The sequence below is a fragment of the Rhodanobacter sp. DHB23 genome, assembly GCF_014842975.1.
In the GTDB taxonomy this organism is placed as follows: domain Bacteria; phylum Pseudomonadota; class Gammaproteobacteria; order Xanthomonadales; family Rhodanobacteraceae; genus Rhodanobacter_A.
This window is the reverse complement of the sequence record NZ_JACYXK010000022.1, coordinates 57,672-114,549: the sequence shown is the minus strand read 5'-3', so window position 1 is coordinate 114,549 and position 56,878 is coordinate 57,672. Positions and strand designations below refer to the sequence as shown.

The window sequence follows — 56,878 nt, the reverse complement described above, 5'->3', positions numbered from 1 at the left end:
TCGTCGAACAGCTGCAGTTCGCCGTTGATCCGCGCCAGGCCGGCGCGCAGCGCATCCGCCTGGCGCGCCACGTTCGCCAGCACCTCGGTCGAGCCCAGCTTGCGCAATGCCACGCGCGCCACCGCGGCAGCCATCGGATTGCCGCCGAAGGTGGTGCCGTGCGCGCCGTACTGCATCACCTCGGCCACCTTCGCGCCGGCCAGCATCGCACCGATCGGGAAGCCGCAGCCCAGCGCCTTGGCCAGGGTCACGATGTCCGGCTGCACATGATCGTGCGTGTGTGCGAACAGCGCGCCGGTGCGGCCCATGCCGCACTGGATCTCGTCCAGCACCAGCAACGCACCGTGCGCATCGCACAGCTCGCGCACGCGCTGGAGGAAACCCGGCGCGGCCGGCACCACGCCGCCTTCGCCCTGCACCGGCTCCAGCATCACCGCAGCCACGTCGCCGGCGGCAAAGGCGGCCTCCAGCGCGGCGGCGTCATTGAAGTCGAGGTAGCGGAAACCGCCCGGCAACGGCTCGTAGCCTTCCTGGTACTTGGGCTGCGCGGTGGCGGTGACCGTGGCCAGGGTACGGCCGTGGAACGAACCCTTGAAGGTGACGATGACACGCCGCTCCGGCGCGCGCCCCTGCGCGGCCGCCCATTTGCGCACCAGCTTGATCGCCGCCTCGTTCGCCTCGGCGCCGGAGTTGCACAGGAACACGCGCTCGGCGAAGCCGCTGGCCTGTACCAGTTCCTCGGCCAGGCGCAACGGCGGCTCGGTCCAGAACACGTTGCTGGCGTGCCACAGCTTGCCGGCCTGCGTGGTGAGCGCGACGAGCAGGTCGGGTTCGCCATGGCCCAGCGCGTTCACCGCGATGCCGGCGCCAAGGTCGATGAAGTCGCGCCCTTCGGCATCCCACACGCGCGCGCCCTTGCCGTGGTCGAGCACCACGTCGCGCGGCTTGTACACCGGCAGCCAGTAGCGCTTGCCGAGGTCGATCAGGGATTGGGGCGAGTCGTGTTGCGGCATGTGGGGCACTCCAGGGCGGAGCTTCCATTATCCACGCCAGCCCGGTGCCCATGCATCGGGCGCCGCCCGTGCGCTCCGGGTCATGCCTTCTGGAATCGCGGCAGGATGTCGCGCAGTTCAGCCAGGCGCTGCAGCGGGTCAGTCAGTTCCAGCAGCCGCTGGCGTTCGCCGCCGCCCAGTGGCAGCAGCTCGGCCAGGCGGAAGCCCAGCCAGCGTGCGTCGTCGTAGCACGCGCGCGGCGCCTGCTTCCACTGCGGCGCCATCGCATCGACCAGTCGCTCGGCAATCGTCTGCAGCAGAGCCAGTTCCACCGGCACCGATGCAGGCGCCTCTTCCGGCCACCATTCCACCTCGCCGTGCAATTGGCCATCCGAGCGCGCCCGCGTGCGCCGCACCCGGAAGCGCTGCCCGCCCTCCGCCACGATGCCGAGCAGGCCGTCGGCGCCGTAATGGAAATCCACGATGCGCGCCAGCGTACCCACCGCCGCAGGCAGGGCAGGCTCGCCGGTTTCCCGCCCCGCGAGGATCAGGCAGACGCCGAAGCCGTGGTCGTCGCGCGAGCATTCGCGCACCAGGTCCAGATAACGCGGCTCGAAGACGCGCAGCTCCAGCCGCCCGCCGGGATACAGCACGGTGGACAGCGGGAACAGCGGCAACTCGGTACGGGATGATCGGCCAGCCATGCGTGATGCGGGAGCTCAGCCGAGGAAGAGATCAGGCAAAAGCGGCTGGCCCGGCTGCACCGCGTAACGGTCGAAATCGGTCATCCCGCCCTCGCGCAACACGGCTTCGTCGATGGCGAACTGGCCGGTGTAATCACGCGCAGGGCGGACCAGGATGTTGTGCGCGGCATCGGCGACGATTTCCGGCGTACGGCAGTGTTCGGGCTTCACGCCGTCTATCATCGCGATGGCCGCGGTAGCGATCACCGTGCGCGGCCACAGCGCGTTCACCGCGATGCCCATCGGCGCCAGTTCCGCGCTCATGCCCAGCACGCACAGGCTCATGCCCATCTTGGCGATGGTGTAGGCGGTGTGCGGCGCGAACCATTTCGGCTCCAGCGTGGGCGGCGGCGCCAGCATCAGCACGTGCGGGTTCGCGGCCTTCTCCAGGTACGGCAGGCAGACCTGCGTGACGAGGAAGGTGCCGCGCGTGTTGACCTGGTGCATCAGGTCGAAGCGCTTCATCGGCGTGCCTTCCACGCCGGCCAGCCAGATCGCGCTGGCGTTGTTCACCACGATGTCGATGCCGCCGAAACGCTCGGCCGCCTGCGCCGCCGCAGCGCGCACCTCGGCCTCCTCGCGGATATCGCACTGGATCGCCAACGCGCGGCCACCGGCTTGCTCGACCGCGGCGGCGGCGGTGTGGATGGTGCCGGGCAACCTGGGGTTCGGCACGCCGCTCTTGGCGGCGATCACGACGTTGGCCCCATCACGCGCGGCGCGCAGCGCGATCGCCAGGCCGATGCCGCGCGAGGCGCCGGTGATGAACAGGGTCTTGCCGGAGAGGTTGCTCATGGCGGAATCAGGATGGCTGGAATCCCGGCAGGATATCGCGTCCGGCACCGCGTCCACTGGACGGCCCCGCCATGCGACGGCACATTAGCCGCTACGCCAACGGGGAGCTTGCGCAAGGATGTCCACCCTCATCACCCTGCCGCCTTTCGCCGACGGGCGGACCGGGCCCGTGCTGCGCGTGGCTGGGCTGCGCAAATCCTTCAAACAGCGGGAAGTGCTGCGCGGCATCGACTGGGAAGTACCGTCCGGCCGCGTGATCGGCCTGCTCGGCCGCAACGGCGCGGGCAAGACCACCCTGCTGCGCTGCCTGCTCGGCCTCTCGCCCATCGACGCCGGCACGGTGGAGCTGTTCGGCGAGGCGATGATCGAGCCCGGCGGCGAGCGCATGCACCGCATCGGCTTCGTACCGCAGACCTTCGACCTGTTCCCGTGGATGAAGGTGCGCGCCTACCTCGACTTCACCGCCGCGTTCTACGCGCGCTGGAACCACGCGCTGGCCGCCCGCCTGCTCGGCGACTGGGAGCTCGACCCGAAGCAGAAGATCGGCGAGCTGTCGCAGGGCCAGCGGCAGAAGCTGGCCATCGTGCGCGCCATCGCGCCCGGGCCCGACCTGCTGGTGCTGGACGAGCCGGTGGCCAGCCTCGACCCGCAGGCGCGCCGCGCCTTCATGGCCGAACTGCTGGCGCTGATGAAGGCGCCGGGCAAGACGGTGATCTTCTCCACCCACATCACCGCCGACCTCGAGCGCGCCGACGCCGACATCACCCTGCTGCGCGACGGCGCGATCCAGTTCACCCGCCCGCTGGCCGAGCTGCGGGAGCGCCTGCACCGCGCCGTGCTCGTGCGCGATGGCGGCTGGCCCCACGCACCGGTGGTCGCCGGACTGCTGAAGGCCACGCTCAAGGACGACGAGGCGCAATTGCTGGTGGAGGACGCGGACCCGCAGAGCCTGCAGGCGCTGGCCGCGCGCGAAGGCGCCACGCTGCGCATCGAGACACCCACGCTGGAAGACCTGTTCGTGGAACTGGCGTGAGGGCGGTGTGGCAGTTGTGGCTGCAGCCCTGCCGGCAGTTGCTGGTCGGCGCGCTGCTGCTGCAGCTGATGTGGCTGGTCGCGGCGATCCTGCTCGGCTGCGTCCCCGCCGTGGGCGCGGGGATCGCCGGCGTGGCCGCCATGCTGCTCGGTTTCGGCGCGTGGTTCTGGTTCACCATGCTGGGCATGTGCCTGCGCGGGCTGTGCCGGCCGGAGAGCTTCCTGCTGCCCGATTTCCGCAAACGGCTCGCCACCGCGGGTGCGCTGCAGGCCGCGCAATGGGCAGGGCTGCCCGCGCTGGCCGCACTGCTGATGGGCGTGCCGCATGCCGTGGCGGGCGGCGCAGGCATCCTGCTGCTGGCATCCGTCGGGCTGGCCGCCAGCTCCGCGCGCTACATCAACCTGCTGGTGTGGGGCCTGTTCGTGCTGGCCGGCTGGCAGCCGGGACTGGCCAGCCAGCTCGCCAACGCGCTGCTCGCCTCGCCCTGGGTCGTGCCGCTGGCGCTGTTGCTGGCGGCGCTGATCGTGCGGCTCAGCCTGCGCGCGATGCTGCGCATCGAGGACCAGGAACCCGGCGCCTCGCCGCTGGAGAACGTCCAGCTTGGTCGTTCGCGGGCCCGCGCCCTCGACGGCACGCCCGTGCGCCGCGGCAAGCTCGCCAGGTACATCGCCGCGCTCTTCGACAACACCTCGCAGCGCGCGATGGAGCGCGCACTGGCGTGCTACCGCGCGAAGCCCACGTGGCGGCTGCGCATGGTGCTGGTGCGCCGCCTGCTGTTGCCACACGACAACCCGCAGGCGATCGCGCTGCGCCTCGTGCTGGTGGCGGCCATCGTGGCGTTCTACGTGCTGGCGGTGATGCATCGCCAGCATTTCAACGCAGTGGCGGTGGGCGCCTACGCGATCCTGCTGGGCCTCGCACGCTTCCCCCAGCTGGGCCGCGGCATGCGGCAGATGCGGCCGAACCTCGCCGACCTCTACCTCACGCTGGCGCCATCCACCCGCGCCGATTACCAGCAGACGCTGATCGACGCGCTGGTGGTGCTGGTGCCGATCACCGTGCTCGGCACGGTGGCCTATACCGGGCTGGGCATCGTGCTCACCCATGCCGCGGAACCGGTGCGCATGCTGGTCGACGCGGCCATCGTGAGCATGGGCGCCAGCCTCACCGCGCTCGCGGTGCACCTGATCGGCCCGGAGGGCGGCTTCGGGCGCGGCATGGTCGACCTGCTCGTGACGCTCGGCGGCATGGCGGTGTACTGGGGCGGCTATTGGCTGCTCGGCACGCTGGGCCTCGCCTTCGGCGGCGCCATCCTGCTGCTGGTCACGCTGGGTTTCGGGCTGGGCGTCTGGACATCCGCACGGCGGGAATACCTGCGCCGGCCGCCCAGCTTCGACGCGCCACTGGCCTGATCGGGCGAATGATCGTCCCGGAGCGGGTCGCCAGGGCCGCTTCCAACGCGCGCCGCCGACTCCGAATTCCGGGCGTGCGCCTCCATGGTTCGAGTCGATCGCCTCCGATTCCGTAAACTTGCCCGTACCCCCTCGGCGCCCGTCTCCAGGCCATGCACAGCTCCCCACACCCGCAACCACTGATCTCCGTGGCGATCAGCGTCTACAACGGCGCGAGGTTCCTGCCGTTGCAAATGGATTCCATCCTGACGCAGCAGGACGTGCGGCTCGAAGTGGTCGCGGTGGACGACGGTTCCAGCGACGAAAGCCTCGCCATCCTCAACGCCTACGCGGCGCGGGATCCGCGCGTCCGCGTCCACGCCAATCCCGGCAACCTCGGGCTGACGCGCAGCTTCGAACGCGCCATGTCGCTCTGCCGCGGGGAATACCTCGCGCCCAGCGACCAGGACGACATCTGGCACCCGGCAAAGCTGTCCCGGCTGCTGGCCGCCATCGGCGATCGCGCCATGGCCTACTGCGACTCGTGCTACATCGACGAGGCCGGCACGCCCACGGGCCGGCGCGTTTCCGACGACGTCGAGATGCTGCACGGCACGAATCCCATGCAGTTCGTTTTCGCCAATTCGGCCTCCGGCCATGCGATGTTGCTGCGGCGCGAACTGTTCGAACGCGCATGCCCGCTGGAACCGGCCCTCTATTACGACTGGCAGCTGGCCTTGTACGCCGCCGCCAGCGCGGGCGTCGTCCTCGTCGACGAACCGCTGGTGCAGTTCCGCCGGCACGCGCAGGCCTTTTCCGCCATAGGCAAGGCATCGCCCACCCGGGTGGCCAATCGCAACCTGGTCTGGTTCGACGAGCGCGGGCTCCTGCTGCGTGCATGGATGGCCAGCAACCTCGGCGATTCCAGGCGCGCCGGCCGCATGCTGCAAGCGATCGAAGGCGCCTACCGGGGAGCGGGCAACCTGCCGCTGTTTGCCGCCGTCTGGAGGGAGCGGCGGGCCATGCATCCGGGCCGGAAATGGCCGGTCTTCGCTGCGATCAAGCTGTACAGCCGGCTGCTCCGCAAGCTGCGCAGGGCCCACGCCGAGGCAGGCAATCCGGCGGCAAACCCACGCCGGGCCTGACGAGCCCGGGGGCAACGCAGGGAACGCCCGCTCAGCGCGCGAGCGATTCGACGAAACGCCGCGGCGCGCCCTCGAACCCCCCGTTGGACATGAACACCACGTGGTCGCCGGGCCGGGTCTTCGCGCGCAGGTCCGCCAGCAGTGCGTCGACGCTGGGCGCGGTGCTGCCGCGACCTTGCAGCGCACCGGTGACGCGCTGCGCATCCCAGGCCAGCTCGGGCCGATGCAGGAACAGCACGCCGTCGGCATCGGCCAGCGAAGGCGCCAGCGCTTCGGCGTGGGCGCCGAGGCGCATCGAGTTGGAGCGCGGCTCCAGCGCCACCAGGATGCGCGCCTCGCCCACCTTCGCGCGCAGGCCCGCCAGCGTGGTGGCGATGGCCGTGGGGTGATGCGCGAAATCGTCGTAGACGCGCACGCCATCCACCTCGCCCACCAGCTCCATACGCCGCTTCACGCTGTCGAAGCCGGCGAAGGCGGGCAGCAACGCGCGCGGATCGGCGCCTGCCGCACTGGCTGCGGCCAACGCGGCCAGCGCGTTCATCACGCTGTGGTTGCCCAGCAGCGACCAATGCACCTCGCCCAGCAACTCGTCCCCACGCATCACGCGGAACGCGCTGCCGTCGGCCTCGACCAGCTCGGCCCGCCAGTCGCCATGGCCGATGCCGAACGTCTCCACCGGCGTCCAGCAGCCCATCGCCAGCACTTCGGCCAGGCGTTCGTCGTGCGCATTGACGATCAAGCGGCCATTGCCCGGCACCGTGCGCACCAGGTGGTGGAACTGGCGCTGGATCGCCGCCACGTCGGGAAAGATGTCCGCGTGGTCGTATTCGAGGTTGTTGAGGATGGCGATGCGGGGACGGTAGTGCACGAACTTCGAGCGCTTGTCGAAGAACGCGGTGTCGTATTCGTCCGCCTCGATCACGAACGGGATTCGGGATGACCAGACATTCGTCTGTTGAGAGCCTGGATTCGGGATTCGGCCCGGGCCACCCAACCGCGCGGAGACGCCGAAGTTGCCCGGCACTCCGCCGATCAAAAAGCCCGGCGCCATGCCCGCGCCTTCGAGCAGGTACGCGAGCAGGCTGGTGGTGGTGGTCTTGCCGTGGGTTCCGGCCACGGCCAGCACCTCGCGTCCCGCCAGCACCGTCTCGCCCAGCCATTGCGGGCCGGACACGTAGCGCAACTGCGCGTCAAGCATGTATTCGACGGCGGGATTGCCGCGCGTCATCGCATTGCCCACCACCACGAGGTCGGGCGCGGGTTGCAGATGCCCGGCCGCATAACCGTCCATCAGGCGGATGCCCAGCGCCTCGAGCTGGGTGCTCATCGGCGGGTAGACGTTGGCGTCGGAACCTTCGACCTCGTGCCCCAGTTCGCGCGCCAGTGCGGCCACGCCGCCCATGAAGGTGCCGCAGATGCCGAGGATGTGCAGTTTCATGTCGTCCAAGTCAATACGTTTCGCGTGCGGGGAATTGCCAGCCCGTCAGCGCAAGGAAAGCCAGCCCCAACGCGCGCGCAGGGCCATTCTTTGGAGAAAATCGATCGATGACATGGTAACGATCGCCATCGCGCAGCTCGATTATCCACTGCGCGCCATCCGCAGCGATCACAACGTTGCCGTTACTGTTGTAGGTGCTGTTGGTCGGCACAGACCAGGCATCGGACAATTCGATCTGTTTCCGCATGTATTCAATCTGCCTGGCATTGAGTGCGATGTGTGCCGTGCGCAAGGCCGCGCCTTGCCGAAGGCCACCAGCAACGTTCAACTCCGTGGCGTCCAGCACCCAGCCGGTCGTGCCCCGTACGATGCTGACGCTGACAGGGGCATCGAACGATCTGAGCCAGACAAAGCGATAGCCCTGGCCAAACCCGCCACACGACCAGGAGCGCAATCCCAGCGCATTGAAGCTGTCCGAATACCGCTCGCGCTGGTAACTGTCACCGGACCGCAGTCGATCCATATCCGTCGGCGCAACACTTTCCACCCCAAACCCCACGAAGGTATTGGCCGGGAAGTAATAGTCCGCCGCAGACGGCGCAGGACATGCACGCACGCCCTGCGCCCACCCAAGCGTGGGAGCCACGAACAGCCAGAGGCCAAGGATGTGCAGACGCATGGGGATTCCTTGACGGACTCCCCTCACCCGCTTGCCGACGCGGGGAAGGGCCATGGATGGCTCTGCTTTGAGGAGCGAGGAAGAGGGCTGGATGGCGTGGCTTTGAGGCATCCGCAATGCGGTGGGAAACGCTATGCCCACACCCCGACCTCTCTCCCCGCCATGGAGTGGGAGAAAATCAGGTGGCCGCTTCTTCCGCCTTGAGCGCGCGCTTCACGCGCGCGGTGACTTCGTCCAGCTCGCCCACGCCATCCACCACCTGCAGCTTGCCGCGCCTGGCGTAGAAGTCGGCCACCGGCGCGGTCTGCTCGGCATAGACCTTGAGGCGGTCGCGCACCACGACGGGATCGTCGTCCTTGCGGTGCTCGGCGGCGTAGCGGATCTCGCAGCGGCCGATGATCGCCTCGTTCGGCACGTCCAGCTTCACCACCGCGTCCAGCGGCTGCTGGATACGGGTCAGCAGGTGGTCGAGCGCATCGGCCTGCGCGAGGTTGCGCGGGTAGCCGTCGAGGATGAAGCCGTTCTTCGCGTCGGGCTGGGCCAGGCGTTCTTCCAGCATGGCGAGCAGGATGTCGTCGGAGACCAGCTTGCCGGCGTCCATCACGGCCTTGGCCTTGAGGCCGATGGGCGTGCCCGCGGCCACGGCCGCGCGCAGCATGTCGCCGGTGGAGATGTGCGGCACGGCCAGGTCAGTCTTCAGCCGGGCGGCCTGGGTGCCCTTGCCTGAGCCGGGCGCGCCGAGTAGCACGAGTCGCATATCGCTCCACAATGGCGGCGAGCAGCCGCCGATTCGTCTGGAAATGGGTTCCACGTTAGCGTTTGCGGCCAGTTATAGTCAAACAAGACCGCGACGCGCAGCGCTTCGCGCCCACCACCGGAGACCTCGCCATGCCGATCCGTCGCCCTGTCCAAGGCAAGCTGCTCTACGCCCAGTCCGGCGGCGTCACCGCCGTCATCAACGCCACGGCGGCCGGCGTGATCGAGACTGCCCGGGCCAAGGGGGTAAAAGCCTACGCCGCACGCAACGGCATCCTCGGCGCCTTGCGCGAGGACCTGATCGACACCGGCAGGGAGTCGAAGGCCGCCATCGCGGCATTGCGCCACACCCCGGGCGGCGCGTTCGGCAGCTGCCGCTACAAGCTGAAATCGCTGGAAGCCAACCGCGCCGAATACGAACGGCTGATCGAGGTGTTCCGCGCGCACGACATCCGCTGGTTCCTCTACAACGGCGGCAACGATTCGGCCGATACCGCGCTCAAGCTCTCGCAGATCGGCAAGGCGATGGGCTACGACCTGCGCTGCATCGGCGTGCCCAAGACGGTGGACAACGACCTCGCCGTCACCGACTGCTGCCCCGGCTTCGGCTCGGTGGCGAAATACACGGCGATCTCCACGCTGGAAGCCAGCCTCGACGTGGCTTCGATGGCCGAGACCTCGACCAAGGTGTTCATCCTCGAGGTGATGGGCCGCCACGCCGGCTGGATCGCCGCCGCCGCCGGCCTCGCCGGCAACGGCCCGGACGAGGCGCCGCACATCATCCTGTTCCCCGAGAACGTGTTCGACGAAGCCGCCTTCCTCGCGAGAGTGAAGGCCACGGTGGAACGCGTGGGCTGGTGCACCGTGGTCGCCTCCGAGGGCATCCGCAACGCGGCGGGTCAGTTCCTCGCCGACGCCGGCACGCGCGACGCCTTCGGCCACGTGCAGCTTGGCGGCGTGGCGCCCACGCTGGCCGCGCTGGTGAAGCAGAAGCTCGGCTACAAGTACCACTGGGCGCTGCCCGACTACCTGCAGCGCTCCGCGCGGCACGCCGCCGCGAAGGTCGACGTCGAGCAGGCCCATGCCGTGGGCAAGGCCGCGGTGGACTACGCGCTGGCCGGCATGAACGCGGTGATGCCGGTGATCGTCCGCGGCAGCGACGCGCCCTATCGCTGGAAGATCGAACCCGCGCCGCTGGCGAAGATCGCCAATCGCGAAAAGAAGATGCCCAAGGGCTTCATCACCCGCGACGGCTTCGGCATCACTGCCGCCGCGCGCCGCTATCTCGCACCGCTGATCGCCGGCGAAGCCCCGCCGCCTGCGAAGAACGGCTTGCCCGTCTATGTGCGGTTGAAGAACCTGCCGGTGGCCAGGAAGCTGGCCCCGTGGACCCCTGCATGATTACCGGCGCCGCCATGCACTGAAGGCAGCGCCCGCGATGCGCATCGATTGCACATCGATGCAGCAACGGCACGCATCCCTCAGAACAGGCCATTCAACTCCGCGTGCGTGGCGTTGTCGGCGAAGCCGTCGAAACGCCCCTCGGCCAGGCCCTGCGCGGCGCGCAGGAAGCCTCCCCACGCCGCCCCCGCCAAGGCGCCACCCACGCTGATCCGGCGCACGCCGAGTTTCGCGAGGTCAGCCTGCGTGAACGGCGCGGCGTACCCCACCAGCACGTTGACCGGCTTCGGCGCGACGGCACGCACCACTGCCTCGACCTGCTCGCTGGTGCGCAGGCCTGGCGCGTACAGGCAATCCGCACCGGCCTCGGCATAGGCGCACAGGCGCCTCAGCGATTCGCCCAGGGGATCGGGGTGGCCGACCAGGAAACATTCGGCGCGGCCGACCAGCATCACGTCCTGGCCGGAGGCGTCGATCGCCGCACGGGCGGCGCGCATGCGCGCCACGGCCTCGTCGAACTCGTACAACGGTCGCGCGGCGTCGCCGGTGGCATCCTCGATCGACAGGCCCGCCACGCCGGTATCGATGCAACGGCGCACGTTGTCCGCCAGCTCCCCGAGGTCGCGGGCATGCCCGTCCTCGAAATCGGCGTTCACCGGCAAGCCGGTGGCCGTCACGATCGCGCGGCAGTGCGCCAGCACCGCTTCCACACCCATCGCGTTGTCCGCATGCGCGCGCGACCACGCGAAACCCGAGCTGGTGGTCGCCAATGCCTTGAAGCCGAGCTGCTGCAAGGCCCGGGCTGAACCAGGATCCCACGGATTGGGAAGCATGAAGCAGCCGCTTTCGTGCAGCTTGCGGAAGGCGGCACGGCGTGCAGCGAAGTCGATGGATTCCATTCCCGCAGCCTACTACGCCGGGCTTCACTGCCGATTGCGACGGCGCTTGCCTGGGCGGGACGCGTCGAGGCCTGCCACTGGCCGGCACGCCAAAGCGGCGCGGCGTCGACATATCTTTCGTTCAGGCGCAATTTCATACGCTCCATTCCGCGCCGCCTGTCGGCACGACCGGAGACATTGCAATGAAGACCCTCTGCAGCCTGATGTTCGTCCTGCCCCTGCTCGCCGGCAGCGGCGTGGCGCTGGCCGATCACGACCATGGACATGATCGCGGGCACGACCGCCACGACTGGCAGGATCGCCATGGACGCGGACACCACGACGACCGCCGCTACGTGGTCGTCCCCCGGCATGGCCACGACCGCCACTGGGAGCGCGGCCACCGCTACGGCGGCCCGATCTACGTGGTGCAGGACTACGGCCGCTATCGCCTGCGCCCGCCGCCGCACGGCTATGGCTGGGTGCGTGCGGAGAACAACGACTACCTGCTGGTCGCGCTGGCCACCGGCATCATCCTCGACGTCGCCATGCACTGATCCAGGGCGGAGCCAGCGAGGGCCGCGCAACGATGCGCGGCCCTCGCATTTTTCCCATCGATGCATCTGGCCGCCGCGATCAGCGCGGTTTGACCGGAAGGTATTGGCCCCGCTCACCATAACGCGCGTGCCTGCCATCCACGTTGGCACACAACAGGCCATCACCGCACAGCACGACATCGGCGCCGTTGTAGGCCTTCATGAGCTCGGCGGACAACTGCTCGTCATGGATCACGCGGGTGTAATGCATCGACAACCACGCGCCGCCGCCGAGCAGCAACGCCAGGGTGACTACGGCCGCAGCGGTCACCTTCCAGATCAATCGTCGATGCAGGCTTCGCAGTTGGTCGATCTGCCCGGCCAACGCACGTGCGGCCCTAGTGATATCGGCACCCGCAGCGTCCATGTTCTGCCTGTACATGCCCATCGATTGGCCCAGTCCGGCGCGCACCGTGTCGGCCATTTCGCCCGGCAAGGTCTGCAACAGCCCCTTGGCCGAGTCCCTGACCACCGCGGGCAACATCTGCGTCAGGCCCTGCAATGCCTCGCCAAGCGACTGGAGCCGCGCATCGATCTGCGCGCCACGGCGTTCGTACTGCACCATCAAGGTCGCCGTCTTGTCGATCAACGCGTTCAGTTCTTCCATCTGCATGGCACGACTTCCCTGGCTGGCGGTCACGATGGCGTGATTCAGAACGACATGGCCGGACCGCCCGGTTGCGCCGCCTGCTGCTGGAAGAGCTGCGGAACCGCTTGCTGTTCGAGCCAATTGGCCTGGACCGTGGCGTGGTCCAGCATGCCGCGGCCAGCCTCGCCAAAGGCCAGCGCCTGGTTCTCCCGGCTGAAGGCTCCCCAATCGTTCGACTGTCCTGCCACCAGCAAGCGGTCGAGTCGCGCCGACAAATCGCTGGTCGGGGCTTGCTGCGGTTGATCCGGCAGGGCCGGTTGCATGCCCGTGTCTATGCGCTGCCGCTGGAACTGCCGGTTCAACGATTCGTCGCGCGGCTCGGCATTGAACGGATCGGCCACCCGCTTCGCTTCCGACCTGGGTACCAGCAATTCGTTGTAGCCATCGGGACTGAGTCGATCGATCTTCGGCGCAAGCCGGTACAAGAGCATGCCGTCTTCCGAGCGGTGCACCACATCCAGCCGCGGATCGTCCGGCTCCGCCTGGCGCTGCAGGAAGGGTTTGTCGCTCAACCCGTTGAGATAACCCACCATCAGATTTTCGCTGCGGATGGCCAGGCCGTCGCGGTGGTAGCTGCCGCCGACATCGGAGTGCGCACCGGCCACGGTCACGCCAAGGAAGCGCCCATCCGGCGTCATGTCGGGATCGATGATGTGGTCGGACTTGAACAGGCCGCGCCGTTCGTCCGCGGCATTGATCTGAAAACCGGAAATCACCGACGGCGGCAGGCGCCGGTCGTGATGCTTCACCGGATCGCCGGTGCCCACTGGATCGAACAAACCCACCGCCTGCGCCACCTGGCCCGGCTCGACCAGCGGCGGGCGGGTGTACTCCACATGGGTTATGCGGTGGTGGCTGTCGTAGGTGTAGTGCGCGCCCATCGGATCCTGGATGCCGCGTTCTTGCACGATGCGGGCAAATCCAGCGGCCTGCTCGCCGCCACGGCTGAAGCCGATGTCGGCCAAACGGATCTGGGCATCCGGATCCGCTTGTTTCCAACGCCACGCCTGATCGATGAACTTTTTGTACATCTCTTCGACGCGCACGTCGTAGGTATGGCCATCCATGCCATCCCGCGTACGCGCAAGAAAGCCATCCTCCGTACCGGGACCTGGAACATAGCCATGACCAATGCGCTCGCTTCCCGCGAGCTTCAATGCCTCGACTTGATCATCGATCTTGGCAACATTGGTTTCGTGCGCGGGATCCTTGGATTTATCGTTCCCGGTACCGTCGAAAGACGCGACATACAAATATTCACGGGGATTGTTTGCATGCATGAACAGCGGCGCATCAAACCGTGACAGTTCCGCACGAGCATTCACGTAACTCTGCAACCGTTGCGCATCCGCCTCATAGTACGGCACACCATCATTGCGAATTCCATCCGGATCGAGTTTGTCCTCGTGGCTCACTCCATGCCCTCCGATCAATAGGTGTGCGTCCAGACTAGAAATCTGTCATCCCGCCCGTAGCTGAGCTTGTTCCCCGGCACTTGTTCCGTCTTGGTGGGAATCAACATCCACATGAACACGTTGATGGCGTGGTCGTTCACTTCCAGGAAAATGTCCGGCTCGCCTGCCACCGGGCCACTATAAAAATCAGCCATGTCGGACTTGGGCACCTTGTGCCAGATCAACTGCTCCTTGAAGATCTTGGCCATGTCCACCTTGGACTCGTGCTTTGCGCCGTCCAACGACGTCCACTGCACAATGGCGGGAGACGGAAAGTTTTCGATCCCGATGAAGCCCGCATCCCAATTTTTCCGATAGTCGGGCGAAGGCGGTGGTGGTGATGGCTTGTCGATGCTGAAAGGTGCGAACTGCTTGTGGTTGTACACCACGCTGCAACTCAAGGTGTTGTAACAAGCCGCCCCGAAGTTATGCACTGCAAACTTCAACGGCACGGCAAGCGTTTCGGGCGGCGGCTGGATGGTGTCGGTCTGAGTGGACATGGCGGTTTGGCATCCTGTCGTCAGCAAGACGAATGCAAGCGGAAGCATGGCGCTGCGGAAGCGTGGCATCGGACTCTCCATCGTCGATCCTGCATGGCTTGACCTGTTCAGTCAGGGCAACCCGCCCGCCTCGGTCTGCACTGAACGAAAGTATGCCGCGTCACCCGCGCGAACCGATATCACCGCATCACACTTCGTGTGTAGGGACAATCCGACATTGCGACTTCCAGCCCTGACGCAAGCACGGCAAGCACCGCGCGTTGCGCCGCACAACAGGTTGGACACACGGCTCTGCCTATACTCCCCTCGACCGCCCGCTCCGGACGGCCAACAACTCATGGGGAGGCTCCGATGCTGCAGCAGTATGGCTGGTGGATCGTGCTCGCTTGTGCGGTGGTGGCAGTTTTGTATGGCGCCTTGTCGGCGCGCTGGGTTCTGGCGCAGTCGCCGGGCAATGCACGGATGCAGGAGATCGCCGCGGCGATCCAGGAAGGCGCACGCGCCTACCTCAACCGCCAGTACGGCACGATTGCCATCGTCGGCGCGCTGTTGTTCCTGCTGATCGGTTTCTTTCTCTCCTGGGCCACCGCGATAGGCTTTCTGATCGGTGCGGTGTTGTCCGGTGCGGCCGGCTACATCGGCATGAACGTGTCGGTGCGTGCGAACGTGCGCACCGCCGAAGCGGCACGGCAGGGCCTGGGTCCGGCGATGGACGTGGCGTTCCGCGGCGGCGCGATCACCGGCATGCTGGTGGTGGGCCTGGCGCTGCTCGGCGTGGCCGGCTACTGGTTGATCCTCGATCGCAGCGGCGTCGCGAGTGAGGATGCACTGCATGCGCTGGTGGGCCTGGCTTTCGGCAGCTCGCTGATCTCGATCTTCGCGCGCCTCGGCGGCGGCATCTTCACCAAGGGCGCCGACGTGGGCGCCGACCTGGTCGGCAAGGTGGAAGCCGGCATCCCCGAGGACGACCCGCGCAACCCGGCGGTGATCGCCGACAACGTGGGCGACAACGTGGGCGACTGCGCGGGCATGGCCGCCGACCTGTTCGAAACCTACGCGGTGACGGTGATCGCCACCATGCTGCTGGGTGGCCTCACGCTGACCAACGCGGGCAGCACCGCGGTGCTGTATCCGCTGCTGCTGGGCGCGGTGTCGATCATCGCCTCGATCATCGGCACGCTGTTCGTGCGCGTGAAGCCCGGCGGCTCGATCATGGGCGCGCTGTACAAGGGCGTGGCAGTGTCGGGCGTGCTGGCGGCGGCGGCGTTCTGGCCGATCACCATGCAGCTGATGGGCGGCTTCAGCTACGGCGCACTGAACCTGTGGTTCTGCGCGCTGATCGGCCTCCTGCTCACCGGCGCGATCGTGTGGATCACCGAGTACTACACCGGCACCGGCTACAAGCCGGTGAAGCACATCGCGCAGGCCTCGACCACCGGCCATGGCACCAACATCATCGCCGGCCTCGGCATCTCGATGAAGGCCACCGGCCTGCCGGTGGTGGCGATCTGCATCGCGATCTGGGGCGCCTACGAGCACGGCGGCCTGTACGGCATCGCCATCGCGGCGACCTCGATGCTGTCGATGGCCGGCATGATCGTGGCGCTGGATGCCTATGGCCCGATCACCGACAACGCCGGCGGCATCGCCGAGATGGCCGACCTGCCGCCGGAAGTGCGCGGCGTCACCGACCCGCTGGACGCCGTGGGCAACACCACCAAGGCGGTGACCAAGGGCTACGCGATCGGTTCGGCCGCCCTTGCCGCGCTGGTGCTGTTCGCCGACTACACGCACAACCTCGCGGTGAACCATCCGGACATCACCTACAGCTTCGACCTCTCCGACCACATGGTGATCATCGGCCTCTTGATCGGCGGCCTGATCCCCTACCTGTTCGGCGCGATGGCGATGGAGGCGGTGGGCCGCGCCGCGGGCGCCGTGGTGGAGGAAGTGCGCCGCCAGTTCCGCGACATCATCGGCATCATGGACGGCACCGGCAAACCGCAGTACGACAAGGCGGTGGACATGCTCACCCGCTCGGCGATCCGGGAGATGATCGTGCCCTCGCTGCTGCCGGTGATCGTGCCCATCGTGGTCGGCCTGCTGCTGGGGCCGAAGGCGCTGGGCGGCGTGCTGATCGGCACCATCGTCACCGGCCTGTTCGTGGCGATCTCGATGACCACCGGCGGCGGCGCGTGGGACAACGCCAAGAAGTACATCGAGGACGGCCACCATGGCGGCAAGGGTTCGGAAGCGCACAAGGCCGCCGTCACCGGCGACACCGTGGGCGACCCGTACAAGGACACCGCCGGCCCCGCGGTGAACCCGCTGATCAAGATCATCAACATCGTGGCGCTGCTGATCATCCCGCTGCTGCATTGAGCGGTTCGGCAAGACGACAGGCCCCGTTCGCGGGGCCTGTCGCTTTTGCAGGCTCTGCTCCCCTCTCCCGCTTGCGGACGCGGGGAAGGGCCATGGATGGCCCTGCCTTGAGGAGCGAGGAAGAGGGGTTGGGGGAGAGGGTACGCTCCGCCCGCGCCCTCTCCCGCCCTGCGGGCACCCTCTCCCGCAAGCGGGAGAGGGATTCACCAGTTAGTACGCGTCGACTACCTGACTTCAGCCACAGGCACGCACCGCATCGCATCGCGCCATCACACTCGGGCTTTCGTCGCAATCCAAGGAGCTTCCATGACTTCCAAGACCTCCCTCTGGCTCGCGCTTGCGCTGGGCATCACACTGGTTGGCATGAACACCACTCACGCCGCGACCACCGACCAGACCTCCACCAGCGATGATCCCTACCTGTGGCTGGAAGCCACCCACGACGCGCGCGCGATGGACTGGGTGAAGGCGCAGAACGCGATCACGGAGAAGGCCTTCGCCAGCTCCGCCGGGTTCGACCACACGCGCAACCAGATCCTCGAAGTGCTGGACTCCAATGCGCGCATCCCCATGGTCGGCCGCATGGGTGACTGGCTCTACAACTTCTGGCAGGACAAGGAGCATCCGCGCGGCCTCTGGCGCCGCACCACGCTGGACGAATACCGCAAGGCCGATCCCAGGTGGGAGGTCGTGCTGGACGTGGACGCGCTCAACAAGGCCGAAGGCAAGCGCTGGGTGTTCAAGGGCGCGCAATGCCTGAAACCCGCGTATACGCGTTGCCTGCTCTCGCTGTCGCCCGACGGCGGCGACGCGGTGGCGGTGCGCGAGTTCGACACCGGCACCAAGTCCTTCGTGAAAGGCGGCTTCGAGCTGCCGATCGCCAAGACCCAGGTGGGCTGGATCGACCAGGACCACATCTACGTCGGCACCGACTTCGGCGCCGGCTCGATGACCAAGTCCAGCTACCCGCGCATCGCCAAGGAATGGACGCGCGGCACGCCGCTCGCCAGCGCGACCGAAGTGTACGAGGGCAAGCCCGACGACCTCGCGGTGAGCGCCTACCGCGACCTCACGCCCGGCTTCGAGCGCGACTTCGTGCAGGTGGCCACCGACTTCTTCCACAGCGAAATCTACCTGCGCAAGGACGGCAAGCTGGTGAAGCTGGACATCCCCAGCGACGCCAGCGCCGACGCGCACCGCGAATGGCTGCTGGTGACGCTGCGCTCGCCTTGGACGGTGGGCGGCGCCACCTATCCCAACGGCGCGCTGGTCGCCATCAAGTTCGACGACTTCATGGCCGGCAAGCGCGCCTTCACCGTGCTGTTCAAGCCCGATGCGCACACCGCGCTCTCCAACTATGCCTGGACGCAGCACCACCTGATCCTCGACGTGCTGGACGACGTGAAGAGCCGGCTGGAGGTGCTGACGCCGCAAGCCGGCGACTGGCAGCACCAGGCCATGCCGGGCGCGCCGGCGATGAGCACGGTGGAAGTGGTCGATACCGACCCCGACCACAGCGACGAATACTGGCTCGCCATCACCGGTTTCCTCACCCCGACGACGCTGGAGCGCGGCGTGCTGGGCCAGGGCGAGGCCGAGGCGATCAAGCACCAGCCTGCCTTCTTCGACGCTTCCAGGTTCAGCGTGAGCCAGCACTTCGTCGCCTCGAAGGACGGCACCCGCGTGCCCTATTTCGAGATCGCGCCGAAGGACATGAAACTCGACGGCTCGAACCGCACCCTGCTGTACGGCTACGGCGGCTTCGAGGTTTCGCTGCAGCCGTTCTACAGCGGCAGCATCGGCCGCGCATGGCTGGACCGCGGCGGCGTCTACGTGATCGCCAACATCCGCGGTGGCGGCGAATACGGTCCCGCCTGGCACCAGGCCGCATTGCAGGCCAACCGCCCCAAGGCCTACCAGGACTTCGCCGCGGTGGCCGAGGACCTGGTGAAGCGCGGCGTCACCACCGCCAGGCACCTCGGCGCCGAAGGCGGCAGCAACGGCGGCCTGCTGATGGGCAACATGCTCACCCAGTACCCGCAGTTGTTCGGCGCCATCGCCTGCGAAGTGCCGCTGCTGGACATGAAGCGCTACATCCACCTCGACGCCGGATCGTCGTGGATCGCCGAATACGGCAATCCCGACGACCCGAAGCAGTGGGACTTCATCAAGGCCTTCTCGCCCTACCAGAACCTGCACAAGGAAACGCACTACCCGCCGGTGCTGTTCTACACCACCACCAGCGACGACCGCGTGGGCCCCGCGCAGGCACGCAAGATGGCCGCGAAAATGGAAGGCATGGGCATCCCCAACGTGTGGTTCTACGAGAACCTGGAAGGCGGCCACGGCGCCGGCGCGGACAACAAGCAGTCCGCGCACATGCACGCGATGGTGTACGACTTCCTGTGGGACAAGTTGAAGTAAGCCGCTCCGACGAGGAACAACGCTGGCTGGCCTTGTGCCAGCCAGCGTTGTTCCAGTGTGCAATCATTTGCTCATCCTCCCACGAACCATACAGCCCGCTTCAGACCCTGGCCGACATGTTCGATCTCGCCACCTTGCAGGAAGATGGTTACGCTCTCGCACACAACGCGCTTGACGATGCCGGCCTGACTGAGCTGCACTCCGCACTCGCCGATATTCGTCTCGCCGCGGGCCGGGGCGGCATTCGACGAATTGATCAGCGCACCGAGAGCGTCTACAAGCTTGCCCGTACAGGCGTGGGTATGGCTCTGGCGCGTAATGCACTGGGCGCTTCAACGCACTTCGTACGGGCCATCTACTTCGACAAATCCCCCGATAACGACTGGCTGGTGAGCTGGCACCAGGATCGTGCAATCACCGTAGCCGAGCGCGCGGATTTGCCGGGCTGGGGGCCATGGTCGAACAAAGCAGGAGCTTGGCAGGTACAACCACCTGCAGAATGGCTGGAGCGCATGGTGGCTGTACGCATGCATCTGGATAGTTGTGACGAAACAAATGGTGGACTCAAGCTCATCGCTGGTTCGCACCGTCAGGGGTTGCTTTCAGCGGAACGCATGCATGACCTCGCAGCATCCCTCGGTTACGACTGCCCGAGCCTCGCCGCAGGCGATGCCCTTGTCATGCGCCCCCTGACCGTGCATGCATCTTCCAGGATGATCAATCCCAAGTTGCGCCGGGTTCTGCATTTCGAATACTGCTGTGCGGAGTTGCCAACAGTTTTGCGATGGGCCGACTGAATCACGCGCTCGTCCACATCGCCCTGAATCGCGTGAAGTAAGCTTGAGCGGCGCCCCAACCTTTCCCATGCGATGAAGGCACAGACCGCCATCACCCCCGAACTGCGCGAGTGGATCCTCGCCACCAGCCGCGCCGGGCACGCTCCGCAGAGCGTGGTCGAGCTGATGCGGTCGCATGGCTACGATCCGCAGCGCAGCCGCGCCGCCGTGGCCGAGGTGCTGAAGCTGCCGCCGGCCACCCTGCTTGCCGATGTCGGCGCGCCGCTCGAACGCCGTACGAAGCACCCCGAGGCGCCGCTGGCGAAGGCGGGCGACCGCGAGGTGCGCGTTTCGATGAGCCTGGACAAGCCAGCGCTGCGCGTGCTCGACGGCCTGCTGACGGGCGAGGAATGCGACGAACTGATCGCGCTGGCGCGCCCGCGCCTGCAGCGCGCGCTCACCGTGGATGCCGACGGCAAGCACCAGGTGGACCGCCGCCGCACCAGCGTGGGCATGTTCTTCATGCCGGGCGAACTGCCGCTGGTGGCGCAACTCGAACAGCGCATCGCGACGCTGTTCGACATTCCCGCGAGCCACGGTGAAGGCCTGCAGATCCTGCATTACCAGCCCGGGCAGGAATACACGCCGCATTTCGACTGGTTCGATCCCGGCCAGCCTGGCTACTCCACCCTCACCGCGCGCGGAGGCCAGCGCATCGCCAGCGTGGTGATGTACCTCAACACGCCCGAGGCCGGCGGCGGCACCGCCTTCCCCACGGCCGGCCTCACCGTCACCGCACTGCGCGGTTCGGCCGTCTATTTCGCCTACGAGGGCGGCGACGCCAGCTCGCTGCACGCCGGCCTGCCGGTGCTGCGCGGCGAGAAGTGGATCGCCACCAAGTGGCTGCGCGAGCGGCCGTATTGATCCAGCCACGCGGCGGTTCCTTCCGCGTAGGAGCACGCTGTGCGCGATTGCCTTGATGCTCAACCGGAGCAAAAGCAGTCGCGCACAGGGTGCGCATACCGGACGATACGAGGGGGCCAGCCGTTCCGCACCGGCATTCAACGTCCGCTGCTGCATCGCAGCAGCCAGTGGCGTATCCTTGCGGGCTTTCTCCCTCCAAAATCGCGCAAGGACATCCCATGGGTCTGCATCTGGTGCCCGCCGGCCGCAACGTGCCGGACGAAATCAACGTCATCATCGAAATCCCCAAGGATGCCGAGCCGGTCAAGTACGAGGTGGACAAGGAGTCGGGCGCGATCTTCGTCGACCGCATCCTGTCCACGCCGATGCGCTACCCCTGCAACTACGGCTACGTGCCGGGCACGCTGGGCGGCGACGGCGATCCGCTGGACGTGCTGGTGATCCTGCCGCTGCCGCTGACCGTAGGCTCGGTGATCCGCTGCCACCCGGTCGGCATGCTGAAGATGACCGACGAGGCCGGCAGCGACGAGAAGCTGCTGGCGATCCCCTCGCCCAAGGTGTTCCCCGGCTACGCCCACATCAACGACATCAAGGGTGTCTCGCCGCATTGGCTGGAGCGCATCGGCCACTTCTTCGAGCACTACAAGGACCTCGAGAAGGGCAAGTGGGTGAAGGTGGAAGGCTGGGAAGGCGCCGACGCGGCGAAGGCCGAGATCGTCGCCGGCGTGGAGCGCTACAAGGCGTCCAAGGCCTGATTGCATGCAATGGAACGGCGCGCCGCTGCGAAGCGGCGCGCCGTTTTTCATGCCTGCCGCCAGCCATCGCGGGGCGCGCCCTGCGCTTCGCGGACAGCCACGCCGCGCACACGGCACGGGCTTATCCTTGCTTCGTTCCCACGGAGCCATGCCATGAAAGCCGTCGCCCTCACCCGCTACCTGCCCATCGACGACCCCGAATCCCTGGTCGACGTGGAGTTGCCGAAACCCGCGCCCGGCGCGCACGACCTGCTGGTGCGCGTGGAGGCCGTGTCGGTGAACCCGGTCGACACCAAAATCCGCGCACCCAGGCCGCAGGTGGAAGCACAGCCGAAGGTGCTGGGCTACGACGCCGCAGGCGTGGTCGAAGCGGCGGGCAGCGAAGCGCAAGGATTCGAGCCCGGCGACCGCGTGTACTACGCCGGCGACGTCACCCGCGCAGGCAGCAATGCCGAGTACCAGCTGGTCGACGCGCGGCTCGCCGCGGCGATGCCGCGCTCGCTGGACTTCGCCGACGCCGCCGCGCTGCCGCTGGTGGCGATCACTGCATGGGAGCTGCTGTTCCAGCGCATGCCGTTCGACAGCGAGCGCGGTGGCGTGGGCAAGTCGCTGCTGGTGATCGCGGGCGCGGGCGGCGTGGGCTCCATCGCCACCCAGCTCGCGCACCGCGCGGGCTTCGACGTGATCGCCACCGCCTCGCGCCCGGAAAGCACGGACTGGTGCCGCGCCATGGGCGCGCAGCACGTCGTCGATCATCGCGAACCATTGGCGCCGCAGCTGGCCGCGCTGGGTCTCACGCACGTCGACGCCGCGCTCAACCTCGCCGACACCGACCGCTACTGGGACGCGCTGAGCGAACTGCTGGCGCCACAGGGCCACGTTGGCCTGATCGTGGAACCGAAGGGCGCACTCAGGATCGGCGACCCGTACAAGGCCAAGTGCATCGGCATCCACTGGGAATTCATGTTCGCGCGCCCGCGCTTCCGCACGCCGGACATGGCCGAGCAGGGCCGCATCCTTGCCCGTGTGGCGCAACTGGTCGACGCCGGCGAATTGAAGGGCATCCGCCACGACACGCTTTCGCCGATCAGCGCCGCCAACCTGCGCGAGGCGCATCGGCGGCTGGAATCGGGCAGCGGCATCGGCAAGCTGGTCCTGGGTGGTTGGTGACGCGACGCCATCCGCGAAACAGCCATGCTCGCGTCGAGCGTGGCTGGAGGATGGGCGACCCGATCAAGTATCGTCTGATAGACAGGCCTGGCGCCTGGCGATTGTCGGATGGCGTCACAGGGGGCGTTATGTGGGGGTATTACGTCACGTTGGCGTTGCGGAGCAGCGCGCGAAGCAAGGCTTTGACGGCGCTGGTGATCGTGCTGCTGGCGTTCGGCGTATCGGCCTGCATGGTGAGCTATGCCGTGTTCCGGGCGACCACGAGCGACCCGCTTCCCGGCAAGTCTTCCCAGCTTTACGTGCCACTCGTCGACAATGTCGGCCCGTCCTACAACAACCAGGGCGAACCAATCGAGACGCTGAGCTACATCGATGCGGTGGCGCTGTGGCAAGCACACCAGGCGAACCGCCAGACGTTGATCTATTCCACGACATGGCAAGTGGAATCGGGAAATTCATTGGTTCCAGCCATGTCGCTGGGTGGCGATGCGGTGACCACCGATTTCTTCCCGATGTTCGATGTGCCTTTCCGCTATGGCGGCGGGTGGACGGCGGATGACGATGCACGACACGCCACGGTGGCGGTCATCAGTCGGCACTTGAACGAAGTGCTATTCGGCGGGCAAAACAGTGTCGGGCATGAGATCCGGCTGGACAACCAACTCTTCCGGATCGACGGCGTGCTGGAGGACTGGAACCCAAGACCGCGCTATTTCGATGCCGGCAGTCACGGAACCGTGTATGCGTTCAATGACGCGGGGGATATCTACATCCCGTTCGCCCGCGCGACCGATATGAAGAAGGACAGCACCTTCGCTTATTGCCCGACAGCATCACGGCAATCGGATACATCCCACTGGGATGCCTACCTGCACAGCGAATGCGACCGGATCGATGCCTGGGTGGAGCTCGACACGCCCGCCGACGCGGATCGCTTCCGCGAATATCTGCGCAACTACGCAGCAGAGCAGCAACGGCTCGGACGCTTTTCGTGGGCGCCCAACATACGTTTGCGCAACCTGACGGACTGGCTGGCGTTTCTGGATGTCACTCCGGCAGCGTCCACCTTGTCCATGCTGGTATCTGCCAGCTTCCTGCTGATTGTCCTGGTCAATGTCGTCGGGCTCATGCTGGCCCGCTTCATGCGACGGGCACCGGAAATCGGCGTTCGCCGCGCCCTGGGGGCTTCGCGAGCAGCCATCTACCGGCAGTTTCTGATCGAGGCGGCCACCATGGGTTTCGTCGGTGGCCTGCTCGGCGTAGCACTGACATTGCTGGGCGTATGGGGCGCCGGGGGACTCTTCGAGCCGAATATTGCACGCCTGGTGCAGGCCGATTCTTCGCTGGTCACGCTGACCGTGCTGCTCGCCATGGCTGCCACGGTGGTTTCCGCCCTGTACCCAACCTGGCGCGCGGCACAAACCCAGCCTGCCTGGCAAATCAAGATCGGTTGAGGTTGCCACCATGGTACTGACCAGGACATTCATGCAGCTTCGCCCGATCATCACGGCGCTGCGCCGGCACAAGGTAGCCACCCTGCTCATCGTCTTGCAGGTGGCGCTGACGCTGGCGGTGGCATCCAACGCCCTGCTTATCGTGGCCACGCGCATCGTCCATCTGTCCCGCCCCACCAGCACGGACGAAGCCCATCTCTTCGTTATCCGCAACGGCTGGAAGCTGGGTCAGAATGCAGCCCAGATCAACGCGAACATTGCCGCCGACTTGGACACCCTGCGCCATGTCGCGGGCGTGCGCGACGCGTTTTCCAGCCAGGGGTTTCCATTGGCTGGATACAGCGCCAATATCATTGCAAGACTGAAGCTCGAACCGGACCAGAAAACGCACGCGCAACTGATAACATTCTACGCCGCCGACGAGCACGCGATCGATACGCTTGGCCTGACGCTGGTCTCCGGGCGCAATTTCCGTCCCGACGAAATCGCCGCCATCGGCCCCAGCGACAAGATGTCTCCTCCGGGCATCATCGTCACCCGCAGTCTCGCCGACAAACTGTTCCCCGACGGCTCGGCCCTGGGCAAGACGGTTTACCTGCCGGACGGGCCCACCGCCATCTTCGGCATCATCGCCAGCTTGCAGGGGCCTCTGAAAAACAGCGGAGCCGTGGACGGCTATACGGCGCTGGTTCCGGCGCGTTACCTCGATCCCGCAGGAATCGAGTATCTGGTGCGCACCGATTCCACCGCCATGAAGCCGGTGATCGCGGCAACACTGAAAGCGCTGCAAGAACGCAGCGACGCACGCATCATCGATCAAAAGCAAGACGTCGTTACCATGGCCCAAGTGCGCAAGCATGCCTATGCGAGCGACCACAGCGTGGCGATGCTGATGAGCATCGTCTGCGGCTTGCTGCTGCTCGCCACCGCGGGTGGCATCGTGGGATTGAGCAGTTTCTGGGTCGGCCAACGGCGGCGACAGATCGGCATCCGCCGCTCGCTGGGCGCGACGTCCGGTGACATCCTGCGCTACTTCCACGCCGAGAATTTCCTGATCGTCAGCGGAGGTGTCGCGCTCGGCGCCTTGCTGGCGTTCCTCGCGAATCTCGGCCTGATGCAGCTCTACGAATTGCCGCGCATCCCGCTCTACGCTCCCTTGCTGGGTGCGCTGGTGCTGTGGCTGCTCGGCCAGCTCGCCGTCTGGGGGCCGGCGCGCTCGGCCGCCAGGGTTCCGCCGGTGGTCGCGATCCGCACGGAGTAACTGGCCATCGACGTCCGGGCGACTTTTGTTTGCCAACCAAATGAAGCATCCTCCTTTACCGGGTCGGCGGGCCACGTATCCACCGATTATCAGGTGAGGTCACAGGGGGCGTCATGTGGAGGTATTACGTCGCGCTGGCGTTGCGAAGCAGCGCACGCAGCAAGGCTTTGACGGCACTGGTGATCGCGCTGCTGGCTTTCGGGGTATCGGCCTGCATGGTGTCCTATGCCGTGTTCCGCGCGACCACGAGCGACCCCTTGCCCGGCAAGTCTTCCCGGCTTTACGCGGTGCAGATCGACAACGTGGGGCCGTCCTACACGTGGCATGGCGAACCGCCCGACATGCTGAGCTACACCGATGCGGTCGCACTGTGGCAGGCGCACAAGGCCGACCGGCAGACGCTGCTCTATCCCGCGTCATGGCAGGTGGAATCGGACGACCCGACGATTCCTGCCATGCCGATGAGCGGCGACGCCGTGACCGCCGACTTTTTCCCGATGTTCGACGTGCCCTTCCGCTTCGGTGCCAGTTGGAGCGCGAACGAGGATGCGCAGCACGCCAACGTGGTGGTCATCAGTCGCCGCCTGAACGAAAAACTCTTTGGCGGACAGAACAGCGTCGGGCACGAGATTCGACTGGATGGAAAAGCCTTTCGTGTCGCAGGCGTGCTGGACGACTGGAACCCGAGGCCCCGCTTCTTCGACATCGGTGAGCTCAGCCGCGATCAGGCATTCGATAACGTGGGGGACATCTACATCCCATTCACCCGCGCCACCGACATGCAGAAGAACAGCCGGTACGCCAACTGTCCAACAGCAACAGGAGAAACCGACACCTCCAACTGGGGTGCCTATCTGCACGGCGAATGTGGCCGCATCGGCGCATGGGTGGGACTGGCGACACCCGCCGACGCGGAACGCTACCGCGAATACCTGCGCAACTATGCCAAGGAGCAGCAGCGTCTCGGTCGCTTCGCCTGGCCGCCCAACGTGCGACTGAACAGCCTGATGGACTGGCTGGCGTATCTCAACATAGCCCCCAAAGCATCCAGCTTTTCCATGTTGATCTCCGGCAGTTTTCTGCTGATTGTCATGGTCAACGTGGTCGGACTCATGCTGGCCCGATTCATGCGACGCGCACCGGAAATCGGCATACGCCGTGCCTTGGGCGCATCGCGTGCGGACATCTACCAGCAGTTCCTGATCGAAGGGGCAGCCATCGGTTTTACCGGTGGGCTGCTCGGCTTGGCGCTGACACTGCTGGGCCTGTGGGGCATCGGCCGGTTGTTCGAGCCGAAGATCGCACGGCTCGTGCACGTGGATGCACCACTGGTGCTTCTGACCTTGCTGCTTGCAGTGATCGCCACCGTGGTTTCCGCCCTCTATCCGACGTGGCGCGCGGCGCAAACCCGGCCCGCATGGCAGATCAAGATCAACCACTGAGCTCCCTTCATGACACTCGCCCGAGCCTTCATGCAGTTGCCGCCCATCGTCACGGCGCTGCGTCGCCACAAGGCAGCCACCCTGCTCATCGTCCTGCAAGTGGCGCTGACGCTGGCAGTGACCTCCAACGCGCTGTTCATGGTCGCCACGCGCATCATCCATCTGTCCCGCCCCACCGGAACGGATGAATCCCATATCTTCGTCATCCGCAACGGCTGGATGATCGGTCAGAACCCCACCCAGATCGACGCGAACATTCGCACCGACCTTGATGCCCTGCGCCATGTGGCGGGCGTGCGCGATGCGTTTGCGAGCAACGACTCGCCGCTGGCCTATGAGGAGAGCGTTGCCCCGATTTCGACACGGATAAAACTCAAACCCGACCAGACCACCATGTCTCGGTTCGCCATGCTCTCCGTGGCTGACGAACACGCGATCGACACGCTTGGCGCATCGCTGATCGCTGGCCGCAATTTCCGCCCCGAAGAAATCGCTACCGTTGACTCCAACCTCAAACTGCCCTCGCCCGGCATCATCATCACGCGCAGCCTTGCCGACAAACTGTTTCCCGATGGCTCGGCTCTCGGCAAAACGGTGTACCTGCCAAATGGGCCAACCGTCATCATCGGCATCCTCGCCAACCTGCAAGGGCCGATCAGCTGGTCGCAATCCGCCGATGGTGACAACGTGCTTGCTCCGGGACGCTATATCGATCCTGATGGCGTTGACTATCTGGTGCGCACCGACGCCACCGACATGAAACCGGCGATCGCGGCGGCGCTGAAAGCATTGCAGGAACGCAGCGGTATCCGCGTCATCGATCCGACGGACGGCGCGGCAACCTTGCTGCAAGCGCGCGAACAGACTTATGCAACCGATCGCAGCGTGGCGGTGTTGCTGAGCATCGTCTGCGGCATGTTGCTGCTGGCGACCGCCGGCGGCATCGTGGGATTGAGCAGTTTCTGGGTAGGCCAGCGGCGGCGGCAGATCGGCATCCGCCGTTCACTCGGCGCGACGAAGGGCGACATCCTGTATTACTTCCATACCGAGAATCTGCTGATCGTCGGCGGCGGCATCGTGCTGGGCATCCCGCTCGCGGTCCTGGCGAACCTCGGCCTGATGAAGGCCTTCTACCCGCTGCAGCACATGCCGCTTTACGTGCCGCTGCTGGGCACGCTGCTGTTGTGGCTGCTCGGCCAAGTGGCCGTGTGGGGTCCAGCCCACCATGCCGCCAAGGTGCCTCCCGTGGTCGCGATCCGCACGGAGTGAATGGCGCGGCACTCGCCGCCGCCATGAAAAAGCCGGGCAGGAAACCCGCCCGGCTTTCGTCGCCGCAGGACGCCGTCAGGCCTTGCGATACACCTCGGCTCCCTGCGCGCGGAACTCGGCAGCCTTCTCGGCCATGCCTTCGACCAGCGCCTCGGTTTCGCCGGTGCCGTGCTCGGCGGCGTAGTCGCGCACGTCCTGGGTGATCTTCATCGAGCAAAACTTGGGGCCGCACATCGAGCAGAAGTGCGCGCTCTTGTGCGCATCCTTGGGCAGGGTCTCGTCGTGGAATTCCTTGGCCTTCTCCGGATCGAGGCCGAGGTTGAACTGGTCTTCCCAGCGGAACTCGAAACGCGCCTTCGACAATGCGTTGTCGCGCACCTGCGCACCGGGATGCCCCTTCGCGAGGTCCGCCGCGTGCGCGGCGATCTTGTAGGCGATGATGCCGTCGCGCACATCCTGTTTGTTCGGCAGGCCCAGATGCTCCTTCGGCGTGACGTAGCAGAGCATGGCGGTGCCAAACCAGCCGATCATCGCCGCGCCGATCGCGCTGGTGATGTGGTCATAGCCCGGCGCGATGTCGGTGGTGAGCGGCCCCAGCGTGTAGAACGGCGCTTCGCCGCACTTCTCCAGCTGGCGGTCCATGTTCTCCTTGATCAGCTGCATCGGCACGTGGCCGGGGCCTTCGATCATGGTCTGCACGTCGTGCTTCCAGGCGATCTGCGTGAGCTCGCCCAGCGTGTCCAGCTCGCCGAATTGCGCGGCGTCGTTCGCATCGGCCACGCAGCCGGGACGCAGGCCGTCGCCTAGGCTGAAGGACACGTCGTACGCCTTCATGATCTCGCAGATGTCCTCGAAGTGCGTGTAGAGGAAGTTTTCCCTGTGGTGCGCCAGGCACCACTTCGCCATGATCGAGCCGCCGCGCGAGACGATGCCGGTGACGCGCCTGGCGGTGAGCGGCACGAAGCGCAGCAGCACGCCGGCGTGGATGGTGAAGTAATCCACGCCCTGCTCGGCCTGCTCGATGAGCGTGTCGCGGAACAGCTCCCAGGTCAGCTCCTCGGCCACGCCGCCGACCTTCTCCAGCGCCTGGTAGATCGGCACCGTGCCGATTGGTACCGGCGAATTGCGCAGGATCCATTCGCGCGTCTCGTGGATGTGTTTGCCGGTGGAGAGGTCCATCACCGTGTCACCGCCCCAGCGGATCGACCACACCATCTTCTCGACTTCTTCCGCGATCGACGACGTGACCGCGGAATTGCCGATGTTCGCGTTGATCTTGGTGAGGAAGTTGCGGCCGATGATCATCGGCTCGCTTTCCGGGTGGTTGATGTTGGCGGGGATGATGGCGCGGCCGCGCGCCACTTCGTCGCGCACGAATTCCGGCGTGATGATGCGCGGGATCGCCGCGCCGAACGACTGCCCCGGGTGCTGCACGCGCAGCGCGCTGTCGCCCAGCGCTTCGATGCGCTGGTTCTCGCGGATCGCGATGTACTCCATTTCCGGCGTCACGATGCCTTTGCGCGCGTAGTGCATCTGCGTGACGTTGGCGCCGACCTTCGCGCGGCGCGGCACGGGCAGCTGCGGGAAGCGGATCGCGGCCAGTTCCGGCGCATTCGCGTGGCGGCGGCCGAACTCGGAGCTGCGGTCGCCCAGCGCCTCGGTGTCGCCGCGTTCGGCGATCCACGCCGCGCGCAGCGCGGGCAGGCCGGCGGCCAGGTCCACCGCGTAGTCCGGGTCGGTGTACGGGCCGGAGGTGTCGTAGACGGTGATCGCGGGATTCTTCTCCACGCCGAACATCGCCGGCGTGTCGGCCTGTGCGATCTCGCGCAGCGGCACGCGCAGGTCGGCGCGGCTGCCCGTTGCATGGATCTTGCGCGATCCGGGAATCGGCCGCGTCACGGCAGCGGAGAGTTCCTGCGCGGCGCGCGCGAGGTCGGACGGCAAGGCATTCATGGGTGGCTCCGGGCTAGGCTTTTTTGAATAGTCCGCACACGGATGTGCGGTCCTTCGCGAGGGATTCGCAAATGTCCGCATAAATGATGTGCGGGCTCTTGCGAATGGATTCGCATGGAGTAGTAACCAAAGCGACGGCGCCAAGCGCACGACAGGACAGGCACCGCGTCGTGCGACGAAGCTCCCTCCACCGGTGCTAACCGGATCAGGTTCGAAGGGACTCTCTCAGCCGACCGTTGCGCCGGCACCCCCGCTTCTGGAGCGGCTATTCAAGCACGAAGCGGGTACGGGCCGCGAGTGCGGTCAACGCGGCAGGTAGGCGCGCAGGAAGGTAGCCACGCCGGCGCGGGCAGAGGCTTCGATCTCCGCGGCATAGCTCTCGCTGCAATCCACGCAGCCGAACATGCGGCGCATGAACAGGTCGCCCTTGATGAGCGCGAAGAACTGCACGCAGGCGCGCGGCACGTCGTCGATGGCGAGCTGGCCGGCATCGACCGCGTGCTGCAGCAGGCGTTCCATCAGCCCATGCGTGCGCAACGTGCCTTCTTCCCACAGCATGCGGCCGAAACGCGGGTTGCCCTGGCGGCAATCGCCGAGGATGGCGCGAAAAGTACCCACCGTCTCGGCGTCGCAGTCGAGCCGCGCATGGATCAGCGCCACGCGCAGCAGGGTCTGCTCGATCGGGGCCTGCGCGTCGTAGTCGTAGGTGTTTTCCGGCAGCAGGTCCTCGACGCGCGCGCGGATCACCTCGCGGAACAGGTTGTCCTTGTCGCCGAAATGGCTGTAGACGGTGAGCTTGGAGACGCCGGCCTCGGCCGCGATGGCATCCATGCTGGTGCCCGCGAAGGCGTTGCGGATGAACAGCGCCTTGGCCGCGGCGAGGATCGCCGCGCGCTTCTCCAGATCTTTCGGGCGCCCGGGCCCCTGTGACCTGACCGGCGAAATGCTGCTCATGTCGAACGCCTTCCCAAAGCCATGCAAGGACTTTATTATACGCCCTGGTTCACTTATTTCCAGCCATTTGGCAACCGAAGTGTCCGCGGACACTGCCCGGGGCATGACTTGCGTCAGCACATCGCGGTGACTTCCGGCACTTCGTGATGCGGCGTGCGGGCCGCAGTCTAGCCGTTGTCGAGGCGAGGCCAAGCCCTTATCCTTTCAGGTCTTTTTTCGACTCACACGGAACCCGGCAGACATGGCGATGAACTTCGAGCAGGCACGGACGAACATGGTGGAAAACCAGGTGCGCCCCTGGGAAGTGCTGAACGGCCGCGTGCTCGACACGCTGGTCCGCGTGCGGCGCGAGGATTTCGTCGCCACCGAGCACCGCCAGCTGGCCTTCGCCGACCTGTGCCTGCCGCTGGGCCACGGCGAAATCATGATGAAGCCGGTGCTGGAAGGCCGCGTCCTGCAGGCGCTGGACCTGCAGCCGGCCGAACGCGTGCTGGAAATCGGCACCGGTTCGGGCTTCCTCACCGCCTGCCTCGCCAACCTCGCCGCCGAGGTGGTCAGCGTGGACATCCATGCCGACTTCACCGCCACCGCGGGCCAGCGCCTGCAGGCCGCCGGCGTGACCAACGCAAAGCTGCACACCGGCGAAGCCGTGAACGGTTGGCAGCCGGAAGGCCAGTTCGACGTGGTGGTCGCCACCGGCGCCGTGACCGAAGTGCCGTCGCGCTGGATGGGCTGGCTGAAGCCCGGCGGCCGCCTGCTGGCGATCCGCGGCGAGTCGCCCGTGCAACAGCTCGTGCTGATCACCCGCGACGGCGAAGAAAGCCTGCTCGAAACCGACCTGCCCTACCTCGTCAACGCCGCGCCTGCGCCGCGTTTCGTGCTCTGAAAGCCCCACACCCCCGCTGATCCCCACGAGGCAATCCATGCGTTTGAAGCTGCTCACCCTGGCTCTGGCCCTGGCCGCCGTCTCGCTGCCCAGCCATGGCGAAGACCTGCTCGACGCCTACCGCCAGGCGCGCGCCAACGACCCGACGCTGGCCCAGGCCGACGCCACCCGCCTCGCCACCGGCGAGGGCGTGGACCAGGCGCGCGCCCTGCTGTTGCCGCAGATCAGCGGCTCGCTCTCGCTGAACCAGACCACCGGCGGCGGCGGCGGCGAAGTGCAGGATCCGAGCAACCCGAACCAGTTCATCAGCACCAGCGCGTTCGGCCACAGCCGCACGCGCAGCCTCGGCCTCGACCTCAGCCAGACCGTGTTCGATTTCAGCAAGTACGCCAACCTGAAGGCGGCGCACGCCTCGGCGAGCGCCCAGGACGAAACCTACGAAGCCGCGCTGCAGAACCTCTACGTGCGCGTCGCCTCGGCCTATTTCACCGTGCTTACCGACGAAGACCAGCTCACCTTCGCCAAGGCCAACGAGGACGCGTACAAGCAGCAGTACGACCAGGCGGTCGCGCGCTTCAAGGCCGGCCTGTCGGCGATCACCGACGAATACCAGGCCAAGAGCTACTACGAAGGCGCCAAGGCGACCACCATCGCCGCGCAGAACACGCTGGACAACGACCGCGAGGCGCTCAGCCAGATCACCGGCCAGCCCACCGGCAACCTGAAGAAGCTGCGCGACGACCTGCCGATGAACTCGCCCGAGCCGGCCGATCCCGACGCCTGGGTGAAGCAGGCGCTGATCAACAACCCCAGCCTGCTGGCGCAGCAGCAGAACGTGCGGGCCGCCGACGCGAACGTCACTTCGGCACGCGCGGGCCACCTGCCCACGATCACCGCCAGCGTGAGCTACGGCAAGAGCGCGAGCTGGTACGAGGACGCGGCGATCCACTCCAACACCCCGTCGCAGACCACGATCGGCCTCACCCTCAACGTGCCGATCTTCTCAGGCGGACTCACCCAGTCGCAGGTGCGCCAGTCCATCTACAACCGCGACGCCGCGCAGGACTCGATGGAGATCGAGCGCCGCTCGGTGAAGGCGAACACGCTGAACTACTACCGCTCGGTGCTGGCCGGCGTCAGCCAGGTGCAGTCGGGCAAGGCGGCGGTCGATTCCGCGCAGAAGGCGCTGGACGCCACCCGCGCCGGCTTCAACGTGGGCACGCAGACCATGGTCAACGTGCTGCTGGCGATCCAGACCCTGACCCAGGCGGAAAGCACCTACTCGCAGTCGCGCCACCAGTTGGTGCTGGACCGCCTGCTGCTGAAGCAGAGCGCCGGCACCGTCAGCCTCGACGACCTGCAGAACACCAATTCGCTCTTGCAGTGATCCGCATGCAGCAATCCATGAAAAGGCCGGCATTGCCGGCCTTTTCATTGGGTATCATTTCCGTAGTTTCGCGGCTATCAGCTCCATCAACCGACCCACGGCGCCACGTTCGCGCTCGAACACCTGCCTGGCCGCCTGCCCCATGGCGTGGCGGCGCCCGTCGTCGCGCAACAGGCGCAGCACCGCGTCGCCCAACGATTCGCGATCCGGCACGCGCAGCGCGCCGCCGTCCTCGATCAGGCTTGCGGTGATTTCCTCGAAATTGAAGGTCTGCGGTCCGACCAGCACCGGCGTGCCCAGCGATGCCGGCTCCAGCACGTTGTGGCCGCCGATCGGCACCAGGCTGCCGCCCACGAAGGCCAGGCTGGCCGCGGCATAGAACGGCATCAGCTGGCCCATCGCATCGATCACGAATACCTGATGCGACGGCGCAGGCATGCCGTCGCCGCCGTAGCTGCCGGCAGCGAACCCCAGGCTGCGCACGGCGTTCTCCACCGGGCGGAAGCGTTCGGGATGGCGCGGCGCGATCAGCAGCAACGCATCGGGCAGGTGCCTGAGTACAGCGAGGTGCGCTTCCAGCACGGCCTGCTCCTCGCCCTCGTGCGTACTGGCGGCGATCCAGACCGGCCGGCCGGCGCCCCAGTGCTCGCGCAGGCGTGCGCCAGCCGCCGCCGCATCCTGCGGCACCGGCATGTCGTATTTCAGGTTGCCGCAAACCATGACGCGCTCGGCCGGCGCGCCGATCAGGCGGTAGCGCGCCGCGTCGCTGCGCGACTGCGCGGCGACCAGGTCCACGCAGCCCAGCGCAGCGCGCACCATCCCGCGCAGCGGCCGCGGCCGGTAGCCGCGCAGCGAGCGCTCGGACAGCCGCGCGTTGACGATCATCAGCGGGATGCCGCGGCGCCGGCAGGCGAAGTACAGGTTTGGCCAGATCTCGGTTTCCACGATCAGCGCCAGCCGCGGCCGCACGCCGGCAAGGAAGCGGTTCACCGCGTACGGCAGGTCGTAGGGCAGGTAGACGTGGAACACGCTGTCGCCGAACAGCTGCCGCACGCGCGCCGTGCCGGTGGGCGTCACCGTGGTCACCACCAGCGGTGCATCGGGATGGTCGCGCTTCAATGCCTTGACCAGCGGCTCGGCCGCGTTCACCTCGCCTACCGACACCGCATGCACCCACAGGCTGTCGCGCAGGTTCAGCGGCGCCTTGAAGAAACCGAAGCGCTCGGCCCAGCGCCAGTAGTACGGCCGCGAGCGGAAGCCGCGCAGCGCCAGCCGGAAAACGATCAGCGGCGTCACCAGGTACATCGCGAGGGTGTAGAGAAAGCGCAAGGCAGGCTCCGGGGATGGTGGCCGAGTATACGGGGCACGAGGAGCGGTCCATTACAATTCGCGGATGCCAGGCACCCCGCGTCCCGACTTCCACCGCTCGTTGCTGTCGCCCCGCCACTGGCCGGCGTGGCTGGGTATCGGCGTCATCAAGCTGGTGGCCTTGCTGCCCTGGCGCGCGCGGATGGCGCTCGGGCGCGGACTGGGCAAGCTGATCGGGATCGTGCCCAATGCGCGCCGCCCCGTGGCCACGACCAACATCGCGCTGTGCTTCCCCGGACTCGATGCCAAGGCGCAAGCCGCGCTGGTCGACGCCCACCTGCGCGACCTCGGCCTGATGCTGATGGAATTCGCGTTGGGCTGGCTGGGCACCGATCGCGCCATCGGGCGCGTCCCGCTGACGATCGAGGGCATCGAGCACCTCGAAGCCGCCCGCGCGCAGGGCCGCGGCGTGCTGCTGGTGGGCGGCCACTTCTCGCATCTCGAACTGTGCGCCCGGCTGGTGTCGCAACGCATCCGCATCGCCGGCATGTACCGCAGGATGGATTCGGCGGTGTTCGAGTGGGTGGTGCTGCGCGCGCGCCTCGGCTATGCCGATGCGATGTTCGACAAGGACGACATCCGCGGCACGGTGAAATACCTGCGCAACGGCGGCACGTTGTGGTACGCGCCCGACCAGGACATGCGCAGCAAGGACAACGTGTTCGTGCCGTTCTTCGGCGTGCCTGCGGCCACCATCACCGCCACGCACCACCTGGCGCGGCTGTCCGGCGCCGTGGTGATCCCGTTCTTCCATCGCCGCCTGCCCGGCGGCCAGGGCTACGCGCTGCGCCTGGCCGCGCCGCTGGACGACTTCCCCGGCGCCAGCGCGGAAGACGACACCGCGCGCGTCAACGCCTGCATCGAGCAGATGGTGCGCGAGGCGCCCGAGCAATACCTGTGGGTGCACAAGCGCTTCAAGACCCGCCCGCCCGGCATGCCGCCCGTGTACTGACTCGCTGAACGCCGGTTCAACGAGGTCGAAACCGGCGTGATGGCCGCGCATGGCTGAAAGCTGGCGCAAAGGCGGCGTTCGCACCATCCGCGCCATGCCCGTCCCCATCCTGATGTACCACGACATCGCGCCGGTTCCGCGCGAGCTGAAGCGCTGGCGCAGCCTCTATGTGCATCCGCGCTCGTTCGCTCGGCAGATGGCGCTGCTGAAGCGTCTCGGTTACGCCGGCCTGTCGATGACCGCGGCGATGCCCTACCTGCGTGGCGAGCGGCGCGGCCGCGTCGCGGTGATCACGCTGGACGACGGCTATGCCGACAACCTCGCGAACGCATTGCCGGTGCTGCAACAGCACGGTTTCAGCGCCACCTGCTACACGGTGAGCGGCGCCCTGGGCCGCTACAACGACTGGGACGACGCCAAGCTCGGCGTGCGCAAGCCGATCATGGACGCGACGCAGCTGCGCGCCTGGCACGCCGGCGGCATGGAAGTGGGGGCGCACACCCGCACGCATCCGCGCCTCCGCCAGTGCGGCGACCCGCAACTGCGCGACGAGGTCACCGGCACCAAGGCCGATCTGGAGGATGTGATCGGCGCCGCTGTGACGCAGTTCTGCTACCCCTACGGCGACCACGACGAGCGCGTGGTCGCGGCCACCCGCGAAGCCGGCTACGTGGCCGCGACCACGGTCCGGCGCGGCCGCGCGCAAGCGGGCGGCGACCTGTGGCGGTTGCCGCGCGTGGCTGTGGCGCGCAGCCACATCCTGCCGCAATTCGCCTGGCGCGCACTCACCGGCTACGAGGATAGGCACGGATGAAGTTCCTGTTTGCAGCCACCAGCCATGAGTATGGCGGCGCCGAAGTCCATTTCATCACCCTGACCCAGGCGCTGGCCGCGGCCGGCCACACGGTCGAGGCCGTGGTGCGTCCGGATACCCCGATCGCGCGGGCGCTGGCCGGATCAGCGGTGCGCCTGCACCCAGGCCGCTTCCGCAACGTGCTCGACCTGCGCGGTTACCGCGCGACGATCGCCGCCGCACGCCGGTTGCGGCCGGACTGGCTGATCGCCGATTTCGGCAAGGAATACTGGCCGCTGATCCTGGTCGGCCGCCTGCTCGGCATCCCGGTGGCGTTGTTCCGCCATCGCTTCAAGCCGATGAACCCGGTCTCCGGGCGGCTGGTGGCGCGTTGCGCCCAGCGTTTTTTCGCGGTCTCGGAATCCGCCTACCGCGACTATGTCGAACACGGCATGCCTGCCGACCGCGTGCAGGTCCTGTTCAACCCGGTGGACCTGGCGCTGTGCCGGCCGGATCCGGCGCAACGCCCCGCGCTGCTGCAGCAGCTGGGGATGGACGAAAGCGCGATCGTGCTGGGCTGTTTCGGCCGCATGCACGGGGGCAAGGGCATCTTCACCCTGCTCGAGGCCGCCAACGCGGCGATGGCGCAGGAACCGAGGCTGCACTGCCTGTGGCTGGGCGACGGCGCCGAGGCGCAGATCCTGCGCGAACGCATTGCGGCCTCGCCGTTCGCCGCGCGCCATCGCCAGCTCGGCTGGATCGCCGACGTGCACCCGTACTACAGCGTGCTGTCGATGCTGGCCTTCCCCTCGACCATACCGGAAGTCTTCGGCCGCAGCTCGGTGGAAGCGCAGGCTTGCAGCGTGCCGGTGCTGACCAGCGACATCGGCGGCATTCCCGAAACCCTGCACCCCGGCGTCACCGGCCTCGCGCTGCCGGCCGGCGACGTGCCAGCCTGGCGCGACGCGATCCTCGCCCTGTGCGATGACGCGATCCGCCTGCCGATGGCCGCCGCCGCCCGCGGCTTCGTGGAACAGCGCTTCGGCGCAACGATGGTCGCCGCGGAATTCGTGCGCCTGCTCGGCGAGGCCCGGCGCTGAGCCGCCAGGCGCGCCGGCCGCCTCAGCGCAGCCGGCGCCGTGCCTCGTACAGCTTGGCGTATTTCAGGAACACGTAGTTCGCGCCCACCACGCTGGCGATGAAACCCGCCCAGCCGTTGAGGAAGTAGCGCTTGAGCAGGTACTGGCGCAGGAAGAACAGCGGCGGATAAGCCACCATGCGCAGGCCGGTGAAGCGCTGGCGGCGGCGCAGCTTGTTGGCCACCAGCGCGCTGCTGTAGCGGTTGATCCGGTCGATGCGGCTGGCGATGTCGGGATCGCTGTCGTTGATGAAATCGGCGCGCCACAGCGTCTTCACCGGGCCGTCCACCTCCATCGCCGAGTGCACTTCCACGTCGTTCATGCGGCCATGCCGGCGGTCGTACAGGCGCAGGTGCGCATTGCGCCAGCTCCACGGATGCTGCACGGTCCAGAACATGCGCTCGCGCCGCGGCAGGCGGAAGCCCGCGTATTCCGGTTGCGTCAACGCCCGCTCGATCACCGCGCGGCTGGCCGGCGAAAGCACTTCGTCAGCGTCGAGGTTGAGGATCCAGTCGTGGCTGGCCATGTCGATCGCGCGCTGCTTCTGCGGGCCGAACTCGTCGAACGGGTGCGTGGCCACGCGCGCGCCGTGGCGCCGCGCGATCGCCAGCGTGTCGTCGGTGGAACCGGAATCCAGCACCACGATCTCGTCGGCCCAGTCCACGCCAGCCAGGCAGGCGTCCAGCGTGGCCGCGTTGTCCAGGGTGATCACCACCACCGACAGCGGTTCACGCTGCATCGCGACTCTCCGAAGAAAGTGCTTTTGTGAAGAGTCCGGCAGGGACGCCGGCCTTGGTTACGTCGGCATGGATGCCGGGCTCTGCTCTGCCGGCAGGGATGCCGGCAGCAAATACCGCCGAACACCATAATCCGAGCAGCCAGGCGAACAGCAGCCCCCACCACGCCGAATAGAAGGCCAGATGGGTATTCAGCGGAAACAGCATCACGCCCAGCGCCAGCGTGGCGGGAAATGCGCGTTCACGTGCCGCCGCTCCCGCGCGCCGCCACGCACGCCACGCCAGCACCACGCCGGCCAGCCACAGCACCAGGCCGATGCCGCCGGTCTCGGTGAGGACCTCCAGCACGACCTGGTGCGCATGGCAGGCACCCTCGCCCACGCCGCAGGACTCCGCCACCATGAAGTGGTCGTTCGCCGGGGCGAACTGCGGGTAGGCGTAGCGGAAGGCGCGCACGCCCACGCCGCCAACCGGGTGCGCCGCGATCATCTTCACGCTGTCGTGCCAGATCTCCAGGCGCCCGGTGAGCGCCTCGTCCATGCCCTGCGGCGTGCCATGCAATGCATCCAGCGTCCGCTGCATGCGCGCATCGAAACGCGTGGACGTGCGCCAAGCCACGCCGCCGGCCAGCGCCAGCGCCAGCACGCCCAACCCGCAATACAACGCGAAGCGGCGCCACGAGCGCGCCTCGCGCCACGCAAAACCCAGCGCGACCAGCCCGTAGCACAGCCAGGCCGCGCGCGAACCGGCCAGCAACACCGGCCCGAGCACCAGCAGGAAGGCGATGACCAGCCCGGCGAATCCCCAGTGTCGCCGCGCCGCCCACAGCGCGAACGGCGACAGCACCGCCAGCGTGGGCCCGAACTTGAGGTTGCGCGCGCCGAAGATGCCCGAGATGCGCTCGGCCTCGGCGTGCCCGGCGAGGCTCCAGCCGGTGAACGCCTGCATCCACGCATCGAGCACCCACCACGCCAGCACGCAGGCAATCGCCACGTACAAGGCGCGCAGGCGACGCTCGCCACGGATCACGAAGCAGGCATACCAGCCCAGCGGCAGGTAGCGCAGCAGCGCGGCCACGGTGCTCCAGCTCTTGCCGGGCGCCAGCGAACCGAAGCACGACACCAGCGCCGCGCCGATGTAGGCGCCGAGCAGGCAGGACAGCAGCTGCGCTCCCGGCGCTCCACGCAGGGCATGCGGCGTGCGCACGAGCAGCACGAGCGCGCCGGCCGCGCACAGGAACGTGCCGAATTCGCTGCTGCGTCCGAACGGCAGCAACGCGACCACCAGCCAGTACGGCAGCAGCGGCGAGCGCAGGGCGGACTTCAGGGATTCCATCGGGAACGTCATGCGGGAGCCGTGGTGGCGACGAGCCCGCATTGTATAGAGCCCGCTCCCTATCTCCGCGTGCCCGTGCCGCCAGCCGCCGCTGTCCCCGCAAGCTGGCGCGGGGGATACCGGCCCATGACCGGAGGGCGACGCAAGGAGGCCGGAAACGGCCAGCGGATCCTGCCGCGACCGCCACCCGCGGCGGCAGGGGATACGGGCACGGACCTAGCCGGCGACCACTTCGCCGTACAGCGCCAACGTGGCCTGCTGCATGTCGGCCAGGCGGTAGGACTGCAGCATCGGGATCGGCGGCGCCACGCGCAGCAGTTCGGCGGCGCGCTCCACCAGCCGCTCGCGGTCGCCCGGCGGCACGCGGCCAGCCGGATACAGCTCGGCCAGCAGTTCGCCCACGCCACCGTGCGCATAGCCCAGCACCGGGCGGCACAGCGACAGGGCCTCGATCACGGTGCGGCCGAACGACTCGGGCTTGTTCGACAGCTGCAGGATCAGGCTGGAGATCGCATAGATGTCGCGCACGTCGCCGCGCGGCGGGGTGAGCACCACCTGCGATTCCACGCCACGCATGCGGATCAGCGCGCGCAATTCCTCCACGTAGGCCTCGCGGCCCGGCTCGATCACGCCCAGCAGCAGCAGGCGCGCGTCGATGCCGCGGCGCTTGAGGTCGGCCAGCAGCTCGATGGCGTCATGGTGCCCCTTGAGCCGCGTACCGCGGCCCGGGAGCGTGAGCAGCGGCGCACCGGCCAGCGCGGGGTATTCGGCGAAAAACGCACGCGTCCACGCCTCGTCCGGGCGATGGCCATAGGGGAAGGCATCGGGATCGATGCCGCGCGGGATCACCCGCACGCGGCCCGGCTCCAGCCAGCGGTAGTGGCCCAGCACGTAGTCGCGCAGGGTTTGCGAAACCACGATCACGCGCTCGCCGCGCAGCAGGATCGCGCTGTAGCGGCCAGGCGAGTTGAGTCCGTGCACGGTGGTGACGAAATGCGGCCGCGGCCCGAGCCCCTTCAACGCCCACCAGCCCAGCCATGCCGGCAGGCGCGAGCGCGCATGGACGATGTCGGGCCGGATGTCGCGCAGATGCCGGTGCAGCGCACCGATCCGCCACAGCGAAGCCAGCGACTTGCGGCCGATGTCCAGCGTGATGTGCTCGCTGCCCTCGGCCACCAGCTGTTCCACCAGCCGGCCACCGGCCGAAATCACCACCGAGCGATGCCCCGCCTGCACCAGTGCCCGGGCGACTTCCAGCGCGGAACGCTCCGCGCCGCCGGACTGCAACGCGGGGATAAGCTGGACGACGGTCAGTCGCGGTGTGGTGCCGACGCTGCCGGACATGGTTCCTGCCTGCGGGCCTGCATCCTGGTGCATGAGTTTCATCCGTCAATTCATGCAAGAAAAATGCCGCCACCAGGCTGAACGACGCCCCGGCTCAGTCGCGCAGGACGTAATGCGCCCCGCAGTAAGGACAAACCGACTCGCCACCGTCGTCGACGATGGGCAGGTACACCTTGGGATGCGAGTTCCACAGCGCCATGCCCGGCATCGGGCAGGACAACGGCAGGTCGGAACGCGTCACTTCGTAACGATTTTCGGCATTCGAGGGGATCGGCGTGACGGCCGCGGAAGAGGCAGGCATGGGGAGGGCTCCGAACAGGACGCGAGGCCGTGCATGGTAACAGGCCCTCCCGGGGCCTGTTCACGCCCCTGCAGGCGCCCCGCGCCGGAAACGACGACCCGCATCCCGCCGGCACGGCCCGAACAACGTCCACAAAAAAGCCCGCGCCGTCGCCGGCGCGGGCTTCGCACTTCCGCGGGGGAATTACTGCTTCGGCACTTCGGCCTCGGTGGTGATGCGCACCTGGATCTCGTCGCTCACCATCGGCACGTAGGCACCCATGCCGAAGTCCGAACGCTTCAGCGTGGCGGTGGCGTCGAAGCCGATCGCCTGCACCTTCATCATCGGATGCGGGCCGACCTTGTTCAGCGTCGCGTCCAGCGTCACCGGCTTGGTCACGCCGTGCACGGTGAGGTCGCCGGTCACCTTGAAATGGGTGCCGTCCACCGGCACCACGCTGGTGCTCTTGAAGGTCACCGTCGGGTACTTGGCGGCGTCGAAGAAATCCGCCTCCTTCAGGTGCTTGTCCAGCGCCGGCACGTGGGTGTCGAGGTCGCTCAGCGGCAAGGTCACGTCCACCGAGGACTTGGCCGGGTCCTGCTGGTCGAACACCAGCGTGCCCGCGCCCAGGCCGAGGTTGGCGGTGGGGTTGGAATAACCGAAGTGGTTCCAGCTGAACAGCACCATGGTGTGGCCGGGATCCATCTTGTAGCTGACCGGGTCGGCCTGGGCGGTAACCGCGGCGCCAAGCAGGCCCACGATCAGGAGATGACGAAACATGCGCATGTGGTGTCTCCGCGGCAGTAGGGGAAAGAAGGCGACGGCCGGAAGCCGACCGTTCGCCGTTATGCTGCGCCAGTTTATGAGCAAGCCGCCCGACGATAAATGCGGACCAGCGCAACGCAGCGTGTACGCAAGGGAAACAATCGCCGCATGTCGCCGCCGAGAAACGAATGCTGGGCCATCACCGACGCCGCCGCCGGCAACCAGCGGCAGGCGCTGGCGCTGGCCGAGCTGATGGGCATGCCGGTGCGCCACCTGGTGCTGGAACCGCGCGCGCCGTGGTCGTGGCTGGCGCCGCGGTTCGCGCTGGGCGGCGCGCTGGCGTTGCCGGCAGGCCAGCACGCGCAGTTCGCGCCGCCGTGGCCGCGGCTGGCGATCGGCTGCGGACGTGCCGCGGCGCTGTTCACCCGCATGCTGCGGCGGTTGTCGCATGGGCAATGCCACACCGTGCAGATCCTCGATCCGCGCATCGACCCCGCGCATTGGGACGTGGTGATCGCGCCGCGCCACGATCAGCTGAATGCCCCCAACGTGCTGGCGCCGATCGGCTCGTTGAGCCCGGTGAACGATGCGTGGCTGGCCGATGGCCGCGATGCCTGCCCCGCCTTCGGGGAACTGCCGCGGCCGCGCGTGGGCGTGCTGCTGGGCGGCCCGCGCAAGCAGTTGGCGCTTGGCACGGACTACGCGCGCGGACTCGCCGCAGGATTGCTGGCACGCCGCCAGCGCGAAGGCGGAAGCCTGCTGGTGCTGGCTTCGCGGCGCACGCCGCCGGAGGCGCTGGATGTCTTCCGCCATGCGCTGGCCGGTGCGCCGGGACTGGTCTGGGCCGGACCCGACGATGGCCGCAACCCCTACCCCGGCGTGCTGGGCTGGGCCGACCGGCTGGTGGTCACGCCGGACTCGGTGAACATGCTCAGCGAGGCCTGCGCGGTGGGCTGCGCCGTGCACACCCATGTCGCCGCGCCGCTGCCGGGCAGGCTCGCGCGCTTCCACCACGCGCTGCGCGAGCGCGGCCTGCTGCACGATCTGGACGAAGACGCCCCCGCCCGCCAACCGCCGCTGCGCGAAACCGCTGCGATCGCCGCGCAGCTGCGCGAACGCATGTCCGGTCGCCGCGGCGACGACTGACGGGCACTAGGGCGACGAGCGCACCCAGCGCAAGCGCCCCTCCGCGACCAGTGCGCCGATCTGCGGCGCGATGGGATGGAGCAGGATTTCCGGCGGCAACGGGTCGCTGGCGACCAGCCCGACGCAGGTATTGCGACCATCCTGCTTGGCGCGGTACAGCGCGAAGTCGGCCAATTCGAGCACGGTGTCGAAGCTGTCGCCGTCCGGGTGCGCGGCCAGCGGGTACCGGCTGAAGCCGACGGAGCCGGTCAGGCGGATATTGCCGCCACGGCCATCGGCGAAATCCTGCCCGGCGATGTCACGGCACAGGCGCTCCGCGACCTCCAGCAAGGCGTTGGTCGTATCGACACCCGGCAACAGCAGCAGGAACTCCTCGCCGCCCCAGCGCACCGCCACGTCGCCCACGCGCCGCGACTTCGACAGCAGCCCGCCCAGCGCGCGCAGCACGGCGTCGCCCACCGCGTGGCCGTAGTTGTCGTTGACCTGCTTGAAGTAGTCGATGTCGATCTGCAGCACGCCGATGCACGGGTGATTCGCCAGCAGCCCGGGCAGCAGCTGCAACAGGTAGCGACGGTTGTGCAGCTTGGTCAACGCGTCGGTATGGCTCTCTTCGGCCAGCGCCAGGTTGGCCACGCGCAGGCGTTCCACCGCGCGCGCGAGCTGGGCGGTACGGCGTTCGACCTCCGCCTCCAGCCACGCGCTGCGGCGGCGCTGCGTGCGCTGGTTCCATGCCAGCAGCAGGGCAATCGCCAGCAACGCGAGCAGCACCGCCGCAACGCGCACCACGATGCGTTCGTACCAGCGCGGCTCGATCCGTATCGCCACGCTGGCCTCGCGGCCGAAACCCGCTGCGCCGGGAAGCGACACGGCGACGCGGAAGCGGTACTTCCCCGGCGGCAGGTGCGTGTAGAACGCCACGCGACGCGCGCCCACGTCCTGCCACTCCGTGTCGTAGCCTTCCAGCCGGTAGCGGAAATGCAGGTCGCCCACGTGCAGGTACGGGGCGGTGTACTGGATGGCCAGGTCGCGCGACCCGCTGCGCAGGTCGACCTCGCCGCCGGAAAAGCGATGGCCATCGCGTTCGACGGATTCGATCTTCGCCTCCGGCGGCTTCGGCGACTCGACCAGGGCACGCGTGTCGATACCGAGTATGCCGTCCGTGGTGCTGTACCAGACGGTGTCGCCGACCAGCAGGCTGCGCGCGCCGCCGCCGCCATTGCAGCAATGCGAGCTGCGCAGCCGGGTGAGGCGTTGTTCTCCGGCGAGCTGTTGCGGCATCACGTCACCGTCCCCGGGCGAGCCGGGCAGCGGCAGCTGCGCCAGCGGCAACCGCCATACGCCGTTGATCGTGCCGGCGTAGAGGTTCCCGCCGAGCACGTCGAGCGTCCATGCGTTGTCGCTGGGCAGGCCGTCCTTCCCGCTGGTCATGCGCAGCGAGCCGTTGACCACGACGCCGGCGCCGGCATCGGTGGTGGCGATGCCGAGCATGCCCGGCCCCAGCAGGGCCACGCGCGATACGAAATGCCCGCGCAGCGGCCCGGCCCACGCCGGCTGCGTCAGCTTCCCATCGCGCCATTCGCGCACGCCGTCCTCGGTGCCGAGATACAGGTGGCCGGGCGCCAGCGGCAGGATCGAACGGATGATCGATGCCGATGCCGACGCGCCGGGATCGAGGCGGTCGAGACGGCCCGCGTGCCAGCGGTACAGGCCGCCGGACGTGCCGATCCACACGTCGTCGGCGGCGACTTCGCGCACGTCGTCGATCTGCAGGCTGGCCAGCGCGGACATGGCCGGCGGGGTGACGTCGCGGTCGCCGTCGAAAACCGCTATGCCGCTGCGGGTGCCCACCCACAACCGTCCCTGGCGGTCGTAGTACAGCTCGTAGGCGGAAGGGTTGGGCAGCCGCTTGCCGGCAATCAGGGGCTGCACGTCATGGCCGTCGTAGACCTCGACGTCGGAGTTGGTGCCGATCACGATCCTGCCGTCCGGCGCGCGCGCCACGCTCCATACCAGCGGATCGGCCAGCCCGTCGCGTGACGACACGCGATGCGTCCAGCCGTTCCAGATCCGGTACAGGCCGTTGGTGTGCGTGCCCAGCCACAGGTTGCCGGCGCGATCCTCGTACAACGCCTGCACCCAGGGCTTGGGGGCGATGTCGTCGTCGGCCGCCTTTTCGAGCGCACCGTCGGGCAGCAAGCGGTACAGGCCCGGCACGGTGCCTATCCAGAGGTTGCCGTCGCGGTCGGCGAGCAGGCTTTCGATCGACGTGGAGTCGAGGTCCTCGCCCAGACCGGCGGCAACGATATGGCCATCGTCCAGCCGCATCAGGCCGGTACGCGTGCCCAGCCACAACTGGCCCCGGTTGAAAGCCAGCTGCACGACCTCCACCGGCGCATGGCCGGCGGCCAGCGCGATGCAGGTCGGGGCGGACGGATCGTGCGCGGCCACGAAACGGCACACGCGCCCCAACCCGCCCACCCACAAGCTCGTGCCCTCGCGCAGCAGGCTGAAGGCGGGCCCGCGGTAACCCGGCACGGCGACGATGCGCCCGTCGCGCACGCGGGCCAGGCCGTTCGCGGTGGCCAGCAGCGGCGTGCCGTCGCCGGCGTCGATGATCGCGTTGACGGCATCGCCGCCCAGCGCAGTGAAGCGCTCCTGCTGCTCGCGCAACAGGCCGCGCGAGCCGCCGAACCAGACCTGCCCCCGCGGGTCGGCCCAGATCGCCGACAGCATGCTGGTATCGACGCCGGTGGCGGTGCGGTCGAACGCGACGAACTGCTTGCCGTCGAAGCGCACCACGGTGGTCTGGGTGTTGACCCACAGGAAGCCGGCGCGGTCCTCGGCGATGCCCGTCACGGTGATCTGCGGCAGGCCCTGCTCGACGTTCCAGTGGTCGGTGGTCATGGCGTGGATCGGCATGCGCGGGCTCAATGCCGTGGCCGGCCGCATACCGGATATGCAGCCCAGCACCGCGAGCAACACCGCGTACGACACCCGTGCCATGCAACCCCTTCGCCCGGCAAGACCATCCCCTTGGATGACATTGCCGACCCGGTTGCGATATTGCCCTGCCGGCGCGGCCCCAGACAAGCGCCGCCAGGGGGCGGCCGGGCCTAGCCGGCGGCCCCGGAGAACGCGAAACCCAGCGCCTGGGCGACCGCATCCACGCTGGCCCGCACCTGTTCGAGCTCCGCGTCGCGCGGCGCGATGCGCGGGCGCAGGTCGAGCGTGCAGGCCAAGGCGCGGCGCAGCAGTTCGGCATGCGCCACGACGAGGATCGCGGCCTGGCCGGCATCCAGCAGGCCCGCGGCACGGCAGGCCTCGATCAGGGCCGTGCTGGAGGTGACGCCGAGCAGGTCGGGCCGGCTCGATGCGTGCGCCAGCACCAGTCCCTGCAGCACGAACTCGATGTCGAGCAGGGCGCCGTGGCCCTGCTTGAGGTCGAGGCTGCTCGCGTCGGAACGGTCGCGTTCGGCACGCCAGCGGCGACGCATCCCGCTCACCTCGGCCAGCACGTGCGACGCCTCGCGCGGCACGCCGAGGACGTCGCGGCGCACCGCCGCCAGCGCCGCGCCCAGCGCGGCATCCCCGGCCACCGGGCGGGCCCGCAGCAGGGCCTGGTGCTCCCAGGTCCATGCGCGGCTCTGCTGGTAAGCGACGAAGGCGTCGAGGCTGCCGACCAGCAGGCCCTTGGAACCGTCGGGACGCAGGCGCGTGTCCACTTCGTACAGGCGGCCGGCGCGGGTGGGCACGGTGAGCCAGTTCATCACGCGCTGGGCCAGGCGCTGGTACCAGCGCGCACCCTCGATCGGGCGGGCGCCATCGCTCACCGCCTGCGCACGCCTGCCGTCGTACACGAACACCAGGTCGAGGTCGGAGGCGAATCCCAGTTCCCCGCCGCCGAGGCTGCCGTAGCCCAGCACCGCGAAGCCTGAGCCCTCGCCCGGCAGGCGGCCGTGCTGGGCGATCAGCTCGCGCTCGGCCAGGGTGGTGACCGCACCCACCACCGATTCGGCCAGCGCCGCGAGGCGGCGCGCGGTGGCCGCCGCGTCGGCGCGGCCGTCGTTGAAGGCCAAGCCAAGCCGGAACGCGGTGGAGGACTGGAATTCGTTGATGCGCTCCAGCTCGGCCTCGGCCTCGCGCTCCTCCAGCGTCGCCAGCACGCGGGCGATCTCGGCGGCGATGTCGGCGCGCTTGAACGGCAACTGGTCGATGCGCGGATCGAACACGTCGTCAAGCAGCAACGGCTGGGCGATGGCCTGCTCCGCGAGCAGGGCGCTGTCGGCGAACAGCGCCACCAGCCGCTTGCGCGCGGCAGGCTGCTCCTCGAGCAGCGCCAGATACGACGAGCGCCGCGCCACCGCCTGCGTGAGCCGGCACAGGCGCAACAGGCAAGGCACCGGCGCCTTGCTGCCGCGCGCGGCGGCGATCAGCTGCGGCATCAGGTGGTCCAGCCGCTCGCGCGAGCGCGCCGACATCGCGCGCACCGCGCCGCCCTGCGGCAGCTTGGCGAGCGCATCGGCCACTTCCGCGCCAGGCACGAAGCCGCTGGCTTCCAGCAGGCCGGCGTCCAGCGTGCCGGCGCAGGCGGCCTGCCACAGCGCGGCGTCCGCCGCGGGTACGCGCGAACTGCGGCCGCCTTGCGGCATCAGCACGGCGGCGAATTCGTTGGCGACGATCTCGCGATGTCTCGCCAGTTCTTCCGCCAGCGGTTCCCATGCCTGCCAGCCCAGCCCGAACGCGATGCGCTCGCGGCTCAATGCGTCGTCCGGAATGTCGTGCGTCTGCGCATCGCGCAGCATCTGCACGCGGTTCTCCAGCTGGCGCAGGAACACGTAGGCCTCGCGCAGCGCCTTCGCGCGCACGGCGGGGATGTGGCCGCGCGCCTCGCACGCGGCCAGCGCGGGCAGCAGGCCGCGCACGCGCAGGGACGGTTCGCGGCCGCCGCGGATCAGCTGCACCAGCTGCACGATGAACTCGATCTCGCGGATGCCGCCGGAGCCGAGCTTGAGGTTGTCGGCGAGGTCCTTGCGCGCCACCTCGGCGTCGATCAGCGCCTTCATCTCGCGCAGGCCGGCGAACGCGGTGTAGTCGAGGTACTTGCGGTAGATGAAGGGCCGCAGCAGCTCCGACAACTGCTTGCCGGCGGTGCGGTCGCCGGCCACCGGGCGCGCCTTGATCCACGCGTAGCGCTCCCAGTCGCGGCCTTCGCGCTGGTAGTACTGCTCCATCGCCGAGAACGACAACGCCAGCCGCCCCGCATTGCCAAACGGCCGCAGGCGCAGGTCGACGCGCGCGCAGATGCCGTCCACGGTGGGCTCGTTGAGCAGGCGCACCAGTTGCCGCCCCAGCCGCACGAAGTACTCGCCGTTGTCCAGCACGCGCGCGCCGTCGCTCTCGCCACCGTGCGGGTAGGCCAGCACCAGGTCGATGTCGGAGGAGAAGTTGAGCTCCGCCCCGCCCAGCTTGCCGAAGCCCACCACCACCAGCCGCTGCCGTTCGCCTTCGCGGCTGCGCGCGTGGCCGTAACGTTCGGCCAGCGCGCGTTCGCTCCAGCCCAGCGCCACTTCCAGCAGCGCTTCGTACAGCACGCTGGTGGCGGAAAGGATGTCCGGCAACTCGTCCAGGCCGTTGACGTCGCGGAACACCAGCCGCAATGCCTCGGCGTGGCGGAAGCGGCGCAACGCGGCCAGCGTCGGCGTTTCGTCCGCGGGCAGCTTCAGCGCCTCGATGCGCGCCGCGGCATCGGCATTCGAGCGCAGGCGCTCCAGCCCCGCGGGCGACAGCAGTGCAGGCTGGGCACGCCACGCCTCGAACGCGAAGTCGCTGGCCGCCAGCGTGCGGCGGATGCGCTCGGCCACGCCGGCGTCGTCGTGCAGGGGCACGCCGGCGGCGCGGCAGCGCGCGGCCAGCTCGGCATAGCGGTCGTCGATCAGGGCGCGCAGCGCAGGGGATTCGTGAGGCATCCCTGAATTGTGCCGCAGCTGCGCCAGCCGCGCCCGGTGCACCGTTCCCGCGCCAACCCGTTGCCAAGGCACGCCGGAGCAACAATCGATTCATGTCATCCTGATTACTGTTCCTTTGCGATCATCCTTAGATCGTCAAGATCAAACGGGCAGCCATCCATGGCTGCACTCTTTAAACCCTTTGCGATCATCCTTGATCGCCAAGATCAAATGGGCAGCCATCCATGGCTGCACTCTTCAACAAACCGGTTCCTCCATGGCCCCAGCCCCCGCCCTCCGCAGCACGACCCCGCGCATCGCCATGGTGCTGGTTATGGTGCTGCTGTTCGTGCTGTTCACCGGCCTGCTCGATGGCGGACAGGGCGTGCAGCCGCTGCGCATGCTGGACCAGCCGCGCTTCCTGCTTGCCAATGCCTGGCCCGGCCTGCTGTTCGCCGGCTTGCTGCTGGTCGCGACGCGCCGCCTGCTGCTGTCGTTCGGGCTGGCCTGCCTGCTGGAAGTGCTGGTCTACGGCATCAACACGCTGAAGATGGCGAACCTCGGCACGCCGCTGCTGCCGGCGGATTTCCGCATGGTGGGCCAGTTGCGCAAGGGCGGCACGCACCTGCTGGCCGGCTACCTGCCGCACAGCCCGTGGCCGTACCTGGCGCTGGTCGCGGGCGTGCTGGTACTGGTGACGGCATGGCGGCTGGAGCCACCGCTGTTCCAGCACCGCACCGGCGGCAGGCGCCTCGCGGCTGGCGGCGCGCTGGCACTGTTGCTCGGCAGCCTGTTCGCCGGCTGGAGCGGCTGGGCGAAGGTCTACAACGGGCACGTGTTGTGGCTGGAGCCGTGGTCGGCCGCGTCCACCCGCGAGCACGCCGGCCTGCTCAGCGAACTGGTGATGTTCGACCTGCAGTACAACCTGCACAAACCCAAGCCCAACAGCGTGGTGGCCGAGCAATTGATCAACCAGTCCGCCGATGCGCTGCGCCGGCGCACCGGCACGCCGAACGCCAGCGTGCTGCCCGACATCGTGGTGATCCAGAGCGAGTCGTTCTTCGATCCCGGCATCACCAACGGCTACGCGCACAGCGACCTCACGCCCAACCTGCGCCGCCTCGCCGCACACGGCACCAGCGGCGCGCTGCACGTGCCCACCTTCGGCGGCGGCACCATCCGTACCGAGTTCGAGATGCTCACCGGGCTGTCGCTGCGTTATTTCGACAACCTGCAGTTCCCCTACCTGCAGATGGGCCGCAAGGAAGTACCCAGCCTCGTCCACGTGCTGGACGCGCACGGCTACGCAACGGTGGCGGTGCACGGCAACGACCCCACGTTCTGGAACCGCAACACCGCGTTCAAGGCGCTGGGCTTCCAGCGCTTCGTGTCGCAGGCGGATTTCCCGCGCGACGCGCCGAACGACGGCAAGTACATGGCCGACAGCGCGATGACCGACGAGATCCTGAGCCAGCTCAAGGACAACGGGCCGCCGCAATTCATCTTCGCCATCAGCATCGAGGCGCACGGCCCCTATGACGTGGAGCCGAAGGACACCGCCGCGCGAGACGCCATCGCGGTGCCCGCGGGCATCGACGGCAAGGACAAGGTGGAGGTGCAGAACTACCTCTACCACATGCAGCACGCCGACCAGGAACTGGGCCGCCTCGCCGATGCGCTCGCCAGGCGCCAGCGCCCCACCCTGCTGCTGTTCTACGGCGACCACCTGCCCGCGCTCACCGAGTTCTATCGCAGCAACGGCTTCGTCGACGGCGGCGACATGCTCGCCCAGCCCGGCACGTGGTTGCTGGTCGATCCGCGCAGCACCGCGCAACCGGTGCACGAGGACACCGCCGCATGGCTGATGCCCGGCGAGCTGCTCGCCGCCGCGGGCATCCACGACGACGCCTATTACGCACTCACCCAGCAGCTCGGCCCGAAGCTCGCCGCGCTCACCCGAGCCCCCGGCGCACCGCAACCCGACGAAAGCGACGCCACCCGCCAACTCGACCAGTCCATGGCCAGTGTCGAGCAGTTGCGCATGAACCGGAAGCTGCAACCGCTGCTGGCGAAGGTGCTGGGAAAACCCGCCGCGCCAACGCCGGCCGCGACGACCAGCGCGGCATCCGTGGCGACAACACCATCCAGCATGGTGCACGCCCCCGCTTCCACGCCGGTGACCGCACGCCCCTGAGCCACATCGGCGATGCGGCGGCATTGAACGGGTTCCGGGGCCATCCACGGCGAATTCAGGCGACACCCGGCGCATCGCACGCCAGGTAGTCGGCGACACCACGAAGTGCCAGGATGCAGGCTTGCTGCCAAGGAAGTCGCCATGCCTGACACCATCAAGTTTTCGCCCGGCGCGTTTTCCAACAAGGGCAATTGGACGCCCGAGCAACTCAAGCTCGCGTTCGTCTACTACTGCCAGACGCCATTCGGCAAGCTGCACAGCAAGAACCCGCAGATCATCGAACTGGCCAAGCTGATCGGTCGCACGCCGAGTGCGCTGGCGATGAAGCTGGTCAACTTCGCCAGCCTCGACCCATCGATCACCGGCACGGGACGCAAGGGACTGAGCGGCGCATCCACGCTGGATCGCGAGATCTGGGATGAGTTCCACGCCGATTGGGAACGCCTCGCCATCGAGTGCGAACAACTCCGCCAGCACCTGTTGCGCGAACATGGCTTGCACAGCGAGGCTCCTCGCGAAGCCGACGACGCTTTCGCGCTCGACGACTACACCGGCGCTACTCGACAAGCCCTCGTGCAGCAGCGCATCAAGCAAAACTTCTTCCGCCGCGCCGTGCTCGCCAGCTATCGCGGACGATGCTGCATCTCGGGTGTCAGCAACACGCGCCTGCTCGTCGCCAGCCACATCGTGCCGTGGCGCGAGGACAAGGCGAATCGCTTGAATCCCAGCAACGGGCTATGCCTCTCGGCGATCCACGACAAGGCGTTCGACCAACACCTGTTCTCGCTAACCGACGAAAACCGAATCGTGCTGTCCGACCAACTGAAGGCAAGCAAGGATGCGTTCCTACAGGAAGTGTTCTGGCCACTCGATGGCCGTCCGATCGAATTGCCGGAACGGTTCAGGCCAGACCCTGCTTTCACCCACAGTCACCGAGCAACCATGCTGGGAGGCCAGACATGAAGAACATCACCATTGGCCCTGTCGGCCCAAACTGGCGTGCTGCGGCGAGCGCCCACTACTACGCTGAAAGAGGTGATGGCGAGGAATACGCCTTCGGAACGACACCTGCCGACGCACTAGCGAAGCTGGAAAAGCGCGAGGCAGCAAGCTCCGCCAAGTTCGATGAATCCCTTGCCGAGGAAATCGCCTTCCTCGCATTGGGAGCCGCCGATACTCTCAAGGAGCATCATGGCGAGTCCCTTGATGCATACGATGGCTACATGGGCTTCATCGACGAAGTGATCCGTCACGCACCGATGCTATCCGAGCGTTGGCGCCGCATGGATGCGGAGGAATTCAGTGGTGTTTGGCTCTACGACATCACCGAAAGGTTTGGTCGCGAATGGGCAGAAGAACTCTTGAACGGAACCGGCGTGAGCCCTGAAGAGCAACTCGAATACATCATCGTAGACGAGATGGAAAAGTGGCAGTGATGCTGCAGACGTCTGCACTGAGATAACGACAACGCAGCCAAAGAAAAACCCCGCCATGGCGGGGTTTTTCGACTTGCGTGCAGCGGTGGGCCGGATCAGAAATCCATGCCGCCCATGCCGCCCATGCCACCGGGGGCGCCGCCGTGGTTGTGCTCTTCCTTCTTCGGCAGCTCGGCCACCATCGCTTCGGTGGTGATGGCGAGGCCGGCCACGGAGGAGGCGTACTGCAGGGCCGAACGGGTGACCTTGGTCGGGTCCAGGATGCCGAACTCGATCATGTCGCCGAACTCGCCGGTGGCCGCGTTGTAGCCGTAGTTGCCCTTGCCTTCCTTGACCTGGTTGACGATCACGGACGGCTCGGCGCCGGCGTTGAACACGATCTCGCGCAGCGGGGCTTCCAGCGCGCGGCGGGTGATGGCGATGCCGAGGTTCTGGTCCTCGTTGTCGCCCTTCAGGTTCTCGACCGCCTTCAGCGAACGGATCAGCGCCACGCCGCCGCCCGGCACCACGCCTTCTTCCACCGCCGCACGGGTGGCGTGCAGGGCGTCTTCGACGCGGGCCTTCTTTTCCTTCATCTCGACTTCCGTCGCGGCACCGACCTTGATGACGGCCACGCCGCCAGCCAGCTTGGCCACGCGCTCCTGCAGCTTCTCGCGGTCGTAGTCGGAGGAGGTCTCCTCGATCTGCGCCTTGATCTGCTTGATGCGGGCCTGGATCTTCTCGGCTTCGCCGGCGCCGTCGATGATGGTGGTGTTTTCCTTGGTGACCACGATCTTCTTGGCGCGGCCCAGATCCTGCACCGTGGCCTTCTCGAGCTGCAGGCCCACTTCCTCGGAGATCACCTGGCCGTTGGTCAGGATGGCCATGTCTTCCAGCATCGCCTTGCGACGGTCACCGAAGCCCGGCGCCTTGACGGCGGCGACCTTGACGATGCCGCGGATGGTGTTGACCACCAGGGTCGCCAGCGCCTCGCCTTCCACTTCCTCGGCGACGATCAGCAGCGGCTTGCCGGCCTTGGCCACGCCCTCGAGTACGGGCAGCAGCTCGCGCACGTTGGAGATCTTCTTGTCGTACAGCAGGATGAACGGGTCTTCCAGCTCGACCTGCTGGCTCTGCTGGTTGTTGATGAAGTACGGCGACAGGTAACCGCGGTCGAACTGCATGCCTTCGACCACGTCCAGCTCGTTGTCCAGGCCCGAGCCTTCCTCGACGGTGATCACGCCTTCCTTGCCGACCTTCTTCATCGCGGTGGCGATGATGTCGCCGATGGCACTGTCGGAGTTGGCGGAGATGGTGCCGACCTGGGCGATCGCCTTGTCGTCGGCGGTGGGCTTGCTGAGGCTCTTCAGCTCGGCCACGGCGGCGATCACGGCCTTGTCGATGCCGCGCTTCAGGTCCATCGGGTTGATGCCGGCGGCGACGGCCTTCATGCCCTCGCGGATGAACGCCTGCGCCAGCACGGTGGCGGTGGTGGTGCCGTCACCGGCATTGTCGGAGGTCTTCGAGGCGGCTTCCTTGACGATCTGCGCGCCCATGTTCTCGTAGGCGTCGGCCAGCTCGATTTCCTTCGCCACGGACACGCCGTCCTTGGTGACGGTCGGGGCACCGAAGCTCTTCTGCAGCACGACGTTGCGGCCCTTCGGGCCCAGGGTGACCTTGACGGCGTTGGCGAGCGTGTTCACGCCCTTGAGGATGCGCGAGCGGGCGTCTTCGCCGAAGCGGACTTCTTTAGCGGCCATAAAATTTTTGCCTCAAAAATTTTGAAATAAGGAAAGGGGTCTGTCGTTTCGAAAGCATTGCCGGAGCAAGCTTCCGGCGACGGGCGGGCGCGGGTGGCGCGCTCAGCCCTCGATCACCGCCACGATGTCGTCTTCCTTCAGGAAGACCAGCTCTTCGCCGTCGATCTTGATTTCCTGGCCGGCGTACTTGCCGAACAGCACCACGTCGCCTTCCTTCAGCGACATCGGGCGGACGTTGCCGTCTTCCAGGATGCGGCCGGTACCGGCGGCGATCACCTTGCCGCGGGTGGGCTTCTCGGTGGCGCTGTCGGGGATGACGATGCCGCCGGCGGAGACGCGCTCCTCTTCCAGGCGCTTGACGATGACGCGGTCGTGCAGCGGACGCAGTTTGCTCATGGGTGGCTCCCAAGCTTCGGTGATGAAAAAGGTCGAGGGCTGACAGGCCGGCGCGCGGGCCGCTGTTAGCACTCGGCAAAGATGAGTGCCAATTCTGGCGATTCAAGGCCCCCGACTGCAAGTGACGACGAGCCCGGTCCGGCGGGTTCGGGGCCAGCCCGGAGCGGCGGATGGATCCGGCGGGAGAGGCTTTCAAGAGGCCTCTGCTACCGTGGATCGCCCAATCCGGTCGTCGCCGCCATGTCCACCCCCGCCATCCTGCTGTGCCTGTGCACCTGCCCTGACGCCGCCAGCGCGCAAAAGCTGGCCGAAACGTTGGTAGGAGAACGACTCGCTGCCTGCGTCAACCGCCTGCCGGGCGTGCTTTCCACCTATCGCTGGCAGGGGGAAGTGCATGCCGAGGGCGAGGAGCTGCTGCTGATCAAGACCACGACCCCACGCTTCGAGGTGCTCAAGGCGCGCCTGCTGGAACTGCACCCCTATGAACTGCCCGAGCTGATCGCGCTGCCGATCGAGCATGGGCATGCGGCCTATCTGGACTGAGTGCGCGGCGCGGCCGAAGACTGCTGACAGCCCTTGTCAGTGGCACCGCGGCAAACTGTGTGCTCCCGTTGCCGCCCCAATCAAGATGAAGAAGACCGACTACGCCGTGCTGCTGTCGCTGGGCGCCCTGTGGGGCGGCTCGTTCCTGTTCATGCGGATGGGCGCCGGTGCCTTCGGCGCGCTGCCGCTGGCCGGCCTGCGCGCGATCGGCGCGGCACTCTGCTTCCTGCCGCTGCTGGCCTCGCGCCAGCGCCGGGCCGAATGGCGCGCGCACTGGTGGCCGATCGCCGTGGTCGGATTGACCAATTCGGCGCTGCCCTTCGCGCTGTTCACCTTTGCCTCGCGCAGCCTGCCAGCCGGACTGGCTTCGATCATCGACGGCATAACGCCGATGTTCGCCGCCCTGGTCGGCTGGCTCTGGCTGGGCCAGCGGCTGGATGCCTGGCGCAGTGCCGGCTTGGTGGTCGGCTTTGCCGGTGTGGTCTGGCTGGCCGAAGGCAGTCTCGCACTGGGGCCGGGCGCCGGTTTGGCACTGCTCGCCGGCGTGACCGCCACCGCGCTGTACGGCTACGTGGTGCACTACACGCACCTGCGCCTGGCCCACGTGACGCCGCTGGTGGTGACGGTCGGCAGCCATATGGTCGCCGCGCTGCTGCTGTTGCCGCCGACCCTGCTGTTCTGGCCGGCGCAGACCCCGCCGCCGCAGGCCTGGCTGGCGGCAGCGGGGCTGGCCGTGCTGTGCACGGCGCTGGCCTACGTACTGTTCTTCCAGGTGCTGGCGCGGGTCGGCGCGGCTCGGATCATGGTGATCCCCTACCTGATACCGGCCTTCGGCGTGCTTTGGGGGGCATTGCTGTTGGGCGAGCCGGTGAGTGCGCGCATGCTCGGCGGTTGCGCGGTGATCCTGCTGGGCACGGCGCTCACCACCGGCCTGATCCACGCGCGCCGCAAGGCACCGTCGCTGGCGACCGGAGAAACATGAAGCCGCAGCACACGGAAGCCAGTGCAGCATGATCCATAATGGCTTTCCCCGCTGCACCACTGGAACCGCGATGCGCCTCATCACCGGCCGTGTGGCCGCCCGCCTGCCCGGACTGGCCTTCCTGCTGCTTGGCCTGTGCTGCCTGCTGGCACCCGCCGCGTTCGCCCAGACGCAGGACGACAACATCCTGCCGGTGACCGAGGCCTACAAGCTCAGTGCCGATGCCGGCACGCCAGGCACGCTCAAGCTGCACTGGGTGATCGCGCAGGACTACTACCTCTACCGTGGCCGCATGAA

At 67.5% G+C, this 56,878-nt stretch carries 49 protein-coding genes and 1 riboswitch (2 of these 50 only partly in view); of the genes, 27 read left to right on the top strand and 22 right to left on the bottom strand.

What is annotated here, in order from left to right:
- The 3 genes from IHE47_RS05240 to IHE47_RS05230 form a co-directional block, all read right to left on the bottom strand.
- Positions 1 to 1,013: the 5' portion of an acetylornithine/succinylornithine family transaminase gene (locus tag IHE47_RS05240; protein ID WP_192104822.1), read on the bottom strand. 220 nt of this gene lie to the left of the window's left edge; 1,013 of the gene's 1,233 nt are visible here — the first part of the coding sequence; its start codon is at positions 1,011 to 1,013; its stop codon lies off the left edge, out of view.
- 80 nt (positions 1,014 to 1,093) lie between these two features.
- The gene (locus tag IHE47_RS05235; protein ID WP_192104821.1) at positions 1,094 to 1,696 is read right to left on the bottom strand and encodes an LON peptidase substrate-binding domain-containing protein; all 603 of its coding nucleotides are present in this window, start codon (positions 1,694 to 1,696) and stop codon (positions 1,094 to 1,096) included.
- 15 nt (positions 1,697 to 1,711) lie between these two features.
- Positions 1,712 to 2,530 carry an NAD(P)-dependent oxidoreductase gene (locus IHE47_RS05230; RefSeq protein WP_192104820.1) on the bottom strand — a complete coding sequence of 273 codons (819 nt, stop codon included), beginning with the start codon at positions 2,528 to 2,530 and terminating at the stop codon, positions 1,712 to 1,714.
- A gap of 118 nt (positions 2,531 to 2,648) precedes the next feature.
- Between IHE47_RS05230 and IHE47_RS05225 the strand changes: the two genes are divergently transcribed.
- From IHE47_RS05225 to IHE47_RS05215, 3 genes are all read left to right on the top strand, one after another.
- Positions 2,649 to 3,563, top strand: a complete 915-nt coding sequence (locus IHE47_RS05225) for an ABC transporter ATP-binding protein (RefSeq protein WP_192104819.1) — start codon at positions 2,649 to 2,651, stop codon at positions 3,561 to 3,563.
- Positions 3,560 to 4,975, top strand: a complete 1,416-nt coding sequence (locus tag IHE47_RS05220) for a hypothetical protein (RefSeq protein ID WP_192104818.1) — start codon at positions 3,560 to 3,562, stop codon at positions 4,973 to 4,975. Before IHE47_RS05225 ends, IHE47_RS05220 begins: the two co-directional genes overlap by 4 nt.
- Before the next feature lie 152 nt (positions 4,976 to 5,127).
- Positions 5,128 to 6,099 carry a glycosyltransferase gene (locus IHE47_RS05215; RefSeq protein ID WP_192104817.1) on the top strand — a complete coding sequence of 324 codons (972 nt, stop codon included), beginning with the start codon at positions 5,128 to 5,130 and terminating at the stop codon, positions 6,097 to 6,099.
- Between the two features lie 31 nt (positions 6,100 to 6,130).
- Here the strand turns inward: IHE47_RS05215 and mpl are convergent, their stop codons facing one another.
- From mpl to IHE47_RS05200, 3 genes are all read right to left on the bottom strand, one after another.
- The gene (gene mpl / locus IHE47_RS05210; RefSeq protein ID WP_192104816.1) at positions 6,131 to 7,537 is read right to left on the bottom strand and encodes a UDP-N-acetylmuramate:L-alanyl-gamma-D-glutamyl-meso-diaminopimelate ligase; all 1,407 of its coding nucleotides are present in this window, start codon (positions 7,535 to 7,537) and stop codon (positions 6,131 to 6,133) included.
- A gap of 10 nt (positions 7,538 to 7,547) precedes the next feature.
- On the bottom strand, positions 7,548 to 8,216 hold the full coding sequence (locus tag IHE47_RS05205; RefSeq protein WP_192104815.1) for a hypothetical protein: 669 nt from the start codon (positions 8,214 to 8,216) through the stop codon (positions 7,548 to 7,550).
- A 178-nt stretch (positions 8,217 to 8,394) separates the two neighbouring features.
- Complete coding sequence (locus IHE47_RS05200) at positions 8,395 to 8,973, bottom strand: adenylate kinase (RefSeq protein ID WP_192104814.1); 579 nt, start codon at positions 8,971 to 8,973, stop codon at positions 8,395 to 8,397.
- Between the two features lie 131 nt (positions 8,974 to 9,104).
- Between IHE47_RS05200 and IHE47_RS05195 the strand changes: the two genes are divergently transcribed.
- Complete coding sequence (locus IHE47_RS05195; RefSeq protein WP_192104813.1) at positions 9,105 to 10,373, top strand: 6-phosphofructokinase; 1,269 nt, start codon at positions 9,105 to 9,107, stop codon at positions 10,371 to 10,373.
- Positions 10,374 to 10,453: 80 nt separating this feature from the next.
- Here the strand turns inward: IHE47_RS05195 and IHE47_RS05190 are convergent, their stop codons facing one another.
- Positions 10,454 to 11,272, bottom strand: coding sequence for an isocitrate lyase/phosphoenolpyruvate mutase family protein (locus IHE47_RS05190; protein ID WP_192104812.1), 819 nt, complete (start codon positions 11,270 to 11,272; stop codon positions 10,454 to 10,456).
- 182 nt (positions 11,273 to 11,454) lie between these two features.
- Here IHE47_RS05190 and IHE47_RS05185 point away from each other — a divergent pair, with 182 nt between their 5' ends.
- Positions 11,455 to 11,808 carry an RcnB family protein gene (locus IHE47_RS05185; RefSeq protein WP_192104811.1) on the top strand — a complete coding sequence of 118 codons (354 nt, stop codon included), beginning with the start codon at positions 11,455 to 11,457 and terminating at the stop codon, positions 11,806 to 11,808.
- Positions 11,809 to 11,887: 79 nt separating this feature from the next.
- Here IHE47_RS05185 and IHE47_RS05180 read toward each other — a convergent pair whose 3' ends face one another.
- From IHE47_RS05180 to IHE47_RS05170, 3 genes are read right to left on the bottom strand one after another with little or no spacing between them, the layout of a single operon-like run.
- Positions 11,888 to 12,487 (bottom strand): relaxation protein, encoded by a 600-nt coding sequence (locus IHE47_RS05180; protein ID WP_192104810.1) that lies wholly within the window; start codon positions 12,485 to 12,487, stop codon positions 11,888 to 11,890.
- A gap of 11 nt (positions 12,488 to 12,498) precedes the next feature.
- Positions 12,499 to 13,911, bottom strand: coding sequence for a DUF2235 domain-containing protein (locus IHE47_RS05175; RefSeq protein ID WP_192104809.1), 1,413 nt, complete (start codon positions 13,909 to 13,911; stop codon positions 12,499 to 12,501).
- Positions 13,912 to 13,925: 14 nt separating this feature from the next.
- Positions 13,926 to 14,519 carry a hypothetical protein gene (locus IHE47_RS05170; protein WP_192104808.1) on the bottom strand — a complete coding sequence of 198 codons (594 nt, stop codon included), beginning with the start codon at positions 14,517 to 14,519 and terminating at the stop codon, positions 13,926 to 13,928.
- 282 nt (positions 14,520 to 14,801) lie between these two features.
- Between IHE47_RS05170 and IHE47_RS05165 the strand changes: the two genes are divergently transcribed.
- From IHE47_RS05165 to IHE47_RS05120, 10 genes are all read left to right on the top strand, one after another.
- A complete protein-coding gene (locus IHE47_RS05165; protein ID WP_192104807.1) occupies positions 14,802 to 16,832 on the top strand; it encodes a sodium-translocating pyrophosphatase in 2,031 nt (676 codons plus the stop codon).
- Between the two features lie 306 nt (positions 16,833 to 17,138).
- Complete coding sequence (locus IHE47_RS05160) at positions 17,139 to 19,256, top strand: prolyl oligopeptidase family serine peptidase (protein ID WP_192104806.1); 2,118 nt, start codon at positions 17,139 to 17,141, stop codon at positions 19,254 to 19,256.
- 116 nt (positions 19,257 to 19,372) lie between these two features.
- Positions 19,373 to 20,053 (top strand): phytanoyl-CoA dioxygenase family protein, encoded by a 681-nt coding sequence (locus tag IHE47_RS05155; protein WP_192104805.1) that lies wholly within the window; start codon positions 19,373 to 19,375, stop codon positions 20,051 to 20,053.
- 72 nt (positions 20,054 to 20,125) lie between these two features.
- Entirely contained in the window at positions 20,126 to 20,956 is an 831-nt protein-coding gene (locus IHE47_RS05150; protein WP_192104804.1) for a 2OG-Fe(II) oxygenase, read from the top strand.
- Positions 20,957 to 21,174: 218 nt separating this feature from the next.
- Positions 21,175 to 21,711, top strand: a complete 537-nt coding sequence (gene ppa / locus IHE47_RS05145) for an inorganic diphosphatase (protein WP_192104803.1) — start codon at positions 21,175 to 21,177, stop codon at positions 21,709 to 21,711.
- A gap of 153 nt (positions 21,712 to 21,864) precedes the next feature.
- A complete protein-coding gene (locus IHE47_RS05140) occupies positions 21,865 to 22,881 on the top strand; it encodes a zinc-binding alcohol dehydrogenase family protein (protein WP_192104802.1) in 1,017 nt (338 codons plus the stop codon).
- Positions 22,882 to 22,931: 50 nt separating this feature from the next.
- Complete coding sequence (locus IHE47_RS05135; RefSeq protein WP_343227438.1) at positions 22,932 to 24,335, top strand: ABC transporter permease; 1,404 nt, start codon at positions 22,932 to 22,934, stop codon at positions 24,333 to 24,335.
- Between the two features lie 31 nt (positions 24,336 to 24,366).
- Entirely contained in the window at positions 24,367 to 25,596 is a 1,230-nt protein-coding gene (locus IHE47_RS05130) for an FtsX-like permease family protein (RefSeq protein ID WP_225561640.1), read from the top strand.
- 113 nt (positions 25,597 to 25,709) lie between these two features.
- Entirely contained in the window at positions 25,710 to 27,038 is a 1,329-nt protein-coding gene (locus IHE47_RS05125; RefSeq protein WP_192104800.1) for an ABC transporter permease, read from the top strand.
- 9 nt (positions 27,039 to 27,047) lie between these two features.
- A complete protein-coding gene (locus IHE47_RS05120) occupies positions 27,048 to 28,307 on the top strand; it encodes an FtsX-like permease family protein (protein ID WP_192104799.1) in 1,260 nt (419 codons plus the stop codon).
- Between the two features lie 75 nt (positions 28,308 to 28,382).
- On the opposite strand, the gene thiC is transcribed toward IHE47_RS05120, so the two are convergent.
- Positions 28,383 to 30,260: a phosphomethylpyrimidine synthase ThiC gene (gene thiC, locus IHE47_RS05115; RefSeq protein WP_192104798.1), complete on the bottom strand. Its 1,878-nt coding sequence runs from the start codon at positions 30,258 to 30,260 to the stop codon at positions 28,383 to 28,385.
- A 165-nt stretch (positions 30,261 to 30,425) separates the two neighbouring features.
- Positions 30,426 to 30,522: riboswitch (TPP riboswitch) on the bottom strand.
- A 41-nt stretch (positions 30,523 to 30,563) separates the two neighbouring features.
- Positions 30,564 to 31,214 (bottom strand): TetR/AcrR family transcriptional regulator, encoded by a 651-nt coding sequence (locus IHE47_RS05110; protein ID WP_192104797.1) that lies wholly within the window; start codon positions 31,212 to 31,214, stop codon positions 30,564 to 30,566.
- Positions 31,215 to 31,455: 241 nt separating this feature from the next.
- Between IHE47_RS05110 and IHE47_RS05105 the strand changes: the two genes are divergently transcribed.
- Complete coding sequence (locus IHE47_RS05105) at positions 31,456 to 32,100, top strand: protein-L-isoaspartate O-methyltransferase (RefSeq protein WP_192104796.1); 645 nt, start codon at positions 31,456 to 31,458, stop codon at positions 32,098 to 32,100.
- A gap of 37 nt (positions 32,101 to 32,137) precedes the next feature.
- A complete protein-coding gene (locus IHE47_RS05100; RefSeq protein WP_192104795.1) occupies positions 32,138 to 33,487 on the top strand; it encodes a TolC family outer membrane protein in 1,350 nt (449 codons plus the stop codon).
- A 54-nt stretch (positions 33,488 to 33,541) separates the two neighbouring features.
- On the opposite strand, the gene waaA is transcribed toward IHE47_RS05100, so the two are convergent.
- On the bottom strand, positions 33,542 to 34,816 hold the full coding sequence (gene waaA, locus IHE47_RS05095; protein ID WP_192104794.1) for a lipid IV(A) 3-deoxy-D-manno-octulosonic acid transferase: 1,275 nt from the start codon (positions 34,814 to 34,816) through the stop codon (positions 33,542 to 33,544).
- 64 nt (positions 34,817 to 34,880) lie between these two features.
- On the opposite strand from waaA, the gene lpxL reads away from it, so the two are divergent.
- From lpxL to IHE47_RS05080, 3 genes are all read left to right on the top strand, one after another.
- Positions 34,881 to 35,807 carry an LpxL/LpxP family Kdo(2)-lipid IV(A) lauroyl/palmitoleoyl acyltransferase gene (gene lpxL / locus IHE47_RS05090; protein ID WP_192104793.1) on the top strand — a complete coding sequence of 309 codons (927 nt, stop codon included), beginning with the start codon at positions 34,881 to 34,883 and terminating at the stop codon, positions 35,805 to 35,807.
- 94 nt (positions 35,808 to 35,901) lie between these two features.
- A complete protein-coding gene (locus IHE47_RS05085; protein ID WP_192104792.1) occupies positions 35,902 to 36,621 on the top strand; it encodes a polysaccharide deacetylase family protein in 720 nt (239 codons plus the stop codon).
- The gene (locus tag IHE47_RS05080; RefSeq protein ID WP_192104791.1) at positions 36,618 to 37,700 is read left to right on the top strand and encodes a glycosyltransferase family 4 protein; all 1,083 of its coding nucleotides are present in this window, start codon (positions 36,618 to 36,620) and stop codon (positions 37,698 to 37,700) included. Before IHE47_RS05085 ends, IHE47_RS05080 begins: the two co-directional genes overlap by 4 nt.
- Positions 37,701 to 37,722: 22 nt before the next feature.
- Here the strand turns inward: IHE47_RS05080 and IHE47_RS05075 are convergent, their stop codons facing one another.
- From IHE47_RS05075 to IHE47_RS05055, 5 genes are all read right to left on the bottom strand, one after another.
- Positions 37,723 to 38,478, bottom strand: coding sequence for a glycosyltransferase family 2 protein (locus IHE47_RS05075; RefSeq protein ID WP_192104790.1), 756 nt, complete (start codon positions 38,476 to 38,478; stop codon positions 37,723 to 37,725).
- Entirely contained in the window at positions 38,468 to 39,823 is a 1,356-nt protein-coding gene (locus IHE47_RS05070; RefSeq protein ID WP_192104789.1) for an O-antigen ligase family protein, read from the bottom strand. Before IHE47_RS05070 ends, IHE47_RS05075 begins: the two co-directional genes overlap by 11 nt.
- A gap of 204 nt (positions 39,824 to 40,027) precedes the next feature.
- The gene (locus tag IHE47_RS05065) at positions 40,028 to 41,155 is read right to left on the bottom strand and encodes a glycosyltransferase (RefSeq protein ID WP_192104834.1); all 1,128 of its coding nucleotides are present in this window, start codon (positions 41,153 to 41,155) and stop codon (positions 40,028 to 40,030) included.
- Between the two features lie 94 nt (positions 41,156 to 41,249).
- The gene (locus IHE47_RS05060; RefSeq protein WP_192104788.1) at positions 41,250 to 41,456 is read right to left on the bottom strand and encodes a zinc-finger domain-containing protein; all 207 of its coding nucleotides are present in this window, start codon (positions 41,454 to 41,456) and stop codon (positions 41,250 to 41,252) included.
- A 183-nt stretch (positions 41,457 to 41,639) separates the two neighbouring features.
- Positions 41,640 to 42,221 carry a YceI family protein gene (locus tag IHE47_RS05055; RefSeq protein WP_192104787.1) on the bottom strand — a complete coding sequence of 194 codons (582 nt, stop codon included), beginning with the start codon at positions 42,219 to 42,221 and terminating at the stop codon, positions 41,640 to 41,642.
- Between the two features lie 147 nt (positions 42,222 to 42,368).
- On the opposite strand from IHE47_RS05055, the gene IHE47_RS05050 reads away from it, so the two are divergent.
- On the top strand, positions 42,369 to 43,346 hold the full coding sequence (locus tag IHE47_RS05050) for a mitochondrial fission ELM1 family protein (protein WP_192104786.1): 978 nt from the start codon (positions 42,369 to 42,371) through the stop codon (positions 43,344 to 43,346).
- A gap of 6 nt (positions 43,347 to 43,352) precedes the next feature.
- Here IHE47_RS05050 and IHE47_RS05045 read toward each other — a convergent pair whose 3' ends face one another.
- Positions 43,353 to 46,349, bottom strand: a complete 2,997-nt coding sequence (locus IHE47_RS05045; protein WP_192104785.1) for a ligand-binding sensor domain-containing diguanylate cyclase — start codon at positions 46,347 to 46,349, stop codon at positions 43,353 to 43,355.
- 110 nt (positions 46,350 to 46,459) lie between these two features.
- A complete protein-coding gene (gene glnE, locus IHE47_RS05040; protein ID WP_192104784.1) occupies positions 46,460 to 49,312 on the bottom strand; it encodes a bifunctional [glutamate--ammonia ligase]-adenylyl-L-tyrosine phosphorylase/[glutamate--ammonia-ligase] adenylyltransferase in 2,853 nt (950 codons plus the stop codon).
- Between the two features lie 256 nt (positions 49,313 to 49,568).
- On the opposite strand from glnE, the gene IHE47_RS05035 reads away from it, so the two are divergent.
- From IHE47_RS05035 to IHE47_RS05025, 3 genes are all read left to right on the top strand, one after another.
- The gene (locus IHE47_RS05035; RefSeq protein ID WP_225561639.1) at positions 49,569 to 51,485 is read left to right on the top strand and encodes an LTA synthase family protein; all 1,917 of its coding nucleotides are present in this window, start codon (positions 49,569 to 49,571) and stop codon (positions 51,483 to 51,485) included.
- Between the two features lie 141 nt (positions 51,486 to 51,626).
- The gene (locus IHE47_RS05030; protein ID WP_192104783.1) at positions 51,627 to 52,448 is read left to right on the top strand and encodes an HNH endonuclease; all 822 of its coding nucleotides are present in this window, start codon (positions 51,627 to 51,629) and stop codon (positions 52,446 to 52,448) included.
- Positions 52,445 to 52,921, top strand: coding sequence for a hypothetical protein (locus IHE47_RS05025; protein WP_192104782.1), 477 nt, complete (start codon positions 52,445 to 52,447; stop codon positions 52,919 to 52,921). The genes IHE47_RS05030 and IHE47_RS05025 overlap by 4 nt, the downstream gene beginning before the upstream one ends.
- Before the next feature lie 95 nt (positions 52,922 to 53,016).
- Here the strand turns inward: IHE47_RS05025 and groL are convergent, their stop codons facing one another.
- A complete protein-coding gene (gene groL, locus IHE47_RS05020; RefSeq protein WP_192104781.1) occupies positions 53,017 to 54,660 on the bottom strand; it encodes a chaperonin GroEL in 1,644 nt (547 codons plus the stop codon).
- A 102-nt stretch (positions 54,661 to 54,762) separates the two neighbouring features.
- A complete protein-coding gene (gene groES / locus IHE47_RS05015; protein ID WP_049623107.1) occupies positions 54,763 to 55,056 on the bottom strand; it encodes a co-chaperone GroES in 294 nt (97 codons plus the stop codon).
- A 240-nt stretch (positions 55,057 to 55,296) separates the two neighbouring features.
- Here groES and cutA point away from each other — a divergent pair, with 240 nt between their 5' ends.
- From cutA to IHE47_RS05000, 3 genes are all read left to right on the top strand, one after another.
- Positions 55,297 to 55,599: a divalent-cation tolerance protein CutA gene (gene cutA, locus IHE47_RS05010; protein WP_192104780.1), complete on the top strand. Its 303-nt coding sequence runs from the start codon at positions 55,297 to 55,299 to the stop codon at positions 55,597 to 55,599.
- Between the two features lie 85 nt (positions 55,600 to 55,684).
- The gene (locus IHE47_RS05005; protein ID WP_192104779.1) at positions 55,685 to 56,581 is read left to right on the top strand and encodes a DMT family transporter; all 897 of its coding nucleotides are present in this window, start codon (positions 55,685 to 55,687) and stop codon (positions 56,579 to 56,581) included.
- 70 nt (positions 56,582 to 56,651) lie between these two features.
- A protein-coding gene (locus IHE47_RS05000; RefSeq protein ID WP_192104778.1) for a protein-disulfide reductase DsbD crosses the window boundary here: on the top strand, positions 56,652 to 56,878 show its beginning. 1,963 nt of this gene lie beyond the right edge of the window; 227 of the gene's 2,190 nt are visible here — the first part of the coding sequence; the start codon lies at positions 56,652 to 56,654; the stop codon falls past the right edge of the window.

Excerpts from the sequence above, each read along its gene's own strand:
- IHE47_RS05025 (WP_192104782.1), top strand. The coding sequence starts at position 52,445 with ATGAAGAACATCACCATTGGCCCTGTCGGCCCAAACTGGCGTGCTGCG.
- lpxL (WP_192104793.1), top strand. The coding sequence starts at position 34,881 with ATGCCAGGCACCCCGCGTCCCGACTTCCACCGCTCGTTGCTGTCGCCC.
- IHE47_RS05150 (WP_192104804.1), top strand. The coding sequence starts at position 20,126 with ATGAAGGCACAGACCGCCATCACCCCCGAACTGCGCGAGTGGATCCTC.
- IHE47_RS05230 (WP_192104820.1), bottom strand. The coding sequence starts at position 2,530 with ATGAGCAACCTCTCCGGCAAGACCCTGTTCATCACCGGCGCCTCGCGC.
- IHE47_RS05205 (WP_192104815.1), bottom strand. The coding sequence starts at position 8,216 with ATGCGTCTGCACATCCTTGGCCTCTGGCTGTTCGTGGCTCCCACGCTT.
- IHE47_RS05100 (WP_192104795.1), top strand. The coding sequence starts at position 32,138 with ATGCGTTTGAAGCTGCTCACCCTGGCTCTGGCCCTGGCCGCCGTCTCG.
- IHE47_RS05195 (WP_192104813.1), top strand. The coding sequence starts at position 9,105 with ATGCCGATCCGTCGCCCTGTCCAAGGCAAGCTGCTCTACGCCCAGTCC.
- IHE47_RS05235 (WP_192104821.1), bottom strand. The coding sequence starts at position 1,696 with ATGGCTGGCCGATCATCCCGTACCGAGTTGCCGCTGTTCCCGCTGTCC.
- groES (WP_049623107.1), bottom strand. The coding sequence starts at position 55,056 with ATGAGCAAACTGCGTCCGCTGCACGACCGCGTCATCGTCAAGCGCCTG.
- IHE47_RS05065 (WP_192104834.1), bottom strand. The coding sequence starts at position 41,155 with ATGTCCGGCAGCGTCGGCACCACACCGCGACTGACCGTCGTCCAGCTT.
- mpl (WP_192104816.1), bottom strand. The coding sequence starts at position 7,537 with ATGAAACTGCACATCCTCGGCATCTGCGGCACCTTCATGGGCGGCGTG.
- IHE47_RS05165 (WP_192104807.1), top strand. The coding sequence starts at position 14,802 with ATGCTGCAGCAGTATGGCTGGTGGATCGTGCTCGCTTGTGCGGTGGTG.
- IHE47_RS05105 (WP_192104796.1), top strand. The coding sequence starts at position 31,456 with ATGGCGATGAACTTCGAGCAGGCACGGACGAACATGGTGGAAAACCAG.
- groL (WP_192104781.1), bottom strand. The coding sequence starts at position 54,660 with ATGGCCGCTAAAGAAGTCCGCTTCGGCGAAGACGCCCGCTCGCGCATC.
- IHE47_RS05215 (WP_192104817.1), top strand. The coding sequence starts at position 5,128 with ATGCACAGCTCCCCACACCCGCAACCACTGATCTCCGTGGCGATCAGC.
- IHE47_RS05185 (WP_192104811.1), top strand. The coding sequence starts at position 11,455 with ATGAAGACCCTCTGCAGCCTGATGTTCGTCCTGCCCCTGCTCGCCGGC.
- IHE47_RS05125 (WP_192104800.1), top strand. The coding sequence starts at position 25,710 with ATGTGGAGGTATTACGTCGCGCTGGCGTTGCGAAGCAGCGCACGCAGC.
- IHE47_RS05075 (WP_192104790.1), bottom strand. The coding sequence starts at position 38,478 with ATGCAGCGTGAACCGCTGTCGGTGGTGGTGATCACCCTGGACAACGCG.
- IHE47_RS05005 (WP_192104779.1), top strand. The coding sequence starts at position 55,685 with ATGAAGAAGACCGACTACGCCGTGCTGCTGTCGCTGGGCGCCCTGTGG.
- IHE47_RS05120 (WP_192104799.1), top strand. The coding sequence starts at position 27,048 with ATGACACTCGCCCGAGCCTTCATGCAGTTGCCGCCCATCGTCACGGCG.
- thiC (WP_192104798.1), bottom strand. The coding sequence starts at position 30,260 with ATGAATGCCTTGCCGTCCGACCTCGCGCGCGCCGCGCAGGAACTCTCC.
- IHE47_RS05055 (WP_192104787.1), bottom strand. The coding sequence starts at position 42,221 with ATGCGCATGTTTCGTCATCTCCTGATCGTGGGCCTGCTTGGCGCCGCG.
- IHE47_RS05155 (WP_192104805.1), top strand. The coding sequence starts at position 19,373 with ATGTTCGATCTCGCCACCTTGCAGGAAGATGGTTACGCTCTCGCACAC.
- glnE (WP_192104784.1), bottom strand. The coding sequence starts at position 49,312 with ATGCCTCACGAATCCCCTGCGCTGCGCGCCCTGATCGACGACCGCTAT.
- IHE47_RS05110 (WP_192104797.1), bottom strand. The coding sequence starts at position 31,214 with ATGAGCAGCATTTCGCCGGTCAGGTCACAGGGGCCCGGGCGCCCGAAA.
- IHE47_RS05170 (WP_192104808.1), bottom strand. The coding sequence starts at position 14,519 with ATGCCACGCTTCCGCAGCGCCATGCTTCCGCTTGCATTCGTCTTGCTG.
- IHE47_RS05070 (WP_192104789.1), bottom strand. The coding sequence starts at position 39,823 with ATGACGTTCCCGATGGAATCCCTGAAGTCCGCCCTGCGCTCGCCGCTG.
- IHE47_RS05200 (WP_192104814.1), bottom strand. The coding sequence starts at position 8,973 with ATGCGACTCGTGCTACTCGGCGCGCCCGGCTCAGGCAAGGGCACCCAG.
- IHE47_RS05135 (WP_343227438.1), top strand. The coding sequence starts at position 22,932 with ATGGGCGACCCGATCAAGTATCGTCTGATAGACAGGCCTGGCGCCTGG.
- IHE47_RS05030 (WP_192104783.1), top strand. The coding sequence starts at position 51,627 with ATGCCTGACACCATCAAGTTTTCGCCCGGCGCGTTTTCCAACAAGGGC.
- IHE47_RS05050 (WP_192104786.1), top strand. The coding sequence starts at position 42,369 with ATGTCGCCGCCGAGAAACGAATGCTGGGCCATCACCGACGCCGCCGCC.
- IHE47_RS05080 (WP_192104791.1), top strand. The coding sequence starts at position 36,618 with ATGAAGTTCCTGTTTGCAGCCACCAGCCATGAGTATGGCGGCGCCGAA.
- IHE47_RS05225 (WP_192104819.1), top strand. The coding sequence starts at position 2,649 with ATGTCCACCCTCATCACCCTGCCGCCTTTCGCCGACGGGCGGACCGGG.
- IHE47_RS05035 (WP_225561639.1), top strand. The coding sequence starts at position 49,569 with ATGGCCCCAGCCCCCGCCCTCCGCAGCACGACCCCGCGCATCGCCATG.
- IHE47_RS05190 (WP_192104812.1), bottom strand. The coding sequence starts at position 11,272 with ATGGAATCCATCGACTTCGCTGCACGCCGTGCCGCCTTCCGCAAGCTG.
- IHE47_RS05160 (WP_192104806.1), top strand. The coding sequence starts at position 17,139 with ATGACTTCCAAGACCTCCCTCTGGCTCGCGCTTGCGCTGGGCATCACA.
- IHE47_RS05130 (WP_225561640.1), top strand. The coding sequence starts at position 24,367 with ATGCAGCTTCGCCCGATCATCACGGCGCTGCGCCGGCACAAGGTAGCC.
- ppa (WP_192104803.1), top strand. The coding sequence starts at position 21,175 with ATGGGTCTGCATCTGGTGCCCGCCGGCCGCAACGTGCCGGACGAAATC.
- IHE47_RS05085 (WP_192104792.1), top strand. The coding sequence starts at position 35,902 with ATGCCCGTCCCCATCCTGATGTACCACGACATCGCGCCGGTTCCGCGC.
- IHE47_RS05140 (WP_192104802.1), top strand. The coding sequence starts at position 21,865 with ATGAAAGCCGTCGCCCTCACCCGCTACCTGCCCATCGACGACCCCGAA.
- IHE47_RS05045 (WP_192104785.1), bottom strand. The coding sequence starts at position 46,349 with ATGGCACGGGTGTCGTACGCGGTGTTGCTCGCGGTGCTGGGCTGCATA.
- IHE47_RS05060 (WP_192104788.1), bottom strand. The coding sequence starts at position 41,456 with ATGCCTGCCTCTTCCGCGGCCGTCACGCCGATCCCCTCGAATGCCGAA.
- cutA (WP_192104780.1), top strand. The coding sequence starts at position 55,297 with ATGTCCACCCCCGCCATCCTGCTGTGCCTGTGCACCTGCCCTGACGCC.